Here is a 55923-nt window from a genome sequence, read left to right on the forward strand (position 1 = left end):
TAGGCATAGAAGCCTGCGGCGGACTTGCGGCCCAAGCGGCCTTCGCCTTCCATCCAGAAGATCACCCCATCCACGGCGGCGTCGGGGTAGGCGTCGCCCATGGCGGCCTTGGTGGCGCGGGCGATTTTCGCACCGAGGTCGATGGAGGTCTCATCGACCAGCTGTAGCGGGCCAAGCGGCATACCGACGAGGCGCGCGGCGTTCTCGACCAGCGCAGGCTCGACACCTTCGGCCACCATGCGGATGCCTTCGTTGATGTAAGGAATGATGCAGCGATTTGCGTAGAAGAACCGCGCGTCGTTCACGACAATCGGTGTCTTGCGGATCTGGCGCACGTAGTCGAGCGCCTTGGCCACGGCGCGGTCGCCGGTGCCCTTGCCCTTGATGATTTCGACCAGCAGCATCTTCTCGACCGGCGAGAAGAAGTGGATGCCGATAAACTGCTCGGGGCGGCTTGAGGCTTTGGCCAGTTCCGTGATCGGCAGGGTGGAGGTGTTGGAGGCAAAGATGCAATCCTCCGGGATCACCGCCTCGACCTTTTGCGTCATCTCCGCCTTTACTTTCGGGTCCTCGAAGACGGCTTCAATGATCAGGTCACAGCCCTTGAGCGCATCGAGATCGGTGGTGGCGGTTATGAGGCTGAGAAGCTGTTCCTTCTTCTCCGGCGTTGTTTTCTTCCGCTGGATGCCCTTGTCGGCGAATTTAGCGGTGTAATCCTTGCCGCGGTCCGCCGCTTCTTGGTTTTGGTCGATCAGCACAACCTCGATGCCCGCCTGCGCGGAGACAAGGGCAATGCCCGCGCCCATCATGCCCGCGCCGAGCACGCCGAGCTTTTTCACCCGTTGATCGGCCACATCCGCAGGGCGCACAGCACCCTTTTCCAGCGCTTCCTTGTTGATGAAGAGCGAGCGGATCATCGCCTCGGAGGAGGGGTTCATCAAGACGCTTGTGAACCAGCGCGCCTCGATCTTCAGAGCTGTGTCGAAGGGCACGAGCGCGCCTTCATAGACCGCTGAAAGCAGCGCCTTGGCGGCCGGATAGACCCCTTGGGTCTTGCCGTTGACCATGGCCGAAGCCCCCACGAAGGTCATGAAACCTGCTGGATGATAGGGGGCACCGCCGGGCATCTTGTAGCCCTTCGCATCCCACGGTTTGACCAGATCAGCGTCCTTGGCGTTCAAGACCCACTCCCGCGCCTCGGCCATCGGATCGTCAGAAACTTCATCGATTAGGCCTGCGCCCTTGGCCTTGACCGGGTCCACCAGCTTGCCCTCCAAGAGGAACGGCGAGGCGGCCATCGCGCCCATCTTGCGCACCAGACGGGTCGTGCCGCCAGCACCCGGGAAGATGCCGACCATGATCTCGGGCAGGCCGATCTTGGCCTTGGGATTGTTCGCCGCAAAGATGCGGTGGCACGAGAGCGGCAGCTCCAGCCCGATCCCAAGTGCGGTGCCCGGCAGCACGCAGGCAATCGGCTTGCCGCCCTTCTGGGTCTTGGGGTCCATGCCCGCCAGCTCGATCTTGCGCAGCAGGCGGTGCATGTCCATCACGCCGTCAAAGAGCCCCTTGGCCGGGTTGTCGCCTGCGTCCGTCTTCATCTTGGCGATGAGGTTCAGGTCCATCCCGCCCGCGAAGGAGCCCTCCTTGCCCGAGGTCAGGATGATGCCTTTCACACCCTCATCGGCGAGGGCGTCATCCATCAGTTTGTCCACCTGCGCGAGCCCTTCATAGGACATCACGTTCATGGATTTGCCGGGCACATCCCAGGTGATCGTGGCGATGCCGTCGCTGTCGGTTTGGCTTGTAAACTCGGTCATGTCCGGGTCCTTTCTTGGATCGTTCGGAGGGTCACCAGCGCCTTGCTCGGCTTGGGGACGTTGTAGGGAAACCTGTTGTTGGACAGGGAATTCGTGACGGATTTCAGGTACCAGGTGGTGCCTTTGCGTTTCAGCACCATCCGGGATTTGATCGGGCCGAAGACGCTGACCTCTCCGGCGCAGAAATCGGTGGCGTGATAGCCGCAGATGAGATCGCTGGAGATGAACTCGGCCTGTTCCGCGCGTCGGACCAGGCGGTCGGCGCTCTTATCGTCCATCTCTCGGCGCAACATGTCAAAGAAGGGGTGCACCTCCTCCGGGGTGGAGATGATCGTATCGAGCGATTCCGTGTGCGAGCTGTAGGGAAAGAGCAGACAGCCGCAATAAGCCTCGAAATCATCTTCGGTGTTGGCCTCGGAGAGTTCGTCGATGAAGCTTTGATAGATGGTCAGCGGGTCGACCGACTGCCGCCGCGCATCATTCTCGGGGGATTTCAGCGCCTCGGGGCGCGCGCCGTCGCGGTGCACCTGGGGGATGTGAATGGGCCAGTGCGGGTTGTCGAGCATGCATTCCACCTCGAGCACCTTCCAGAGCCCGTCCTCGCGCAGCAGCACCATGCGATTGGCGTAGCTGTCGACAACGGGCACGGCGTCGCGCAGCGTGTGTGTGACGTGATGCCCGGCCATGTAGTTCTCGCTCATGAACTCCGCATCCGTGGCCAGCCGCACCAGATGCGTGGCCCCGCGCCCGCGCAGCGCGTCCCGGAAGGCTGTGAGCCCGATGATCAGATCCTCGGCGGTTTCCACGACGATTTCCGTGCTCTGTGTGCGTTGCAGATGCGGCAGCTTGATCCGGGCCAGAGCCAGCGCCCAATCGCCCTCCATCAGGGCACGGGACAGAACGTCCAAAGTCTCCTGATAGACGGTGAGGGCGGTGACGCCGACCATGGTGCTTACACGCGCTCGATGATCGTGGCGGCCCCCATGCCGGACGCGATGCAGAGCGTGGCGAGGCCCACCTCCTTGTCGGCGCGCTCCATCTCGTCGAGCAGCGTGCCGATGATCATCGCGCCGGTGGCGCCCAGCGGGTGACCCATGGCGATGGAGCCGCCGTTCACGTTGACCTTACCGTGGTCCACATCGAAGGCCTGCATGAAGCGCAGCACCACGCTGGCGAAGGCTTCGTTCACCTCGAAAAGATCGATGTCTTTGATATCCATGCCATTATCGGCGAGAATCTTCTCGGTCACAGGCACCGGGCCGGTCAGCATGATCGTCGGGTCGGTGCCGATCTTGGCGGTGGCCTTGATGCGCGCGCGGGGTGTCAGCCCGTGCTTCTCGCCGAACTCTTTCGACCCGATCAGCAGCGCGGCCGCCCCATCCACGATGCCGGAGGAATTGCCCGCGTGATGGATGTGGTTGATCTTCTCCAGATGCGGGTACTTCATGAGCGCGACCTTGTCGAAGCCGGGCATGACCTCGCCCATGGCCTGGAACGCGGGGTTCAGGCCGCCAAGTGACTGCATGTCGGTCTGCGGGCGCATATATTCATCATGATCGAGGATCGGCAGGCCGTTTTGGTCCTTGATCTCGATCACGGATTTCGCAAAGCGCTTCTCGTCCCAGGCGGCTTTGGCCCGGCGCTGGGATTCCACCGCCAGTTGGTCTGCATCATCGCGGGTGAACCCGTATTCGGTGGCGATGATATCGGCGCTGATGCCTTGCGGGACGAAGTACTGCTCCATGGCAATCGACGGATCGACGGCAATCGCGGCGCCGTCCGAGCCCATGGCCACGCGCCCCATCATCTCGACACCGCCGGCGATATAGCCGTCGCCCGCGCCGCCTTTGACCTGGTTGGCCGCGAGGTTCACCGCCTCCATGCCCGAGGCACAGAAACGGTTGATCGCGAGCCCTGGGATACGCTCGTCGAGGTCGGAGGCCAGCACGGCAGAGCGCGCGAGGCAGCCGCCTTGCTCCATCACCTGGGTGACATTGCCCCAGATCACATCCTCGACCGCATGGCCTTCGAGGTTGTTGCGCTCTTTCACGGCATTCAGAGTCTGGGCCGAAAGCCGCAGCGCGGTCACCTCATGCAGGCTGCCGTCCTTGCGGCCTTTTCCGCGCGGTGTGCGCAGGGCGTCGTAGATGTAGGCGTCGGTCATATGTGTCTCCTTCTCACGCCCGTTGGCGCGGTTCTGTCTCTCGCGCGGAAACGCGCGGTTCTGTGTCTCTCGCGCTTGGGCGCGGTCGTCGGGTCAGGCGCGGTCAGCGGGGCTGCCGGGCATCAGATCGTAGGGGGCCTTCCAACCGGGCGTCTCGGACAGCCGCGTGAGCCAGGCGTCGATATGGGGCCACTCCGCGCGATCAAAGCCGAAGGGTTCGGGGTAGTAGAGATATCCGCAGCAGCTGATGTCTGCATTGGTCACCCCGTCGCCGACAACCCAATCACGTGTGGCCAGATGGTCATTCAAGACCCCATAGGCGCCCTTGAGGCGCCCCTGGTTGAAGGCGATCACCTCTGCCGGGCGCTTGTCCTCGGGGAGAAAATTCATGAGGAACCGGGTTACCCCGGCCATGGAGCTGAGCTTGTGGTTGTCCCAGAGCACCCAGCGCAGGATCTCGCGCCGCTCGGACGCATCCTTGCCGCCCAGCTTTCCCGATTTCTCTGCGACATAGTCCTGGATCACACCCGATTGCGAGAGCCGCAGATCGCCATCGACCATCACGGGGGCCTCCCCCATGACATTGACCGTTTCGCGATAGGTGGGCGTCCGGGTCTCGCCGCCAAAGAAGTTGACCTTCACCGGTTCCCAATCGAGGCCGGAAAGCTCGAGCGCAAGCGCCGCTTTGTAGGAATTCCCGCTTTCGCCGAAACAGTGCAGTTGGATGGTCATATCTGATCGTCTTTCAGTGCTGGGGGAGATGTCGGGATTTGAGTATTTGTGGAAGGGTGAAGCGCAGTTTCGCGCCGCCTTGAACGCTTTCTTAACCCTGATCGGGTCAGCATGGGTGCACGGTACAGGCTGGAGAGCCGATGGCCGTGAAGGGTGAAGGCGTTTCGGTCGGGATGGCCAACGCCCAAAGAGCGAAGCGTCTTCGCGTCTTCACCCTTCGACAAATACTCCCGCCGGAGGCGGCACACCGGGTCAAACCACTCTGTCGTTTGACCGTTCACAGCGCCCTCGCAATCAGTTCTTTCATGATCTCATTGGTGCCGCCGTAGATCCGCTGGACCCGCGCGTCGGCCCACATCTCGGCCACGGCGTATTCCTGCATGAAGCCGTAGCCGCCGTGCATCTGCACGCAGTCATCCAGCACCGCGAACTGTGTATCGGTCAGCCAGTACTTTGCCATGGCCGCGGTCTCGACGGTCAATGCCCCGCGCAAATGCGCGTCGATGCACTGATCGAGGAAGGCGCGCGCCACCGTTGCGCGCGTCTTGCATTCCGCGAGCTTGAAGCGGGTGTTCTGGAACTGGGTGAGCGGCCCGCCAAAGGCTTCGCGTTCCTTGCAATAGGCGATGGTGCGCTCCACCGCGCCTTCCATCGCCCCCACGGCCCCACAGGCGATGATCAGCCGCTCCTGCGGGAGCTGTTGCATCATCTGATAAAAGCCCTGGCCCTCTTCGCCGCCCAGGATGTTCTCCGGAGGGATCGCGACGTCATCGAAGAACAGCTCGGAGGTGTCATTGGCATGCAGCCCGACCTTCTCCAGATTGCGTCCGCGGCTGAAGCCCTGCGCGCCATCGGTCTCCAGCACCACCAGCGAGATGCCTTTTGAGCCTTCGCCCGGATCCGTCTTGGCCGCCACGATGATCAGGTTGGCGTGTTGCCCATTGGTGATGAAGGTCTTCTGCCCCGAAAGACGGTAGAGATTGCCATCCTTCAGCGCGCGGGTCTTGATCGCTTGCACGTCGGACCCGGTTGACGGCTCGGTCATTGCCAGCGCCCCCACCAGCTCGCCCGAGATCATCTTGGGCAGCCAGCGCTTTTTCTGATCTTCGGTGCCATAGGCCAGCACGTAATGCGCCACGATGCCGGAATGGATGCCATGCCCCCAGCTGGCCAGATTGGCGCGCGCGGCTTCGATCAGGATCGCTGCCTCGTGGCCGAAATCACCGCCCGGGCCGCCATACTCTTCGGGGATGGACGGGCAGAGCAGTCCGAGCTCACCTGCCTGCGTCCAGGTCTCGCGGTCCATCTGCCCTTGCTTGCGCCAACGCTCGAACTGCGGCGCCCATTCGGTGGTGATGAACTGCGCCGTCATCTCCGCGATCATGCGGTGTTCCTCGGTCATCCAACCGGGTGTGGTCTCTGTGCCGTCTTTCATGCCGCGCCCTCCCCAAAAGCGCTCATTTCTTGCGGTCATCCAGCTCCGCATTGAAGAGCCGCAGCCGGTGGCCAAAGGTCTCTTCATTGATCACACTATCGAAATTCTCGAAGAGAAAAGACAGCGCCTCGCCTTCATCGAGCCCCGCATCAGCGGAAAACCGTTTCAGCCTGCGATACCCATCCTCGGTCATGGCGACCGGAAAGCGGCGGGTCAGGCGAAACCGTTTCGGCATGCGTGGGTCCTTTCAGTTGGCAGGTGGGGTGGGCTTTCAGGCCACCCCTCCCCAGATCAGAAGTTGGCCGCATCCAGCGCCATGACCGTGTCCGCGCCGGTCTCGATGCGGCTCAGGTGCAGGGCGGTCGCGGGCAATTGCCGCGCCATGTAGTAGCGCCCTGTGTGCAGCTTGCTCTCATAGAAATCGACATCCGAGGCGCCATTTGCAAGCGCGCCCTTCGCCGCCTTGCCCATCTTAGCCCACATCAGGCCGAGGCAGAGATGGCCGAACATATGCATGAAGTCATAAGAGCCTGAGAGCGCGTTGTTGGGATTTTTCATGCCGTTCTGCATGAAATACATGCCCGCCGCCTGCAGGTCCTTGCTCGCGGCCTTCAGCGGCTCGAGGAACTGTGCATCGAATTCCGCATCCTGGCCTGCGGTCTCCTTGATGAAGCTCTTCACCAGCTCGAAGAAGGCCATCACATGCTTGCCGCCGTCCTGCGCGAGCTTGCGGCCCACCAAGTCCAGCGCCTGCACGCCATTGGCGCCTTCGTAGATCATCGCGATCCGGGCGTCGCGCGCAAACTGCGACATGCCCCATTCTTCGATATAGCCATGCCCGCCATAGACCTGCTGCGCCTTGATAGTCATGTCATAGCCCTGATCGGTCAGGAAGCCCTTGATCACCGGGGTCAGCAGCGAGACGAGCCCGTCGGCCTCTTTGTCGCCCGAGCGATGCGCCGCGTCGATCATCGTGGCGCCCCAGAGGATGAAGGCACGTGCGCCCTCGGCAAAGCTCTTCTGATCCATCAGCGCGCGGCGGATGTCAGGGTGCACGATCAGCGGATCGGCAGGGCCGTCGGGGTTCTTCACACCGGTCACGTCGCGGCCTTGCAGCCGGTCTTTGGCGTAATCCAGCGCGTTCTGATAGGCGACTTCCGCCTGGCTCAGCCCCTGCATGCCCACGCCCAAACGCGCCTCGTTCATCATGGTAAACATGGCGCGCATGCCCTTGTGCTCTTCGCCGAGCAGATAGCCGGTGGCCCCGTCGTAGTTCATCACACACGTGGAGTTGCCGTGGATGCCCATTTTTTCTTCGATCTTGCCGACCGCGACACCATTGCGCGCGCCTAGCGAGCCGTCGTCATTCACAAGGAACTTCGGCACGATGAAGAGCGACACGCCCTTGATCCCCTCTGGCCCGCCGGTGATCTTGGCCAGCACCAGGTGGATGATGTTGTCGGACATGTCGTGCTCACCGGCCGAGATAAAGATCTTCTGCCCGGTGATCTTGTAGCTGCCGTCGTCCTGCGGCTCGGCCTTGGTGCGCATCAGCCCCAGATCGGTGCCGCAATGCGGCTCGGTCAGGTTCATGGTGCCGGTCCAGTCGCAGGCGACCATCTTCGGCAGGTAAGTCTCTTTCTGCGCGTCCGTACCATGCGCCAGGATCGCGGAAGCCGCGCCATGGGTCAGGCCCTGATACATGGTGAAAGCCATGTTTGCGCCCGAGAACATCTCGCCCACGGCCGTGCCGATGACACACGGCATGTTCTGCCCACCATATTGCTCGGGCATATCAAGGCCCGGCCAGCCACCTTCCTTGACCTGATCAAACGCCGCCTTGAACCCCGTCGGGGTGCGCACCACACCGTTTTCCAGCGTACAGCCCTCGGTGTCGCCCACCACGTTCAGCGGCGCCAGCACGTCCGAGCTCAGCTTGCCGGCCTCTTCCAGAATGGCGGAGGTGAAATCAGCCTCCAGCTCGTCATAGCCGGGAATGCTCTGTTCGGTGACCTTCAGCACATCGTGCAGAACGAATTGCATGTCCTTGGTCGGGGCGGTGTAGCGAGGCATCTGTCTCTCTCCCTGAAAGCGTGATGGCGTAATCTATTCGGCGGCGCTGCGGGGTGCGCGCAAGGAGGTCAGCATCTCTTCCCCCCATTTTAGTTGTTCGGTCAGCTCGGCAATCGCCTCGTTGAGCGCGTCGCGCTGGCTGACCAGATCGGCGAGCCGGTCGCGCGCAACCTCATAGGTGCGCTCCAGCTGGGTCTGCTGCTGGTCGCCCATGTCGTAAAGGTCGAGCAGCTGGCGGATTTCCTCGAGGCTGAAGCCGAACTTCTTGCCGCGCAGGATCAGCTTGAGCCGGGCCCGGTCACGGCGCGTGAAAAGGCGCTTCTGCCCTTCGCGGATCGGGAACAACAGCTCTTTCGACTCGTAAAAGCGTAAGGTGCGCGGCGTGACATCGAAGGCGTCACACATCTCGCGGATGGTCATGATTTCGTCGGTCATCGTCTTCACTCTTCTCACATCGGAACGCGGCACAAATATGAACTGGGGGTCCAGCTACAACACGAGGTAACGTTTACGTAACCCGAACGTCACGTCACTTTGGCACCTGCCATTGCGGAAGCCCAGAAGCACGTGGCGTCACATTGCTGACGCGTGGGGCGTCGCGCGCCCGATGTGCGAGAATCCGCCCGTGCAAGCGGTTTGGATGCCGGGTTTCAGCTCTTGCCGATCTCTCCGGCCACAGAATCGCGCAGGTCCTGCAGCTCCTGCATGGCCTCGTCGAGCTGGCGGCGCTGTTCGGCCAGTTCCTTGAGCTGCCCATCTGCCAGATCCACCCAGGCTTCCATCTGCGCCGAGGTGCCCTCGTTCTCGTAGATCAGCAACCATTGCCGGATGTCTTCCAGCTGGAAGCCGAACTTGCGCCCGCGCAGGATCAGCTTCATGCGCGCGCGTTCGCGGGGGCCGTAGAATCGCGCCCGGCCTTCCCGGTCAGGCTGCAGCAATTCGATGTACTCATAATACCTGAGCGTACGCGGTGTTACGTCGAATTCGGTGCACATCTCTTTGAACGTCAGGCGCTGGTCTGCCATACGAAGTCTCTCCCTGAGACCCAAGCTAGGCCGCACATTCCCCAAGCGCAACCGCAGGTCTTGCTCTCGCCGGTGCGATGCGTTGATAAAGGGGCAGTGAAGTCCGGGCTGCGCCCGATGGAGACGCCCCCATGGCCACAAAAACCGATATCGCCCGGCAGTTTATCGAAGCCATTCCGCACAGCAAGGCGCTGGGCATGCGCCTCACCGAAATGGGTGAGGGCGAAGCGATGATCGAGATGCCATACGATGAAAAGCTGGTCGGCGATCCCGAGACGGGCGTGATTCACGGCGGGGCCGTGTCGGCGCTGATGGACACCTGCTGCGGGGCGGCGGTGATGAGCCATCCGGGCAACCCCGGTGGCACCGCGACCATCGATCTGCGCATCGACTACATGCGCGCGGCCACGCCCGGGCAGGCGATCACGGCCAAGGCCACCTGCTATCATGTGACCCGCACCGTGGCCTTCGTGCGCGCCACCGCGACGGATGAGGATACCGACAACCCGGTCGCTGCGGCCACGGGCGCCTTCACCGTGGAGGGCACCCGATGAAGGCGCCGCGCCGAAAGCCGGAGCCGGTCCAGGTCATCAAGCAACGCCGCGACGCGACCCTGCGCGCGCTGGTCGAAGGCGTGCCCTATATCCAGTATCTCGGCATGCAGTTCGAGCGCAAAGGCGACGAGCTCACCGGTGTTCTGCCCTTTGATCAGAAGCTCATCGGCAACCCGATGCTGCCGGCGATCCACGGCGGGGTCACCGCGGCGTTCCTCGAGGTCACCGCGATCATCACCCTGAGCTGGACATACCTCTGGGAAGACGTGGAATCGGGTGCCATCGACACCGCCACGCTGGAAGCGGGCGGCTTGCCGCGCTTGCCGAAAACAATCGATATATCAACGGACTACCTGCGCTCCGGCCTGCCGCGCGACGCCTATGCCCGGGCACGGATCAACCGCTCGGGCCGGCGCTACGCCTCCGTGCATGTGGAGGCCTGGCAGGACAACCGCAACCGCCTCTTTGCGCAGGCCACCGGGCACTTCCTGATGCCGCAACGGCGTGAGTGAGATCACCCAGGTCACGCCCGTCGGGGTCACCCACGCCCGTGTTCTGAAGATTGCCCTGCCCATCGTGCTGTCAAACGCGACCGTGCCGATCCTGGGGGCGGTCGATGTGGGAGTCGTGGGCCAGATGGGCGAGGCGGCACCCATCGGTGCGGTGGCCCTTGGCGCGATCATCCTGTCGACCATCTACTGGATCTTCGGCTTTCTGCGCATGGGCACCGTGGGCCTTGTGGGCCAGGCCGAAGGGGCAGGGGACAGCGCCGAAGTCTCGGCCTGGCTGACGCGCGCGCTTCTGGTGGGGCTGGTCGGCGGTATGGCCCTGATCCTGCTGCAACCGCTGATCATCTGGGCCGGGCTGGCCCTGGCGGGCGCCAGTGACGAGGTCACCAGCCTTGCCTGGTCCTACCTCACCATCCGCATCTGGACGGCCCCCGCGGCCATCGCGATCTTTGCGCTGACCGGCTGGCTGGTTGCGATGGAGCGCACCGCGGGCGTCTTCTGGGTGCAGCTGGTCATGAACGGTGTCAACATCGTGCTGGACCTGCTCTTCGTGCTGGTCTTCGACTGGGGTGTGCAGGGGGTTGCCATCGCCACGGCGATTGCCGAGCTGACCGGGGCGGCACTCGGGCTGTGGTTCTGCCGCGCGGCCTTTGCCAGGCCCGACTGGCGCGATTGGCCGCGCATCTTCGACCGCGCCAAACTCATCCGCATGGCGCTCCTGAACACCGACATCCTGCTGCGATCGGCGATGCTGATGATCATCTTTTCGTCATTCGTCTTCATCGGCGCGCGCTTTGGCGATGTGACGCTGGCGGCCAATGAGGTGCTGATCCAGTTCATGTATGTCACGGCTTACGCGATGGACGGTTTCGCCTTCGCCGCCGAGACGCTGATCGCGCGCGCCTTTGGCCAGCGCAACCGGGCCCATGTGCGGCGCGCGGCCCTTCTGACCTCGCTCTGGGGCCTCGTGGTCTGTGTGACGACGGCGGCGGCTTTTGCATTCTCGGGCGGCTGGATCATCGATCTGATGGCCAAGAACGCCGAGGTGCAGCAGACCGCGCGCGACTTCCTGCCTTACATGATCGTGGCGCCGCTGATCGGCTGTGCCGCCTGGATGTTCGATGGCATCTTCATCGGCGCCACCCGCAGCAAGGACATGCGCAACATGATGGCGCTGAGCTTTGTGGTCTACTGGTTGTCGATTGCGCTGCTGCTGCCGAGCTTCGGCAACCACGGGCTGTGGCTCGCGCTGCTGATCTCCTTCGTCGCGCGCGGGGTGACGCTGGGCCTGCGCTATCCCGCGCTCGAGGCGGCGGCTGAAGGGGCCTAGAGCCAGTCCGCCCGGCCTGTGCCCACCGCCTCGGCGACATTGGAAAACCCGTCGCGCGTGAGCAGATCGTCGAGACCCCGGGCAATCTCCCTGACCAATGACAGCCCGCCGTAGACCAGCGCGGTATAGAGCTGCACTGCCGAAGCACCTGCCCTGATCTTGGCATAGGCCTGCGCGGCGGAGCTGACGCCACCGACGCCGATCAGCGGGATGTCGGTCTGTGCGGACAGCTGTGCGAGCACGCGCGTGGACCGCTCAAAGAGCGGCTGGCCCGACAGCCCGCCCGCTTCCTGCGCATGGCGGCTTCTCAGCCCGTCGCGCGACAGGGTGGTGTTGGTGGCGATGATGGCAGCGACACCGGCGTTGCGCGCGACGGCGGCGATATCGGCAATCTCGGCGTCGGTCAGATCGGGGGCAATCTTCAGGAACACGGGCGTGTCGCCGCGCACCTGCATCACCCCGTCCAGCAGCGCCGCGAGGGCCGCCGACCCCTGCAACTCGCGCAGCTTCTCGGTGTTGGGGGAGGAGACGTTCACCGTGGCGAAATCGACCACTTTGCAAAGATGCGCCATGACCTTTGCAAAGTCTGCAGCGCGATCCGCGCTGGTCTTGTTGGCGCCAAGGTTCAGACCCACCGGCACGGGGGCCGGCGCGGCCTCCAGCCGGGCGCCGATCACCTCCATGCCGTCGTTGTTGAAGCCAAAGCGGTTGATCGCGGCGGCATCTTCGGCGAGCCGGAAGAGCCGGGGCTTGGGGTTGCCGGGCTGGGCGCGCGGTGTGGCAGCACCCACTTCCAGAAATCCAAAGCCTGCGCGGCCAAGCGGCGCGATGGCCTCGGCGTTCTTGTCAAAGCCTGCGGCCAGACCCACCGGGTTGGGCAAGGCCAGCCCTGCAAGAGTGGTCTTGAGGCGGTCGGAGGTGACGGGCCCCGGCGTGGGCGCAAGCCCGCTGCGCAGGGCTTTCAGGGCGAGGCCATGGGCTGCTTCCGGATCCATCCGACGCAGGACGGAAAGCCCCAGCCGCTCCAGCGGTCGGCTCACGCGCTGGCCTCGTCCAATCCGGGCGGAAACTGGTGCACACCCTCTTGCAGCGGCAAGGGCTGGGCCCAGACCACATCGTCCATCCGCAGAACCCGGTAGAGGTGCGGAAAGAGCTGGTCCCCGCGCGAGACCTCCCATTTCAGATCATGGCCAAGCGCGTCGGCCTCGACCGCAAGCAGCATGAGGTCGTCTTCACCAGCAAAATGCTTGGCCGCCGTCGCTGCCGCTTGCGCGGCGGTGGAGAAATGCACATAGCCGTCGGCCACGTCGATGGGCGCGCCGGTGGTTTCGCCCGCAGCGCGCAGGGCGGCCCATTCCTCGGCCCGGAAAATCTTGAAAATCAACATGGGGCGGGTGTGCCTGCCCTGGCGCGTGACGTCAAGCCGGGGTGGCCTGAAAGCCCACCCCACCTGCCTGGCCCGCTGTCGCGCTTTTCAGCACCGGCGCGCGTTGACGCATCGGCAGGCCCGCCCGGGCCCAACCAGCCTTTGACAGTCCCAATCGCGCGCGTCACGATACTGTTACAAATCTCAAAGGGGAGACACCATGAACCGATTCCTCACCGCCACCGCGGTCCTTGCGCTGAGCGCCGGGATGGCGTCCGCGGAGTATACGCTGCACATCCTGCACACCAACGACATGCACAGCCGCATCGAGTCGATCAACAAGTACGACTCGACCTGCAATGCCGAGGGCGAGGCGGAGGGCAGCTGCTTTGGCGGTGTGGCCCGCGTGAAAACCGCCATCGACCAGAAGCGCGCCGAGCTCGAAGGCCAGAACCTGCTCGTGCTCGACGCGGGCGACCCGTTCCAGGGCTCGCTCTTCTATTCGACCTACAAGGGCGCGGCCGAGGCCGAGTTCATGGAGGCCATCGCCTATGACGTGATGGCCGTGGGCAACCACGAGTTCGACGATGGGCCACAGGGGCTCGCCGATTTCATCGAAAAGGTGAGCTTCCCGGTGGTTTCGGGGAACCTTGACCTCAGCGGCGAAGCGCTGCTCGACGGCAAGGTCGAGAACCACGTGGTGCTGGAGGTCGGCGGCCAGAAGATCGGCATCGTCTCGGCACTGGCGACCGATACGGTGGAAACCTCGAGCCCCGGTGAGGGTGTCGTGTTCCAGGACGAGATCGAGGCGCTGAAGGCGGATGTGGCGACACTTGAGGCCGAGGGTGTTGCGATGATCATCGCGCTCAACCACGTGGGTCTGAACAAGGATCTCGACATCGCGGCCAATGTGCCGGGGATCGACGTGGTGATCGGCGGGCACAGCCACACGCTGATGAGCAATGATGACGACGGCACGCCCGCCTATCCGGAAATGGTCGAGGGCACACCGGTGGCCCAGGCCTATGCCTACACCAAATATCTTGGCCATCTGACGGTTACCTTCGATGATGCGGGTGTGGTGACCGCGGCCTCGGGGGATCCGATGCTGCTCGATGCCTCGGTGACCCCAGATGAGGGGTTCACCGCCCGGATCGCCGAGATGGGCGCGCCCATTGAAGAGCTGAAACAGAAGGTCGTGGCCGAAACCGCGAGCGAGATCATCGGCGCGCGCGAGGAGTGCCGCGCCGGGGAATGCGCGATGGGCAATCTCATTGCCGATGCGATGCTCGACCGGGTGAAGGACCAGGGCGTCGAGATCGCGATCCAGAACGGGGGCGGTATCCGTGCCAGCATTGATGCGGGCAAGGTCACCATGGGCGAGGTGCTCACGGTGCTGCCGTTCCAGAACACGCTCAGCACCTTCCAGGTGAGCGGCGCGGCGATGATCGAGGCGCTGGAAAACGGTGTGAGCCAGATCGAGGATGGCGCCGGGCGCTTCCCGCAGGTGGCGGGCATGAGCTATGCCTTCGACGTCAGCCAGCCCGCGGGCAGCCGGGTCAGCGATGTGATGGTGGGCGGTGCACCGATTGATCCAGACAAGGTCTATTCGGTGGTCTCCAACAATTATGTCCGCAATGGCGGGGACGGCTATGCGATGTTCAAGGATGCGCAGAACGCATATGACTTCGGCCCCGACCTCGCGGATGTGACGGCGGAATTCCTCGCAGCCAACGGGCCCTACACGCCCTACACCGACGGGCGCATCACCGCGAAGTAAGGCGATGGTGTGAGCAACAAGCGCGCGGGTGCGACTCGCGCGCTTTTTTATGGGGTGCGCAAACCCACGGGCACGCGCCGCAGATCGAGGCGGCCCTGGATGAGCCCGGTGGTCCAGCCGTGAAAGCGCCCGACCATGTCGGCGTCGATCTGCAGGGCCATCTCGCCGCCCGCGGCAATGGGCGCGCTGGTCCAGAGCGCTTCGGAACTGCTCACTCCATGGGGCCGCCCGCTGGCATTCACAAAGCGCACGATATCGCCGCTGGCAATGTCCACCCGATCGGGAAAATACGCCGATTGCAGGATGATGATCACATGCTCCTCGGCGGCCAGATCATCTGCCGTGAATGGGATCAGTCCAAGGATCAACAAGGCAACTCGTGACACAGATTTGAGCAACACAACAACACTTCCTCGAACCGATCCCACCCAATCGGCAGATGCTTTTGAACTAAATTTGAATTGGGGCTGAAAAGGGCCGCGCCAGTGTCGCCAGAGCGGCATTCGGGCTGCGTACAGAGTGTTTCTAATCCTCGCACAATACACTGAATTCAAACTATTTTCTCGTTAAAGGTGTAGCTGTGCGCGCGGTTTTTCCTTGTGGCCTAAGGGGTTAGGCTGTGCCCTGTAAGCCAGCTGCGGAAGGCACTCAGCGCGGGCGGCTCGGCGCGATCCTCGGGCCAGACCAGGAAGTAGCTGCCGATGCTCTGCGAGGTCTGCTCGGAAGCGAGCACAAGCTGCCCGCTGGCGAGATACGGCTCGGCGAAAAAGGTCGGCAACAGCGCGATGCCGAGCCCGTGAATCGCCGCTTGCGCCATGGTCGCGAACTGGTCGAACATCATGCCGGGCGGCGGTTCGGTCTCATGCCCCAAGGCGCGCAGCCAGCGCGCCCAGCCCCGGGGCCGCGTGTCCAGGTGCAGAAGGTCGAACCTGAGGATATCCCGCGCATCGCGCAGCGGCTCCGCAATCAGACTGGGTGCGCAGACCGGCACGACCGTCTCCGGCAGCAGCGGCAGGTAGCGCACGCCCGGCCAGTCCTCACGCCCGAAGTGAATCGCGGCGTCGAAGGTCGAGCGGCGGAACTCAAAGGGGGCGAGCCGGGTCGAGAGGTTCACCGTCACCTCCGGGTGCTGCCGCGCGAACTCCCGCAGGCGCGGGGCCAGCCAATGCATGCCAAAGGCGGGCAGAATGGCGAGGTTCAGTGGCCCTCCCTCGGCCTCCGTCTGCACCGAGACACCCGCCTGGGCCAAGCGCTGCAGGGTGCCACGCACCTCGCGCACATAATCCTGCCCCTTTGGGGTCAGCACCAGCCCGCGACCCTCCCGGGCCAGCAGCGCCACACCCAACTGCGCCTCCAGCGCCTTCAACTGACGGCTTACGGCGCTTTGGGTCAGCGACAGCTCGGCTGCCGCCAGCGTCGCGCTGCCAAGCCGCGCGACCGCCTCGAAGGCCAGCAGAGCGGTGATCGACGGCAGGTAGCGGCGCGGCAGCGACATATGAGTTTTTCTCATGAATAGCAGGACAAAGCATCGTTAGTCTTTTGCCCGTGCATTTGCAATAATGCCGCCCGAACGCACGCGAGATCAGGAGGAGAGACAATGAACGTTGAAAGCCCGATTCTGAAAACCAAGGACGCGCCCGACCTGGGGGCTTTTGACTGGTCCGATCCCTTTCGCCTGAACGATCAACTGGCCGAAGACGAGCGCATGATCCGCGACAGCGCCCAGTCCTACGCTCAGGAAAAGCTGCAGCCGCGCATCATCGAGGCCTTCGAGAAAGAGACCTGCGCGCCCGAGATTTTCCGCGAGATGGGCGAGATGGGGCTCATGGGCGTGACCTGCCCGGAAGAATACGGCGGTCTGGGCGGCTCTTATGTCTCTTACGGCCTTGTTGCCCGCGAAATCGAGCGTGTGGACAGCGGCTATCGCTCGATGATGTCGGTGCAATCCAGCCTCGTGATCTACCCGATCTATGCCTATGGCTCGGAGGCACAGCGGCAAAAATACCTGCCCAAACTCTGCGCCGGGGATTGGATCGGCTGTTTTGGCCTGACCGAGCCCGACGCGGGCTCGGACCCCGCGGGCATGAAGACGCGGGCCGAGAAAACGGCGACGGGCTATAAGCTCACCGGCTCGAAGATGTGGATTTCCAACGCGCCCATCGCCGATGTCTTCGTGGTCTGGGCGAAGTCCGAGGCGCATGACGGGAAGATCCGCGGGTTCATCCTCGAAAAAGGCATGCCCGGTCTCTCCGCGCCCAAGGTCGGCAACAAGTTGAGCCTGCGCGCCTCGATCACCGGCGAAATTGTCATGGATGGTGTCGAGGTCAGCGAAGACGCGCTGCTGCCGAATGTGCGGGGCTTGAAAGGCCCCTTCGGCTGTCTGAACCGCGCCCGCTACGGCATCAGCTGGGGCACCATGGGGGCGGCCGAATTCTGCTGGCACGCCGCCCGGCAATACGGGCTCGACCGCAAGCAATTCGGCAAGCCGCTTGCTGCGACGCAGCTCTTCCAGAAGAAGCTCGCTGATATGCAAACGGAAATCGCCCTTGGCCTGCAAGCCTCGCTGCAGGTTGGCCGGCTGATGGACACAGCACAGGCCGCGCCCGAGATGATTTCCATCGTCAAGCGCAACAACTGCGGCAAGGCGTTGGAGATCGCGCGCCACGCCCGCGACATGCACGGCGGCAACGGGATTTCCGGCGAGTTCCAGGTGATCCGGCACATGATGAACCTCGAGACGGTGAACACCTATGAGGGCACCCATGACGTGCATGCGCTGATCCTGGGCCGCGCGCAGACCGGGTTGCAGGCGTTTTTCTGAGTGGGTCAGGGGGTTGTCTGCCTCCGCCCTGCGGGCTCCCCCGAGCGTGTTTGACGAACAATGACGGGGGCGGCGTGCTGAAAGAGTGAGGCAGGATGGACCGCGTCCAAATCGTGCATGACAATTTCCTGAGGCGATTGGCGGCGAGAGATTTTCCAACCGGCAAACCACCGCTGGGGTCGCTTGAACCCGCCGAGGCGCGACAGCTCTACCGCGCACAGGTGACCTCTCGCGCGCTCGATATCCAGAGCCGCGCGATGCAGAAGGCGGGGCAGGGGTTCTACACCATCGGTTCCTCCGGGCACGAAGGCATGGCCGCCGTGGCCCATGCGCTGCGGGTCGATGACATCGCCTTTTTGCATTACCGCGATGCCGCCTTCCAGCTGGCGCGCGCCGATCAGGCGGGCCAGCCCGGCATGATGCGCGACATGCTCCTGAGCTTTGCCTGTTCCTCCGAGGACCCGACCAGCGGCGGGCGCCACAAGGTGCTGGGCAGCAGGTCGCTGATGATCCCGCCGCAGACCTCGACCATCGCAAGCCACCTGCCGAAAGCGCTGGGGGCCGCCTACAGCCTCGGGCTCGCCCGTCGCCGTGCGCCCGAGCACCGCGTGCTGCCCGCCGATGGGATTGCGATGGTCAGCTTTGGCGATGCCTCCGTGAACCATTCCACCGCCCAGGGCACGATCAACGCGGCGGGGTGGACCTCGGTGCAGGGCGCGCCGCTGCCGCTGCTGATGGTTTGCGAAGACAATGGCATCGGCATCTCCACTAAGACTCCCACGGGCTGGATCAAGGCCTCGCTGCAACACCGGCCCGGGCTGCGGTATTTCGAGGCCAATGGGCTCGATCTCTTCGAGACATTCGCCGTGGCTTCGGAGGCGGCGAAGTACGTGCGTCACCAGCGCAAACCCGCGATCCTGCACCTCTCCATGGTGCGCCTCTATGGCCATGCGGGGGCGGATGTGGCGACCAGCTATCTGCCGCGCGCGCAGGTTGAGGCGGAGGAGGCGAACGACCCCCTGCTGCACTCCGCGCGCCTGCTGGTCGAGGCCGGTGTGGCCGAGGCGCCCGAACTGGCCGAGATCTACGAGCGCACACTGCAGGATGTCGCCGCCGAAGCGGTGAAGGTCGCAGAGCGCCCGCATCTGAAAACCGCGCCCGACGTCATGTCGAGCCTCATCCCGCCGATACGGGCCTGCGCACCCACCAATGGCCCGGATCCGGAGGCGCGTGCCAACGCTTTCGGCAGCGATGCGGCACAGATGGACAGCCCACAGCCCATGTCGCGCATCCTCAACTGGGCGCTGCACGACCTGATGCTCGCGCACCCCGAGACGCTGATCATGGGCGAAGATGTGGGGCGCAAGGGCGGCGTCTACGGTGTCACGCAGAAGCTGCAGGCGCGGTTCGGCCCGGACCGGGTGATCGACACGCTGCTTGATGAGCAATCGATCCTTGGCCTCGCCATCGGCACCGCGCACAACGGCTTCATTCCGATGCCCGAGATCCAGTTCCTCGCCTATCTGCACAATGCCGAAGACCAGCTGCGCGGCGAGGCGGCGACGCTGCCGTTCTTCAGCCGCGGCCAATGGGCCAACCCGATGGTGTTGCGCATTGCGGGGCTGGGTTATCAGAAGGGGTTCGGCGGGCATTTCCACAATGACAACTCGCTCGCCGTGCTGCGCGATATCCCCGGCATCGTGATTGCCTGCCCCTCCACCGGGGCCGAGGCCGCGTGCATGCTGCGCGAATGTCATCGCCTTGCGCGTGAAGAGCAGCGGGTGTGCGTCTTTGTCGAACCCATCGCCCTCTACCCCATGCGTGATCTGCACGACGCAGCCGATGGCGGCTGGATGACGCGCTACCCCGAGCCTGACCGGCGCACCGCGCTCGGCGAGGTCGGGGTCCACGGCGATGGGGATGTGGCCATCGTGACCTATGGCAACGGGCACTACCTCTCGCGTCAGGCGCAGCAGCTTCTGGCCCAGGACGGGATCGCCACACGGGTCATCGACCTGCGCTGGCTGGCGCCGCTGCCCGAGGCTGCGGTGCTCGAGGCTGTCGCCCCCTGCACCCATGTGCTGATCGTCGACGAATGCCGCCGCACCGGCGGGCAGGCCGAGGCGCTCATGGCGCTTATGGCCGAGCATGGCCGTACCGCCACACGCTATACGGCCGAGGACAGTTTCATCGCCACGGGCCCCGCCTATGCGGCCACGCTGCCGTCACGCGACGGGATCATCGCCGCCGTCAAGGCGCTACTCTAACGCATTCGACCGCGCGATCAGGTCGACGCCCATCTGATCCATCAGGTGCATGTAGTCGAGCAGCACCCAGTTCTCGGCGATCTTGCCGCCCGCGCAGCGATAGAAATCCATCACCCGCAGCGTCAGGTCGCGCCGCGTGGGCGGAACGCCCAGATAGGGGGCCCGATGGGTCATCGTCATCGACGGCCAACCCGATACGGCAGCGTAGTTTCCATCGCCGATCCGGCAATAATGATTGCCGCCCTTGCGGTCCGGAAAGGCGCTCAGAAACGGCGCGCGGTGATCCTTCACGAACCCCTCCCAGCGATAATTCGACCCGATCCCGCAGGGCCCGTACCACATCATATCCTCCGCCCAATACCCATCTGCGCCGGTCTGCCCCTTCGATGCGCCCGTCTCCGGGTCGTAGATATGCAGATCACTGAGCATCGCCTCGACCAGATCCAGGCTCGCACCGCCATCGCCAACCTGCGGCAGCACCCCGTCATGGGTCGCAGGCCCCGGAAACAGCCCCTCGAGCCCCAGCTGACCGCCAAAGGGGTCGCGCCCCGCCTGCCGCATCAGATCCGGCAAATCGAGGATGATTCGCGCCTGGGTTATGCGCCCGTCCTGCACCTGGTAGAACTCTCCGGCGCGCAAAAACGCCAGCCGCCCCGATGGTTTTATGCCGAAAAATGCAGCATCGAAGGTGCCGACATAATGGGTGACCGCGGCAATCCACTGGCCGCCCTCGGCGCGCCGGTTCATCCCGGTGATGAATATTTCGTCTCGCCGATAGACATGGCGGAGCGCTCTGCGCAGCGGGTCGTAAAACCCCTGCACAATCGCCTCGATCCCGGCCAGATCACCCAAAGGATGCGACATTTCAAAGACACAGGTCGGGTGCAGAACCTGCGCGCAGACCTGTCGCAGGGCCGCGTCATCGCCCGTGAGGACAGTGTTTAACAAATCGTGAATCTTGTGCTGGAGATCGGGCATCGGTTGGCATCCTGAGGGTCCGAATTCGGTTTTGCACACGTGTGCAAAAAATCCTTGCCAAGCGTCGCGTGTAATGTCTAGCGTGAATTCAACCTGCAAAACGCAGGGCTGCGACAGCGGGGGATTTATGGCCGAGATTCAACTTCGGAACATCAACAAGCGGTGGGGCAGCTTCGTCGGTGTCGACAACTTCGACCTCACGATCGCCGATCAGGAATTTCTCGTGCTGCTGGGCCCCTCGGGCTGCGGCAAGACCACGACGATGCGCATGATTGCGGGCCTCGAGGACGCCACCGACGGCGAAATCGTCATTGACGGGCGTGTGGTCAACGATCTCGACCCGAAAGACCGCGACGTGGCCATGGTGTTCCAATCCTACGGCCTCTACCCGAACATGAACGTCTACGAAAACATCCGCTTCCCGCTGAAGGTGCGCAAGGTGCCGGAGAGCGAACACGACGCGCGCGTGCGCCGCGCCTCGGCGATGGTCGAGCTCGACGACTTCCTGCACCGCAAACCGGCGGAGCTATCGGGTGGTCAGCGCCAGCGTGTGGCGCTTGCCCGTGCCATCGTGCGCGAGCCCAACGTCTTCCTCATGGATGAACCGCTCTCGAACCTTGATGCCAAGCTGCGCGTCTCGACGCGGGCACAGATCAAGAACCTCAGCCACGAGTTGAAGGTCACGACCGTCTATGTGACCCACGACCAAATCGAAGCGATGACCCTGGCCGACCGTGTCGTGGTGATGAAACAGGGCAAGGTCCAGCAGGTGGGCACGCCCACCGACATCTATGATCACCCCGCCAACACGTTCGTGGCCAGCTTCATTGGCAGCCCGGCGATGAACCTCATGGACGGCGAGATGCTTGGCGGTACTTTCTCGGGCGACAATGTTTCGATCTCGGGGCTGGCGGGTCCCGATGGCCCGGTGACGCTGGGGTTCCGTGCTGAAGATGCCACGCTGGCCGATGGCGCCAGCGGCCAGATCACCGCCCCGATCTACACCATCGAGCTTCTGGGCGATGCGACGATGCTCACGGTGCGCGCCGGCGGCCAGCTGGTCTCGGTGAAGGCGCACAAGGAATTCCGGGCCGAGATCGGCGATATGGTCTCCTTCGCCGTGCCGGTGGGCATCTGCCATCTGTTCGATACCGGTACAGGCCAGCGCATTGCCATCAACGGTGAAGAGAGCGCTGCGATCGCCTGACCTGACACTGCCTCGGGTTCGGGGCCAATCACGAGTGCAGCCTTGCAAGATGCACTCTGCAAAACTGCAAAAGGGAGTTTGCAAATGTTTCTGAAGAAAATCGCACTGGCGGGCGCCGTCTCGCTGCTGGGGAGCGCGGCGCTGGCCTGTTCCTACGAAAATGAGGTGCCGATCAAATCGCTCAGCGCGGGTTTTGAAGCCTGGAAAGCCGTGACCGATGCGATGGCCGAATGCGGCAACTTCCAGGCCGAGCTCGACCAGGAGTTCCGCACCAAACAGCCCGCCGCCTTCGAGGCCAACCCCTCGCTCTATCACATCGGTGGTGTGGCCAACGGCACCATCACGCCGCTGCTGAACGCGGGGACCATCCGCCCGCTGGATGATCTGGTCGAGAAATACGGCGCGAACCTCAAGCCCAACCAGCTCATCCGCATCAACGGTCAGATCATGGCCATCGCGATGATGGTCAACACCCAGCACTTGATGTACCGCTCCGACGTTCTCGCCGATCTTGGCATCGAGACGCCCAGCACCTGGGACGAGGTCTATGCCGCCGCCGCCAAGATCAAGGAGGCCGGTGTCATGGAGTATCCCTTGGGTGCCACCATGAAGTCCGGCTGGAACCTCGCGCAGGAATTCGTGAACATGTACCCCGGCCACGGCGGGAAATTCTTCAATGATGACAACACCACAGCGGTGAATTCCGATGCGGGTCTGGCGTCATTGGAGACGATGAAAGCAGCGCTGGAATTCACCGACCCGGAAGTTCTGGTCAGCGATTCCACCTATGTCCAACAGCAGTTCCAGCAGGGCAAGATCGCCATGGCGAACCTGTGGGCGAGCCGCGCGGGCGCGATGAATGACGAGGCCGAGAGCCAGGTTGTGGGCAAGGTCGCCATGGCCGCCGCGCCCAAGGCCGTGGCCGACGGCGCACCGGCGACCACCCTGTGGTGGGACGGCATCGTGATCGCCAAGAACATCTCGGATGAAGAGGCCGATGCCGCCTTCCGTCTGGCCATGGAAGGTCTCGATGCAGAGACGGTCCAGGGGGCCAATGACGCGGCGATCTGGCTGGTCGATGGCTATCAGCCGACCGAGATTGCCGAGGGTGCCATTGCAACGGCGACGGCCAACCCGGCGCCGCCGGCCTATCCGTCCACAACTCAGATGGGTCTCTTGCACACCGCGCTTGGCAATGAGCTGCCCGCTTTCCTGACCGGCGAGCGGGATGCGTCGGCAACGCTGGCGGCCATCGAAGAGGCCTACACGACCTCCGCCAAGGAAGCGGGCGTCCTCAAGTAAGCTAAAGCTGGTCGGGTTTGCCCGGCCAGCCTTCCCCGGCCCAGGAGTGTGCCAAACGCATCGGATGTGTGTTTTGCAAACTCTTCCCGGCAACTTTGCAAACTGACGTGTCGCGAGGAGACGATCATGAAGTTCAAGACATTCGCTGCCTTCGTCGGCCCTTCGGTCTTCATGATGCTGCTCTTCATCGCGGCCCCGCTTGTCAGTGTTTTCATCCAGAGTTTTCAGGTCACCCAGCCGATCCTCGAACAGGTCGAGGTCGAGACCTGCACGCCCGGGTTCCTGACCCAGACCTGCACGACCGAGGTCAAGACCGTCCCGGTGCTCGATGAGAACGGCAAGACCATCACCGAAACCCAATGGGTCGGTTTGCAGAGCTACAAGAACGTCTTACAGATGAACAAGTTCTGGAGCGCCGTCGGCAACGGCAGCTGGAACGACATGATGCAAATCGACTTCTGGCGCGCCTTGCGCTTCACGCTGACATACACGCTGCTGACCTTGCCCTTGGTTCTTGGTGTGGGTCTGGCGATCGCGATCACCGTGAACAACGCCACCCGATCGATCCGGGGGCCCATCATCTTTGTCTCTCTGCTGCCGTTCATCATCACACCGGTGATCGGTGCGCTCTCAATCTATTGGCTCTTTGTTGGCGACGGTATCCTGACCGCGCTGCTTGAACGCTGGTCCGGCCAGAACATCTCGATGTTCGCGCAGGCCTGGACCATTGAGCTGCTGATGTACATCTACAAGATCTGGAGCTCTGCGCCCTTCGCCTTCGTCATCTTTTATGCGGGGCTGCAGACCGTGAACATGGACACGCTTGAGTCTGCGGTGATCGATGGTGCCAGCCGCTGGGAGCGTCTGCGCCACGTGATCATTCCGCACCTGATGCCGCTCATCGTCTTCATTGCGCTGATCCACCTGATGGACACCTATCGCGAATTCGAGGCCATCGTCGGCTTCCGCAGCCAGGCGCATGTGATCTCGCTGCAATGGCTGACCTATGACTTCATGACACCGGATGACGCAGGCAACCGCGCGATGAGCCGGGCCTCGGCCTCCGCCATGCTGACCATGATCGGGATCGTCCTCCTGCTGATCCTGCCGCTGCGCCGCACCTGGCGCGACCACAAAGGGAGCGCGCACTGATGTCCACCCCCAAGGCCATGCAGCAGTCTGCCGCGCTGCGCTTCTCCTCCGGCGCCTTCCTCGCCTTCTGGTGCCTGCTCGCCGCCTTTCCGATCTTCTGGATCGCGGTGATGAGCTTCAAATCCCCCGTGGACGCCTTCGCCGACAGCCCGTGGGACGTGATCCTTGGCCCGGCCACGCGCGCAAGCGGCGACGGCCTCTCGGTGATCGACATTCTCATCGGCCTCGTCGTGCTCTTTTTCGCCATTCGCTGGGCCTTCACCAAACTGCCCGGGCTGGTCCAGCAATACTGCCCCCGGGGTCTCATTGTGCTGGGCTGGCTGGTTGGCGCGCTGGTCTACGCCATTGTCTTCATCCTGATCTTCTTCGGGCTCTTGCCGCTGATCCTCGGCCCGCTCAACAGCCTCCTCGGCCCGCTTGGGACCCCCGTCATTGGCCTCACCACCGACCACTACGTGGCGGTCTGGGCAGAGAACGAATTCTACCGCAACTTCCTCAACTCCATGCTGGTGACCGCGGGCGTGGTGACCATCTCGCTCACCGTGGGCACGCTCGCAGGCTATGGGCTCGCCCGCTCCGGCTCCAACCTGGCCTTCTGGCTGCTGATCCTCGCGCTGATCTTCCGCGCTCTGCCGCATTCGGTGCTGGTCGCGGGCTACCTGCCGGTCTTCATCAACTCCTCCGAAATCCTGCGCCCGATCTTCGGCGAAGGCGCGCCCACGCTCTATGGCCAGCCCTGGGCGGTGATCGCTGTGCTGGTCTCGATCAACCAGCCCTTCACCATCTGGATGCTGCGCAGTTTCTTCCAGAACATCCCCGCCGAACTGGACGAGGCCGCCCGCGTCGATGGCTGCAGCCACTTCCAGGCCTTCCGCCGCGTGATCATGCCGGTGATGTGGCCGGGTGTGATCACCACCGGGCTCTTCAGCTTCCTTCTGGGATACAACGACTTCCTGGTGACCTCGCTGCTGCTCGATGCGCAGAACCAGACGATGGTTCCGGCAATCGCGGGCTACTTCAACCGCGAAACCACCACCACCGACCAGGTCGAGGCTGTGGCCGCCGCCGTCTCGATCACCGCACCGCTCTTCCTGCTGGTCATGGTGTTCCAGCGCCAGATCGTCTCGGGCCTCACAGCGGGGGCTGTGAAGGGCTGATGAGCAAGCGGTCGAGATCAGGGTTGATGCAACGCCATCCGGCGCTCAACCGGCTGCCACGGGATTTCATCAGCGGAGGCGCGTTCTGAGCATACGCGTTTCCACCTTGATGACAGGAGCACCCGATGAAGGGATCCAGACCAGAGCAGGCCGTGCTGAGCAAAGACACGGATATGAGCAAAACCGAAGCTACCCGCGCCGTGATCGAAGGCATGGTGGACGGGCTGAACGACCACCGCATCGACGACATCGGCGCCTTTTTCAGCGAGAGCTTCCGTTGGATGGGCAACCAGGGCTGCGGCACCAAGACCGGGCTGCGCGCGTTCCAGGACAACTGGCAGCGGCCGTTCCAGGCGGCCTTCTCCGACAAGGTCTGCGTCGACGAGGCGCGGCTTTACATGGGCGAATGGGCGGCGGCCTTCGGGCGGCAGGAGGCGACGCATTCCGGCCCCTTTATGGGCGTGGCGCCCACGGGCAAGCGGGTCGACATTCGGTACATGGATTTCTGGAAGGTGGAGGACGGCAAGATCACCGACAATTGGGTGATGGTCGATTTTCCGCATGTGTTGGCCCAACTGGGTGTGGATGTGTTTCAGGGCGAGGGCTGGGAGGCCTTTGATCGCGGCGAAAAGACCCCGCCGCGCCCCGATCAGTGAGGAGAGAGTGAGATGGCAATCGAGGTTCTGAAACGCGGCAAATCCGACGCCGAACGCGCGGATGATGATGCCAAGACGCGGGCCGCCGTCGAGGCGACACTCGCCGATATCGAGGCGCGCGGCGATGTGGCCGTGCGTGAGCTCAGCGAGAAGTTCGACAGCTATTCGCCCGCGTCCTTCAAGCTCAGCCAGCCCGAGATCGACGACCTGATCGCTCAGCTGTCGCCACGCGAGCTGGAAGACATCAAATTTGCCCAAGAGCAGGTGCGCAACTTTGCCCAGGCCCAGCGGGACTCGATGCTGGACATTGAAGTCGAAACGATGCCGGGCGTGATCCTCGGGCACAAGAACATCCCCGTGCAATCGGTGGGCTGCTATGTGCCCGGCGGCAAGTTCCCCATGGTCGCTTCGGCGCATATGTCCGTGGCCACGGCGAGCGTGGCCAAGGTGCCGCGCATCATCGCCTGCACACCGCCGTTCAAAGGCAAACCGAACCCCGGTGTGATCGCCGCGATGCATCTGGGCGGTGCCCATGAAATCTACGTGATGGGCGGCATTCAGGCGGTGGGGGCGATGGCGCTCGGCACCGAAACGATTGATCCCGTGCATATGATCGTCGGCCCCGGCAATGCCTTTGTGGCCGAGGCCAAACGCCAGCTCTTTGGCCGCGTCGGCATTGATCTCTTCGCTGGACCCACCGAGACGATGGTGATCGCCGATGAAACGGTCGATGCGGAGATGTGTGCCACGGATCTGCTGGGCCAGGCGGAACACGGTTACAATTCGCCCGCGGTGCTGCTCACGAACTCCCGCAAGCTCGCCGAGGAAACACTCGCCGAGATCGAGCGCATCCTCGAAATCCTGCCCACGGCCGAGACGGCGCGTGTGAGCTGGGAGGAGTATGGCGAAGTCATCCTCTGCGACACCTATGACGAGATGCTGCAGGTGGCCGATGACGTGGCTTCCGAGCACGTGCAGGTGATGACCGATCGCGACGACTGGTTCCTCGAGCACATGACTTGCTACGGCGCGCTTTTCCTCGGCCCGCGCACGAATGTGGCCAATGGCGACAAGGTGATCGGCACCAACCACACGCTGCCGACGAAGAAGGCGGGGCGGTACACTGGCGGACTCTGGGTCGGCAAGTTCCTCAAAACCCACAGCTATCAGAAGGTTACGACGGATGCGGCGGCGGCGGAAATCGGCGCCTACGGCTCGCGGCTCTGCATGCTGGAGGGTTTCGTGGGCCACGCCGAGCAATGCAACCTACGGGTCCGGCGCTATGGCGGGGTCAACGTGCCTTACGGTGAGGGGGCGCCTGCAACTGAGGCTGCGGAATGAGCGGGGAGGGCGGGGGCGCCGGGCGGGAGGCAAGCCTCCCGCCCGGCGCCCCCGCCGCCAGCTGCAAGCGGCGTACCCGGACGACATGATGGACCGACAGTCAGACCACAAAGAGATCATCGCCCCGTTGCGCGCGGCGATGTATGATTTTGACCTCGCGCGGGTTCGCGCGGTCTTGCACGATATCTGCGCGCCGGATGTCGCCTTTCGCCTCGCCTTTCCCTTCGAGACCATCACCGGCGTCGACGCTTATGTGGATGCCGTCTACGCGCCGCTTGGCCAAGCTGTCCCGGATCTTGAGCGCCGCGATCACATCGTGATGGCGGGCCCCACGCCGGAAGGTGCCGACTGGGTCGGCTGCGGTGGCTTCTACACCGGCACCTTCCGGGCGTCCTGGCTCGATATCCCGGCGACGGGGCACCTCATGCACATGCGGTTTCACGAGTTCTACCGCTTTGAGCACGGTAGGATCGTCGAGATGCAGGCGCTCTGGGATCTGCCCGAGGTGATGATGCAGGCGCGCGCCTGGCCGATGGCCCCCTCTTTGGGCCGCGAATGGCACATCCCGGGCCCTGCCACCTGCGACGGGCTGGTGCCGGGGCCCTATGATGCGGCGCAGGGGGCGGCCACCTGCCAGCACATCATCGACATGCTGGAGCATCTCAAGCGCCACCCGGCGCAGGGCGGACCGGAGGTCATGGAGATGGAACGCTTCTGGCATCCGCGCATGACCTGGTACGGACCCTCTGGCATCGGCACCGGGCGCGGCATCGAGGGCTTTCGCAAGTGGCACCAGATCCCGTTTCTCAACGGCATGCCGGACCGGGGGCAGTATCTCGACGAGGTGGAGTATCATTTCTTTGGTGACCACAATTATGCCGCCGTGACGGGCTGGCCCGACATGGTCCAGTCGATCACCCATGGAGGCTGGCTGGGGATCGCGCCCACGGGCCAGAAGATCGAGATGCGCTCGCTGGACTTCTGGCGCGTCGAACACGGGCGCATTCGCGAGAACTGGGTGATGGTGGACCTCTTGCACATGTATGATCAGATCGGCGTCGATGTCTTCGCGCGGATGCGCGAGTTCAACAAAGCGCGCACAGGCTTCGACCCCGACACAGGTGTCGCCCTATGAGTGATTTGCCCCGCACCCCGTCCTTTGACCTCAGCGGCAAGCGCGCGCTGGTGACGGGGGCGTCCTCGGGCATCGGCCTCGGCTGTGCAGTCGCATTGGCCGAGGCCGGCGCGCATGTGGTCTGCGCCGCGCGGCGCGCCGAGGTGCTGCAGGAGGCCGTTGATGCCATGGCGGGGCAGGGCTGGTCGGCGGAGGCCATGCCGCTGGATCAGAGCGACACCGCCGCCCTTGCCGGGGCTTTCGAAGACCCCTTCGACATCGTCGTGAACTCCGCGGGTATGGCCCGGCATTCCCCCGCCACGGAGACCACGCCCGAAGACTACGACGCGGTGATGAATCTCAATCTGCGCGGCGCCTATTTCCTTTCGGCCCAAGCCGCCAAGGCGCTGATTGCGGCAGGAAAACCGGGCTCGATCATCCATATCTCCAGCCAGATGGGGCATGTGGGCGGGGTCGACCGCGCGGTCTATTGCGCGAGCAAACACGGGCTCGAAGGCATGGTCAAAGCCATGGCCATCGAATGGGGCAAGGCAGGCATCCGCATCAATACCATCTGCCCCACCTTCATCCGCACACCGCTGAGCCAGGTGACCTTCGACAACCCCGAGCGCCTCGCCTGGATCATGGAGAAGATCAAGCTGCCGCGCGTCGGCGAGGTGGAGGACATCATGGGCGCGGTGCTGTTCCTCGCCTCCGACGCTTCGGCCATGGTCACCGGCACCTCGATGCTGATCGACGGCGGATGGACGGCAGGCTGATGTCCAAGGTGACCTCTCTCGATGTGGCCGAAAAGGCCGGGGTCAGCCGCTCCGCGGTCAGCCGGGTGTTCACCCCCGGCGCCTCGGTCAGCAAAGGCACGGCCGAGAAGGTCCGCAAGGCCGCCGCCGCCCTCGGCTACCGGCCGAACGTGCTCGCACGCTCGCTCATCACCGGGCGCAGCCGCATCATCGGCCTCGTCGTCGCCTACCTCGAAAACCAGTTCTACCCCGAAGCCATCGAGCGTCTCAGCAAGGCGCTGCAGGCCGAAGGCTACCACGTGCTGGTCTTCATGGCCTCGAACGACCACGCGGCCACGCAGATGGTCATCGACGAACTGCTCGACTACCAGGTGGACGCGATCATCGCCGCCTCCGTGGGTCTCTCGAACGATCTCACCCAGCGCTGCGAAGGCCTGGGCATCCCCATCGTGCTCTTCAACCGGCACCAGTATGACGACCGGCTGACCTCCATCGCCTCCGACAATGAGGCCGGCGGGCGCAAGCTTGCCGAGTTCCTGATCGCGGGCGGGCATACCCGCATCGCCCATATCGCCGGATGGGAAGGCGCGTCGACCCAGATCGACCGCGAACGCGGCTTCACCGACGGTCTCAAGGCGGCGGGTCGGTCGCTCTACGCCCGCGCCCTGGGCAACTTCGACTTCGAAACGGCGCAACAGGCCGCCCGCGAGATGTTCGCCCCGAAAGATCGCCCCGATGCCGTCTTTGTCGCCAACGACCACATGGCCTTTGCCGTGATGGACGTGCTGCGCTACGAGCTTGGGCTGCGCGTGCCGCAGGATGTCTCGGTCGTGGGCTATGACGATGTGACCTTGTCGCATTGGCCCAGCTATGATCTGACCACCGTGCGCCAGCCTGCGGGGCGTATGGTCGCCGCCACGGTCGACGCGCTCATGGCCCGACTAAGCGACGCCGACACCGCCCCGCGCCGCATCACGCTCGACGGCCCGCTCATCATCCGCGGCTCCGCCCGCACACCCGAAGGACCCACCTCATGAAAGGCTTCGATCCGAAGTTTCGCGATTTCCCCCATTACATCATCGGCATCACCAAGGAGATCTGGGAGGATCGCGGCATCGCGACCCTGCACCAGTATTACTCCGACGATATCGTCGTGCGCTCGCCCGCCTCGGTTGTGCTGGGCAATGCCAATGTGATCGGGGCGACCATGGCGACGCTCGCCGAGTTTCCCGACCGCACGCTCTTTGGCGAGGATGTGATCTGGTCCGGCACCCCGGAGGAGGGGATGCTCTCCTCGCACAGGCTGCTCAGCACCGCCACCCACGCGCATGATGGCGTCTATGGCAGGGCGACGGGCAAGAAGCTGACCTACCGGATCCTCGCGGACTGTCACGCGATCAACAACCAGATCAACGACGAATGGCTGATCCGCGATCAGGGCGCCATCGTGCGCCAATTGGGTGTGGAGCCGAAAGCCTATGCCGCTGATCTGATCGCTGCGGAAGGTGGCCCCGAGGCCTGCGTGCCGCCGCTCACGCCAGCAACGGATCAGCCCGGACCGTATAAGGGTCGGGGCAATGACAATGAATGGGGTACGAAATACGCGGACATCCTCAGCCGCATCATGGGCGCGGATATGGCGGCGATCCCGGCAGAATACGACCGCGCCTGCCACGTCGAGTACCCCGGAGGCATGACTGGCCACAGCCACGGCGATGTGGATCAGTTCTGGATGGGCCTGCGCGCGTCCTTCCCCGATGCCACCTTCCAGATCGACCACCAGATCGGGCGCGACGATCCGATGATGCCGCCGCGCGCGGCCCTGCGCTGGTCGCTGCACGGGCGCCACTCCGGCTGGGGCCGCTTCGGCGCGCCCACGGGGGCGGAGGTCTATTTACTCGGCATTAGCCACGCGGAATTCGGCCCTTGGGGTCTGCGCCGCGAATATGTCATCTTTGACGAAACCACGATCTGGAAACAGATTCTGCTGCACACCGGAGAGCTCTGATGCCCCGCGCCATGGGCGAATATCAGCGTCGTTTCCACGTCTGGCGGGCGTCCCTGCGCGCGCGCCGTCTCAACCTGCGTCCGCCGGGGACAGGGTGATGTTTCACCCTCATTTCCCATTCAGACAAGGACCAGACCTATGACCCCCCAAGAAATGGAAACCCGCATCGTCCGCTACGGTGACCTGATGCCCTGCAAGACCGCCTTTATCGACGCCCACACCCCCGGATCGGACCAGAAGGAGAACTTCACGATCATCGGCGGCGGCGTCTCCGAAAGCCCCGACCAGCACGTGCACATCTCGATCCCGCATGGCTTTAACATCGGCGCCGCCGGTCAGCCGCCCAAATGCCGCAATAGCTTGCATAGCCACCGCACCGCAGAGGTCTTTTTTGTGCTCAAGGGCCGCTGGCGCTTCTTCTGGGGCCGTTGGGGTGACGCGGGCGAGGTGGTTCTGGAGGAGGGTGATATTTTCAACATCCCCACCGGCATCTTCCGGGGGTTCGAGAACATCGGTGATGACTACGGGATGATCATGGCGATCCTCGGTGGCGATGACGCAGGCGGCGGCGTGATCTGGGCGCCGCAGGTGATCGAGGATGCCGCCGATCACGGGCTGGTGCTCTCGGAAGAGGGCAAGCTCTACGACAGCAAGCAGGGCCAAGCGCTGCCGGAAGGCGTGAAGCCCATGCCGCTGCTCACCGAGGAGGAACTGAAGACCTACCCCGAACCCACCACGGCAGAGGTCATCCCCGGCTATGTGGCGCGCTACTGGGATATGGTGGCATTGGCGGATCGCGCGCCCGCCAAGGTCATCGGGCCCGACGCGATGCTGCGTGACAAGCCAGGTTTTGAGGTCACCCTGATCACCCGAGGCTCGGCCACCGACGCGATGCACAGCCATGACAGACCTTCGGTTCTGATGCCTGTCACCGGCCACTGGAAGGTGACATGGGAGGGCGGCAGCGCCACGCTCGCGCCGGGAGACACGATGTCGATTCCGGAGGGGCTGATGCACAGCGCCGTGCCATCGATGACCGGCGAGGCGGCCCTCTACCACATCGTCGGCACCGACGATCCCGCAGGTCCCACATGGGACGGCTGATCGCGGCTCTCCTCCTGCTGATCTGGCCGCTCACCGCAGCGGCCCAGCAGGTCTGGACCCCCGGCAGCTACGACAACGGGGACTTCTTCTTCGGCACCGCCACGCTGCCGGATTTCTCGGTCTCCCTTTCCTGTGGTGAGCGCTCTCCCATGCGCCCCGACTGGCGTGGCCCGCAAGAATTGCATGCGACCGTGACGGCTCCTGGCGCGATCCAGATGCGCTTTTCCAAACAGGTGCTCGGGCCGCCCCGAGATGAGCTCAGCGCCGAGACCCGTGCTGTGACGATCTTTGCAGGAGGCGGGACCTACCAGCTGCCGCCAGTCGGCTTCAACTACTTCGACGATGCCTGGACGGTGCAGCTGTCGGCTTTCGATCCCTTCTTTCCCGCGCTGACCCAGGCCAATGGCTTTCAGGTCGACAGCCTGCTGGGGCGGGTGAACATCCCGACAACCGGGCTGCAAGGCGCGTGGCTGCAACTCATTGCCTTCTGCGAGGGCAAATTCCGTGACATTGGCATGGGCTGGGGGTCCAGCCCGCCGGGGGCTGCGGGGCCAGCCCCGCAGCCCCCGGCGGGCTCCCCGGCTCAACCCTCCGCGCCCCAGCCGCAAAGCGACGCGATGGTGGAAACCGCCTATACCCACGTCGCCCAGGTCTGCGGCCGTGACCCCGCCACCCTTGGCCCCGGCCACCTGCTCATCGGCAATATCGATGGCGACGGACGCAACGACGTGGTGATCTGGTGGGACGCCATCGACTGCGGCCCGCCCATCCGCCGCCCCGTCTGTGGTGCCGCCCAATGCCTCGTCGAGACCTTCCTCACCGCGGCCTGGTCCGGCACGCCCGAGCAATTCTACGCCTCCTCTGCCAGCGTCGTCCGGGGCTCCAACGGGCTCGATCTTCTGCAAACCACCGGGCGCCTCGCTGTCTGCAACGACCCTGCTGCCCCACCTGACTGCACCTTTTACCACGGCTGGTCGGGTGGGCGGTTTCAACGGCTGAACTGAAGGATCTCTCATGCCCATTCTGACCACCCATGCAGGCTCCCTGCCGCGCACCCAGAAGGTCGTCGATTTCATCTTCGCCCGGGAGCATGGCACCCCCTATGATACGGCCGACTTCGACGCGGCGATGACCGAAGCGGTCTCCGCCACGGTCGCCAAGCAGGTCGCCGCAGGCGTGGGCGTGGTGAGCGACGGCGAGACCTCCAAGATCTCCTACGCCACCTACGTCAAGGACCGCTACACCGGGTTCTCCGGCGACAGCCCGCGCAACGCGCCAGCCGATCTCAAGAAATTCCCGACCTTCCTCAAGCGCCTCGCCGATGACGGTGGCACGCCCAAATACGCGCGGCCCATGTGCACCGGCGAGGTGCGCTCGAAGGGGCAGGGCGAGCTGCAAAATGACATCGCCAACCTGAAAGCGGCGATGGCCGAGCACGGCGTCACCCGCGGCTTCATGAACGCCGCCTCGCCGGGCGTGATCTCGCTCTTCCTGCAGAACGACTTCTACCCCACCCGCGACGCCTATCTCGCCGCCCTCGCCGATGCGATGCGCGAGGAATACCGCACCATAGTCGACGCAGGCCTCGACCTGCAGCTTGACTGCCCCGACCTCGCGCTCTCGCGTCATATGCTCTTCAACGACCTCTCGGATGACGAGTTTCTCAAGATCGCGGGCGCCCATGTGGAAGCGCTGAACCACGCGCTCGCAGGCCTCCCAAAGGAGAAGGTGCGCGTGCACATCTGCTGGGGCAACTACGAAGGCCCGCATGTCTGCGACATCGGGATGGAAAAGGTCTTTGACACGCTGATGTCGGTCGAGGCCAGCTACCTACTCTTTGAAACATCGAACCCACGCCACGCGCATGAATGGGTCGTCTTCCGCGACCGCAAGGCGGACATCCCGGACGACAAGATCCTGGTTCCGGGCGTGGTCGATACCACGACAAATTTCGTTGAGCACCCCGAACTGGTGGCGCAGCGGCTTGACAGATTCACACAAATTGTTGGGCAGGAGCGCGTCGTCGCAGGCTCGGATTGTGGTTTTGGAACATTTGCTGGGTTTGGCGCCATCGACCCCGACATCGCCTACGCCAAGCTCGAAGCGCTGCGCGACGGGGCCAAACTGGCGGAGGCCCGGTGATGGACGACGCCCTTCTTGCGCTGCTGAAAACAGTCGATACCCCCACCGTCTGCAACGCCATCGAAGTGGCCCAGGGCCAGCGCGGTTTCAACGACTTCACTCGCGGCACCATGCTCTGTTCGGCGCCGGGCGAGGCGATGGTGGGTTACGCGCGCACAGCTCGCATTCGCGCTGTGACCCCGCCCGAGGAGCCACCCGAGGTGATCAGGGCGCGACGTATGGCCTACTACAAATACATGGCCGAAGGGCCGCGCCCCGGTCTCGCCGTGGTGCAGGACATGGACGGGGCCCAGGCCATCGGCGCCTATTGGGGCGAGGTCAACACCAACATCCACAAATCCTTCGGGCTCTCCGGCGCGCTCACCAATGGCGTCATGCGCGACCTCGGCGATCTGCCCGAGGGCTTTCCGGTCGTGGCGGGCTCCATCGGTCCGAGCCACGGGTTTGTGCATGTGCTCGATTTTGACGCCGAGGTCGAGATTTTCGGGATGCGCGTAGCCCCCGGCGCGCTGGTTCACGCCGACCGGCACGGGGCTGTCGTCATCCCCGAGGATGTGGTGCCCCGGCTGAGCGAGGCCATTGCCACGCTGATGCGCTCCGAGAAGATCGTCTTCGACGCGGTGAAGGGTAAGACCCTGAGCTTCGAGGACTTCGAGGCGGTCTGGGCCGCCTTCGAGGCCGCGCGGACTTAGGGCGGTCTGTTTCCTGCCTGCTCTGGCCGCAGGCGCAGAGGGCATTGCTCGACCTGGAGGGCGCTTCCGATGGGTCTGCACAGCGGTCCATCGCCAAACGACTGACCGTCGCGCGGTTTGCATATCCGCAAGATCGCCCGGTGTGCCGAAGGCAAACCCCTGGTTTGACGGGGAGGTGTCGCCGTTGTCGCTCGGAGTTGCCAATGGATGCGCCACTGGTCCGAGCACCATTGGCGACGGCGCGACAATGATGACCGATGCCCGGCGTTTCCGCCGGGCGGGACATCAGAACCGTCTGCTGTCAGAGCTGGCAACCGAGGTAATGCACACCACCGTTCGCTGGGCTTATGGTTCGTTAGGATAGAGGGCCATTTCACCCGTATGGCCGAAAAACCGATCCCGGCACCGACCAAATACCGACGTGATACCGACGCAATACCGACATGGCATTTCCCAACAAAACAAGGACGCTCCGCCCCTCGGCCCCGCCTCGGCAATTTGCCGTTGCGCGTACGCTCCGGTCAGGTTTCGGCAAGCTCAGCTTTTCGGCGCCGGTGCCCCGCCTTCGAAGGCGTTCCCCTGAACGTAGTCGCAGGGGGCCTCCTGCATCTCCAGATGTAGCCCATCGCCGGTGTAAGGGTGCGCGCGCGCAAGCTCTTCATCCACCTCGATCCCCAGGCCCGGTGCCTCGGGTGGGGTGATGAATCCCTCCTTGACCCGGAGGCTCCCCCGGATCAGCGCGTCATGGAAGTCCGTCTCGATCGTCTCGGCCATGAGCAGGTTGGGGATGCAGGCGGCGAGCTGAATATTGGCGGCCCATTCGATGGGTCCGGCATAGAGATGCGGGGCCATCTGCGCGTTGTAAGCCTCTGCCATCGCTGCGATTTTCCGGCACTCCCAGATCCCGCCCGCGCGCCCCAGAGCAGGCTGCAGGATCGTCGCGGCGCCACTGCGCAGCACGGGCGCGAACTCCGCGCGCGTGGTCAACCGTTCGCCGGTTGCGACAGGGATACGAACAGCGCGCGCCACCTTGGCCATCTCTTCGACGGCATCTGGGGGGATCGGCTCCTCGAACCAGAGCGGGTCGTAGGGCTCCAAGGCGCGGCCCAACCGGATCGCGCCTGCTGTGCTGAATTGCCCATGGGTGCCAAAGAGCAGATCGGCGCGGTTGCCCACCGCCTCGCGGATCGCCTTGCAAAAGGCGACGGACTGCGCGATGTCGCGCATCCCCGGCATATGCCCGCCGCGCAGGGTATAAGGCCCCGCAGGGTCGAACTTGACCGCCGTATAACCTCTTGAAATACAATCACTTGCAGCGTCCGCCGCCATCACGGGTGCGGTCCAGAAGGCGCTGGGATCGTGATGCGGCAGCGGGTAGAGATAGGTGTAGACGCGGATCCGGTCGTTCATCTTGCCGCCGAGCAGGGCCCAGACCGGGCGCCCGCGCGCCTTGCCGAGGATGTCCCAGCAGGCGATCTCAAGCCCAGAGAACGCGCCCATGACGGTGAGATCGGGCCGCTGCGTGAAGCCAGAAGAATAGGCGCGGCGGAACATCCTCTCTACGTTTTCTGGGCTTTCGCCGTCCATGTGCCGCTGGAACACATCGGTGATCACGGCCCGCATGGCCTCTGGCCCGACCGAGGCGGCGTAGCATTCGCCCCAGCCGGTAATCCCGTCGTCGGTGGTGAGTTTCACGAGGATCCAATAGCGCCCACCCCAGCCCGGCGCAGGCGGGGCGGTCACGATGATGTCCAGGTCCTTGAGTTTCATGGCAAGTCTCCGCGACACGGTGGCCTAAAGCCCACCGTACCTGTCAGTTGCTCGGGGGCTCGAAGATGATCACGTTGCGCCGGGCGCTGCCGGATTTGGTGTCGGCGATTGCCTCGTTGATCTGCTCAAGGGACCACCGGCCTGAGATCAACTCGTCGAGTTTCAGCCGGCCTTGCGCGTAGAGATCGACCATCCAAGGGATGTCCCGCTGGATCACCACATCGCCCATTTTCGAGCCCACCATGCTTTGACCGACGGCTGCAAGGATCACCGGCTCATAGGTCGATTGCGCACCGGAGTGCGGCATGCCCACCATCACGACCTTGCCGCCGTACCCCAAGTAGCGGGGGGCGTCGTCATAGGCGGGGATAGCCCCCACAGTCACGATCACCGCTTCCGCGCCTTTGCCCCCAAGCGCGGCAGAGGCGGCCTTCCAGGGCTTGGGGTCCGTGGCCAGAACACCATGGGTGGCGCCGAATTCCTGCGCGATGTCGAGCTTGTCCGCGCTCATGTCCACCGCAACGATCCGCCGGGCCCCGGCAATGCGCGCGCCCTGGACGGCATTGAGCCCAACGCCACCGGCGCCGATGACAACCACGTCCTGTCCGGCGCGCAGCCCCGCGGCGTTCACCACCGCTCCGACGCCCGTGATCACGCCGCAGGCGATCAGGCTGGCGGCGTCCTTGGGGATCTCGGGGTCGATCCGCACCACCTGGCTTTTCGCGACAACGACCTTCTCGGCGAAGGCGCCGCAGGCCATCGCCTGGTTCAGACGGCCGCCATCCGCCATGGTGATCGGGCCTGTGTCACCGTCATAGGGGGTCTGGCACAGCGTTGGCTGGCCGCCCGCGCATGTGCCGCACGTGCCGCAGGCCCGGATCAGGGTCACCACCACGCTGTCGCCGACACCCAGCCCGGCGACAGCGGGACCGATCGCGCTCACGACACCTGCCGCCTCATGACCATAGACCGCGGGCAGCGATCCACCCCAGGCGCCGTCGGCAAAGGAGATGTCGGAGTGACAGATCGCTACGGCGCCCAAAGTCACCTCCACCTCGCCCATCTGTGGCGCGCGCAGGTGGATGTCTTCGATCTGGAGAGGGGCGCCGAACGCGTGGCATACCGCGGCTTTGATGGTCTGCATGGGTCGTGGTCGTCCTGTTCAGCGGTGGTCCGGGAAAGGTGCCCGTATCTCTCATCGGTATGCAAGGCACAAACCGACATGAAATGTCGCTGTTACCCGATGTCCCGTGCGGCAGCCGGGCGGGCCGGGGCGAGGATGAAGACGGCAAGGCCAAGCACGATCAGCCCCGCCGAAAGCAGGAAAGGCGCACCCGGAAGGTAGAGTGTGGCCGCATCATCGGTGAAGGCGGCGAAGGTACCCGTCATCATCATCGGGGAAAAGATCATCGCGAGCGCCATGATCGAGGTGAGCGCGCCCTGCAATTCGCCCTGGGCGTCGCGCCCGACGGCTTTCGACATGATGCCTTGCAGGGCCGGGGTGATGACCGCTGCAAGCGCCGCCAGAGGTGTGAGGATCAGCGCCACCGTGCCGCTGGTCACGAAGGCCAAGGCGAGAAAGGCACCCACATCAAAGAGATGGCCATAGATCACAGTGCCCCGCTCGCCCAGAATGCGCAGGACCGGCCGGATCAACCCACCCTGTACCACGGCCATCATGATCCCGAAGAGGGCGAGGCTCAGGCCGATGGTTGCGGGCTCCCAGCCAAAGCGCTCCTTGCCGAAGTAAGACCAGATGGCGGGATAGACCATGAACGCGAGTTGGTAGAGGAAAAAGACAATGAGCAGGGGGCCGACGCCCGGCAAGCGGCCCAACTGCCGAAAGCTGCCGAGCGGGTTTGCCCGCGCCCAGCGAAACGGGCGGCGGATCTCGTCCGTGACGGTTTCCTTCAAAACCAGATAGCCAAAAACCGCATTGAGCGCGGTCAGCGCGGCGGCAGCATAGAAGGGTGCGCGGGTGCCGTATTCCCCGAGCAGGCCGCCCAGCAAGGGGCCCAGAACGAAGCCCACGCCAAATGCAGCTCCGATCAGCCCGAAGTTGGCCGCGCGATCCTCTGGCCCCGAGATATCGGCCATATAGGCGTTGGCGGTCGATTGCGTGGCCGCCGTGATCCCGCCCACGACACGCCCAATGAGCAGCAAAACGATGCTGCCCGCGACGGCCATCACCAGATAGTCGAGCGTCATCACAACCAGCGATGTCAACAGCACGGGGCGCCTGCCGAAGCGGTCGGAGAGCCCGCCGATCACCGGTCCGAAGAGGAACTGCATCACCGCGAAGGTGGTGGAGAGCACGCCGCCCCAGAGCGCCGCGGTGCTCAGGTCCGCGCCGCGGACCTCCTGGATCAGGTCGGGCATGACCGGGATGATGAGGCCAATGCCCATGGAATCGAGCATCACGGTGATCAGGATGAACAGGACCGCGGGGCGCATCGCTCAGAGTGCTCGGACGCGCGCTGCAAAGGCCCGGGCTTCGGCAGGCGCCTGGCCGAGCTGTGCGGCCGGGTCGAAGAGATCCGGCGGCAGATCGGGGTAGTGACTGGTGGCGATCTGGGCGAGCGGCGTTCCGGTCTCGACCGCCTCGCGGCAAAGCGCCTTGGTGGCCGCCTGTGCGTCTGCACGGGGCATCCGGGCGGCGAGCGCAAAGCTCAGAGCTTCCGCATGGGTCACGCCGAGGCCGCGGGTGGCGTTCTCAGCCATACGCTTAGGTACGGGTTGTAAACCCTCCAGCACCGAAATGGCCTGCTGCAAGGCGGCGGCGGTGCTCAACGCGATCTGTGGCATCAGCATCCACTCGGCAAACCACGCCGCACCATCGCGCTGGTGCTGGTGGACGGAGGCCGCTTGCAGACCGCTGAGCAATCCACCCATCTGATGCGACAGCGCGACAAGGACCGAGGGCGCCACCGGGTTCTGCTTTTGCGGCATGGTGGAGGAGGCGCCCGACGCCCCCAGTGTGACCTCACCGATGTCTGTTGCGGCGAGGCCGATGAGGCTTTGACCCATCGCGGCGAGCGCACTGGTGATCTCAGCTATCCAGGCCGCAATACGCAGCAGCGGCGCGCGGTCGGTGTGCCAACTCCGGCCTGGGTCGTGCAGGCCCAGCCCTTCCGCGAGGGCGGCGCGCAAGGCAGGCGCGCGCGCGCCCAGAGCGGCGCTGGTCCCCGCGGCGCCGGAGAGGGAGACCCAAAGGCTGCCAGCGCGCAGCGCGTCGAGCGTTGTCAGCGCGTCGAGCAGTGGCGCGCCCCAGCTTGCCAGAAGAGCCCCCCAGCTGGTCGGTGTCGCATGTTGCCCATAGGTGCGCGCGACCATCGGCAGATCGGCATGAGCCTCGGCCTGATCCGCAAGCGCAGTCAGAACGCGGCGTAGATCGGTCTCGGCCAATGCCAGCGCTTGGCGGAGCCGCAGCATCAGCGCGGTGTCGATGATGTCTTGCGATGTCGCGCCCCAATGCAGGTATTGCGAGTGTTCGGGTGCGTTCATTTCGGCCCGGAAGGCGGCGACCATCCCCGGCACGCTCACGCCGTTTTCCCCGGTTGCCTGCGCCAAGGCGCCCGGATCGATCTGGATTTCCAGCGTCGCGCGGTGGATCGCCGCCGCGCTGATCTCGGGAATGATTCCCATTTCGCCTTGGGCCTTGGCCAGCGCGCCTTCGACGAGCAGCATCGCCCGCAGGGCCGCGCTGTCCGAGAACAGCCGGCCCGTCTCACCCGTCGGGAAGAGCCGGGCGTAAAGGGGGCTGTCGAAGACGCTTGCCGCCACGGATCAGCGCGCCCTAGACATGGCTGATGTCGCGCAGAAACTGGGTCAGCAACCTGGCGTATTCCTCGGGCTGCTCGACGCAGGGCAGATGCCCGGCCTTGCGGATCACGTGGCACTGGCTGCCAGGGATCAGGTCGGTCGTTTCGCGCACCAGATCAGGCGGCGTCGAGCCATCCTCGGCGCCCGCAATCCCCAGCGTGGGTAGCCGCAGGGTGGCTGTGGTGGTGTAGAAATCCGTGCCCGAGATCGCCGCCGAGCAGCCCATATAGCCGTCGTCCTCCTGGCGTGTGAGCATGTTGCGCCAGAGCTCCAGCTCAGGCGTGGCACGGAAGTCTTTCGAGAACCACCGCTCCATGACGGCGTCGGCCAAGGCCTCGATGCCGCCCTGTCGCACGCCCTCGATCCGCTCCGACCACATGTCCGGTGTGCCGATCTTCGCGGCCGTGTTCGACAGCACCATGGCGCGGATCAGGTCGAGCCGTTTCACCGCAAGGCCCTGCGCGATCATCCCGCCGATGGAGAGGCCGACAAACACGCAGTCGCGCACCTGCAGATGATCAAGCAGCTGCTCGGTATCGGTGATCAGCGCGCCCATGGTGTAGGGGGCGGGCGGGCAGGTGGAGAGCCCATGGCCGCGCTTATCAAAGCGGATCAGGCGCAGCCCTTTAGGCAACAAAGGCAGGATCGGGTCCCACAGCCGCATATCTGTGCCGAGGGAATTCGCAAACACCACCGGTGGGCCGTCAGCTGGCCCATCTACGCGGTAGTGCAGGCGCACATCGCCAAGATCGAGCACCTTCACGCAGCATCTCCTTCTGGCTCGGGGCGCGTGGGATGCAGCGCAAGCGCGCGAGCGAAGACCTCTGCGTCGATGTTGCCGCCGGATATTGTCACGATCACATCATCCCCGTCTATCGTCTGCCCATGAAACAGCGCGGCGGCCAGGGCGACGGCCCCACCGGGTTCAGCCACCACCTTCAGCCGGTTGAAGGCCAAGGCCACCGCGCGCAGCGCCTCGTCTTCGCTCACGGCGATACCCGGCCCGGCGAGCCGTTTGAGGATGGGGAAGGTCAGAACACCGGGCTGAGGCGTGACGATGGCATCGCAGAGGCTGCCCGAGAGCCGAGCGTTCCGCTGCACTGTCCCGGCCTGTAGCGAGCGCGCGACATCGTCAAATTCCTCCGGCTCTGCCGTACGCACTCGTAGGTTTGGCGCTTCTGCTTCCAGCGCGAGCGCGATGCCTGATGAAAACCCGCCGCCGCCGCAGCAGACGATGACATCCGCCTGCGTCACGCCGACCTCGGTGGCCTGCGCGGCAATTTCCAGCCCGGTTGTGCCCTGTCCGGCGATGACCTGTGGCTCGTCGTAGGGCTTGATCAGCGTCAGGCCGCGCGCGGCCACCATCTCGGCGCCGATGGCGTCGCGGTCTTCGCCATTGGCGCGGTCATAGAGCACAACCTCTGCACCCAGGGCCTGCGTGTTGTCGATCTTCACTGCGGGCGCGTCGCGCGGCATGACGATGACCGCCTTGGCGCCGTGGGCGCGCGCCGCGAGTGCCACCCCCTGCGCGTGGTTGCCGCTGGAAAAGGCGAGCACGCCGCGGTCGCGGTCGGCCTCCGACAGCGCGGACACAGCGGACCAGGCGCCGCGAAACTTGAAGCTGCCGGTGTGCTGCAGGCATTCCGGCTTGATCCAGACCCGGCGGCCCGCGATCTCGTCCAGAAACGGTGAACTGAGAAGAGGTGTGCGGCGGGCGTGGCCTTGCAACCGTGTCGCGGCGGCTCTGATCATGTCGATGTTCACGAGCGGCCTCTCATCTCAACGCGTCAATCCAGGTTTGCAGGGCGGCGACGGCCTCTGGCTCGTCAAGAAAGGGAATATGGCCGCGCCCATGCACCGTGACGGTGATCATGTCGGGGCGTCGACGCTGCATCTCGGCGACGGTCGCCGGGCTCAAAAGGTCCGAGGTTTCACCGCGAATGCAGGCCAAGGGCAAGCCGTCCAAGGCATCGAAGTAGGGCCAGAGATCAGGTGCGGCCTGCGCGCCAAGCGCTTCGACCGCATCGCGCAGATGCGGATCATATGTGATCTGCAGGCCTCGCGATGTCTGCTCGAAGTGCTTCTCGACCTCTTCCATCCAGCGCGAGAAGGGCACATCGTGAAACCCGGTATAGGTCTTTTCCATCGCCCGTGCCGCATCGACCAGCGTCTTGGCGGCAGGCGGGCGACCGAGATAGCTCGAGATGAACGCCAACCCCTGCGCTTCGATCACCGGGCCGATGTCGTTCAGCGCCACGCCCAGCAGCCGCTCCTTTGCGCCCATCGCCAGCCCCATGGCGTTCAAACCGCCGCGCGAGGTGCCGAGGATGGCCACCTTGTCGAGCTTCAGATGGTCGAGCAACTCCAGCACATCCCGACATTCGACGGGCAGGCTGTAGTTCTGCCAGTCCGGATCCCAATCCGATTTGCCGCGCCCGCGATAGTCGAGCTTGATCAGCCGGACGCCGCCCAGATGCGGTGTGACATAGTCGAAGTCGCGCGTGGTGCGCGTCAGCCCCGCAAGACAAAGCAGTGGCAGACCCTCACCCTCATCGGTGTAGTGCAGCGACAGCTTGTCAGAGGTGCGAAACCGGCTCATGCAGCGCCCGCCAACTCAGGGATGCCCGCCAGGTCGGGCAGGATATGCGCAGGCCGCCAAGGCAGGCGATCAACCGGGTCGCCACCACGATTCACCCAAGCCGTGGTGAAGCCATAGCCGGTGGCACAGCCTGCGTCCCAGCCGTTGGAGGAGACGAAGAGAACCTCCTCCCGGTCGCAGCCAAACCGCTTTTGCACCAGGTCATAGACGCGGGCATCGGGTTTGAAGACACCGACGCTTTCGACCGAGAGCGTGTCATCCAGCAGCGCCTCGATCCCAGCGGAGCTGACCGCGCCGCGCAGCATGTCCGGCGAGCCGTTGGAGAGGATCGCGGTGGCCAAGCCGTTGGCCTTCAATGCCTGCAGCATCTGCGGCACCTCCGGGTAGCATTGCAGCTCCCAATAGAGCGCCAGCAGCCGTTCGCGCAGTGCCGCGTCACCTGCCAACCCGGTCTTCTCCAGCGCCCAGTCGAGACCGTTTTGCGTCACCTCCCAGAAGTCACAGTGATCATCAGTGACGGCCCGCAGCCAGGTGTACTGCAACTGCTTCAGCCGCCAATGCTCGGCAAGCGCGGGCCAGGTGCCCTCCAACTGCTTGAAATCGGGCTCGGCGGCGGCCTGTCGTGCTGCTGCCGCCACGTCGAACAGGGTGCCATATGCGTCAAAGACACAGGTCGTGATCGGCATGAGCGGCCCTTTCTGAAACGTCTCGCGGTCAGAGTGTCACGCCCGCGCGTGAGCGAAAAGGGCCAATCGAACAGTTTTTTCAGCTTTACTCAACTGCGCGGGCCGGGCAGGGTGCGGCAGTCTCGGGAGAACCTGCGCAGGCACGCGGCCTCTCACACTCACATCCCAAACATGATCGGAGCTTTCATGACCCAGGTGAAAACGGGCGACACGGTGGGCATCCACTATACCGGCACACTGCTTGATGGCACGACCTTCGACAGCTCGGAAGGGCGCGACCCGTTGCAGTTCACCGTTGGCTCCGGGCAGGTGATCGAGGGGCTTGATGCGGCGTTGCCGGGTATGGCGCTGGGTGAGAAGAAGACGGTGACCGTGCCCTGCGCCGAAGCTTACGGCCCGATCAACCCCCAAATGCGGCAAGCGGTGCCGCGCGAAGGCATCCCCGACGACGTACCCTTGGACATCGGCACGCTGCTCAACGTGGAAACGCCCGAGGGGCAGGCGATGCAAGTTATGATCGTCGAGGCGGATGAGGCCACCGTGACCATCGACGCCAATCATCCTTTGGCCGGGCAGGACCTGACCTTCGATATCGAGGTGATGTCGATTTCAGAGAGCTGAACCCAGGGCGGGTCAGATATCCTCTTCCTCGGCGAGATCGGGCAGGTCGGGTCGGTTGATCGGCGTGCGGGACACCGGAAGTCCGGCGATCTTGGCGTTCAGCTCTGCGGCTTTCTGCAAGGCCGCATCCTGCAACTCACGCGCTTCCTCGGTGGGGAATTCGCCGTCCATCACGGCCGTCATGAACGGCTTGAGCTCATCCAGCCCGCTTTGCAGCTTGGGTTGCAGCACCGGGTCAGACCACATCGCAGCTGAGAAGACCGCGCCGGTCACGGGCATCAGCAGCCAGGCATAAAGACGGGCCCGGGCGGCTCTGCGGATATAGCGGGCTTGGCGCAACGTGCGGGAATCGACATGCGTAAACATGCCGTTGTGGTACCGTGGGAATATGGCATCAGTTGGGCGTGCGCCGGGCCGTGCGGCGTCAGATATTCTCCACCTGCGGCATGCCCAGCACATGATAGCCGCCATCGACGCGGATGATTTCGCCGGTGGTGCAGGCGCCTGCATCGGACGCCAGATAGACCGCGGTGCCCCCAACTGCCTCAAGCGTTGCGTTGGCGCGCAGCGGCGCATTCTGATCCGTGAACTTGTAGGTCTTGCGCGCGCCCCCAATGGCTGCGCCTGCAAGGGTTTTCATCGGCCCGGGCGAGATGGCGTTCACGCGAATGCCCTCGGGACCCAGGTCATTGGCGAGATAGCGCGTGGCACTCTCAAGCGCCGCCTTTGCGACCCCCATCACGTTGTAATTCGGCACAACCGTGTTGCTGCCCTGATAGGTCAGCGTCATCACCGTGCCGCCGTTCTCCACCATCAGCGGGTGGGCGCGGCGGGTGACTTCGACCAGTGAATAGGCGCTGATATCCATCGTGCGTTTGAAGTTCTCGCGCGTGGTGTTGAGAAAGCGCCCCGTCAGCTCGGTTTTGTCAGAAAACGCAATCGCATGCACCAGAAAGTCGATGGTCGGCCAGCGTGCGCCGAGCTGCTCAAACGCGGCATCGAGCGAGGCATCGTCGGTTACGTCCACATCGACCATGAAGTCCGAGCCGACGGAGGCAGCCAACGGTTTCAGACGGGTGCCGAACGCCTCGCCCTGGTAGGTAAAGGCCAGCTCAGCGCCCGCCTCGGCCATGGCCTTGGCGATGCCCCAGGCAATCGAGCGTTCGTTCGCCACGCCCATGATGAGCCCGCGCTTTCCATTCAATAAACCAGACATAGGTGCCTCTTACCCGAGATACTTCGACAGGATCATCGACCCGTTGGTGCCGCCAAAGCCGAAGGAGTTTGTCATGACGGAATCAAGCCCGGCGTTCTCGACCAGCTCGGTCGCGATCTCCGAAGCCTGGAACGCCGGGTCGAGCGTCTCGACATTAATCGACGGTGCGATGAAGTCGTCCTTCAGCATCAGCAGGCAATAGATCGCCTCCTGCGCGCCCGCAGCCCCCTGGCTGTGTCCTGTCATGGATTTGGTTGAGCTCACGGGCGGTTGCGTCTTGCCTTCAAAGGCGCGCCGCACCGCTTCGATTTCCGGCTGATCCCCGGCCGGGGTCGAGGTGCCGTGGGCGTTGATGTAGCTCACCGTCCGGCCTTCCGGCAGTGTGCTCAGTGCGATTTCCATCGCGCGGCCGCCGCCTTCACCGGAGGGGGCCACCATGTCGTGGCCGTCGGAGGTCGCGGCATAGCCGGTGACTTCGGCGTAAATCGTCGCCCCCCGTGCCAGCGCATGCTCCAGCTCTTCCAGAACCACGATGCCGCCGCCGCCGGAGATGACAAACCCGTCACGGTTTTCGTCAAAGGCCCGCGAAGCCTTGTCAGGTGTGTCATTATACTTCGACGACATCGCGCCCATGGCATCGAAGAGGCAGGAGAGGGTCCAATCCAGTTCTTCGCCGCCACCGGCGAACATCACGTCCTGTTTGCCGAGCATGATCTGCTCCGCCGCGTTTCCGATGCAATGCAACGAGGTCGAACAGGCCGAGGTGATTGAATAGTTGATGCCCTTGATCTTGAACGCGGTCGAGAGGTTCGCGCTCACCGTGGACGACATGCATTTGGGCACGGCAAAGGGTCCGATGCGCTTGGTCGCGCCGGTGGTTTTGACCACCTCATGGGCGGTCAGCATCGCACTGGTCGACGGCCCGCCTGATCCCGCGACCAGCCCGGTGCGCGGATTGGAGATGATATCTTCGCCGAGTCCCGCATCCGCAATCGCCTGCTCCATGGCGATATAGGCATAGGCCGCCCCTGGCCCCATGAACCGCAGCGTGCGCTTGTCGATATGCTCTTTCACGTCCAGATCGATGGTACCCGCCACCTGGCTGCGAAACCCGTGCTCGGCCATCTCGGCGCTTGCAACGATGCCGCTGGTGCCCGACTTCAGCGAGGCGAGAACCTCTTCGGCGTTGTTCCCGATGGATGAGACGATGCCCAACCCTGTCACGACGACGCGGCGCATGGCGCTCTCCTTCATAGTCCCAGATCGCTTATTGCGCGTCAGCTCTCTGACAGCGCGACCTTCATGTCACTGACCTGATAGATGGTTTCGCCATCCGCTTCCACCCGGCCATTGGCGACACCCATTGTCAAGCGCCGGGTCTGCACCGCTTTCGTGAAATCCACGTAGTAGGTTAGCATCTTGCGGTCCGGACGCACCATGCCGGTGAGCTTGACTTCGCCGACACCGAGCGCATAGCCGCGCCCTTGCCAACCGCGCCAGCCGAGGTTGAACCCGGTGAGCTGCCAGAGCCCGTCCAGACCCAGACACCCCGGCATGATCGGGTTGCCCGGGAAGTGGCAGTCGAAGAACCACAGATCCGGCGTGATATCGAATTCCGCCACCACATGGCCTTTACCATGCTCCCCGCCATCGCCCGAGATATCGGTGATCCGGTCCATCATCAGCATCGGTGGCTCAGGCAGTTGCGCGTTGCCCGGCCCAAAGAGCTCGCCGCGCGCGCATTTCAGCAGGGCGTCCTTGTCAAATGTGGTGGGGTACTGGCCCATTCTGGCGCATCTCCTGCTCGGCATTCTTTTACGTCAAACCCCTCTAGCATCGCGTTTGCAGCCTTCGCAAGGGCGTGTGCGGCCCGCCGGATGCGGTGCTCAAGGTCGTGGTCTGCGGCAATTGCGACCGATCAAATCGCTTGAATCCAATTGAAAACACCCCCTCTTGCGCCTTATATGACTAAGAAGACGTAACAAGAGCGTGCCATGACACCTGCGCAACAGACCATCGGGTCAAGCTGGCTTGCCAAAGCTGGGCTAAGACCAACGCGGCAGCGCGTCGCCCTCGCGACGTTGCTGATCGGCGACGGCCAGCACCGCCATGTGACCGCCGAGAGCCTGTTCGAAGCGGCGAAAAAGCGGGGCGAGGCGGTGTCTCTCGCCACGGTCTACAACACGCTGCGCGCCTTCTGCGATGTGGGCCTGATGCAGGAAGTCACCGTCGATGGCTCGAAGAGCTATTTCGACACCAACACCCACGACCACCCCCATTTCTTCTGGGAAGATGAAGACAAGCTGACCGATGCACCGTCGGATCAATTGGTCATCGCACAGCTGCCCGACGCACCGGACGGGGCCGAGATCGCCTCGGTCGACGTGGTGATCCGCCTGCGCCGCAAACCCTGAGCGCCGCGGCGCGATCAGTTTCGATATGCCGCACCCCCTGATCTCCCAAGAGCACATCGACACCTACGCACGCGACGGCGTGGTGATGATCCCTGGCCTCTTCGCCCCGCATGTCGAGGCGTTGCGGGCAGGGGTCGCACGGAACATGACGGACCCCGGTCCTTACGCCGCCGAAAACCTGCACAAGCACGAAGCGGGCCGCTTCTTCGACGATTACTGCAACTGGCAGCGGATCCCGGAATTCGAAGCGGTCATTCGGGACAGCGCGGTGGCTGAGGTTGCCGCGGACCTGATGCAGAGCCAGAGCGTTCAGCTTTTTCATGACCATGTGCTGGTGAAGGAGCCCGGCACCTCGAAACCTACGCCGTGGCATCAGGACAGCCCTTACTATTTTGTTGAAGGCGATCAGATGGTCAGCTTCTGGGCGCCGCTGGATCCGGTGACCGACGCCACCCTGCGCTGCGTGGCGGGCTCTCACCTCTGGCCGAAACCGGTGCTGCCCACGCGCTGGCTGGCCGAGACCAATTTCTACCCCGACAGTGACGCTTACATCCCGGTACCCGATCCGGAGGCCGAGGGCATGGAGATTCGTGAATTCCCGATGCAGCCGGGGGATGCGGTCGCCTTCCACTACCGCGTGCTGCATGGCGCGCGCGGCAACACCGCCGCCAGTCGACGGCGCGCCTTTTCTCTGCGACTTCTCGGGGACGACGCGCGTTATGTGGAGCGCCCCGGTCCAACATCGCCACCGTTCCCGGGTCATAACATGGCGCCCGGCCAGCGCCTGCGCGACGACTGGTTTCCCATGCTCCTTGACCGCGGAGCAGGCAGTTAGGGTGGGCTTCAGGCCACCCTTTGCTCGATCAGAACCACTGCCCCGGCTCCATCAGCCCTAGGTCCAGCAATTGCCGTGAGTGCCACTCAAACGGGGCCGAGTTGTGCCATTTGAAGGTCTGGATGTCATAGGTGCTGCCCGGGTTGGACTTCAGCGCCTTCGCCGTCCGGAACGAACAGATCGCCGCTGTGATGTTGTGATGCCAGGGGCAGGCGAAGGTGTTGTATTCCTCATCCGAAAACGTGTGATCGTTCCGTAGAAGCAAGCCCGGCTTGGCGCGGAACAGTGCAATCCGGTCGATCTTGCGCCGGTGTTGCGGCACGTGTTCCTCGAAGCGCCAGCGCAGCCCGCCGAAGAAATCCAGCTGCCGGTCCTTCTGCGCCCAGTCCTGCGCCGGGTCCTTGCGGGCCAGCGCGTAGTATCCCGACCGATCCAAATGCGCCGCATCCAGCGACACCGCATCTGGGTGCGCCGCCAGATCGTCCGCATAAAGATCGACCACATAGGTCAGCATCGCGTCGCGGCGCTCTTCGGTGTGAAATGCCAGCATCTCGCCCACCGTGCGGGTCTCGCAGAACGGAAAGAAGAGGTATTCCGCATTGTAGCAGTAATACATCCACGTGCCGACGCTCGCTGCCGCAACAGCATTCGCCGCCTCTTCAACCGCGCCTTCGGCGGTGGCATCGAAATTCACCCGGTGCACCGTTTCCTGTAAATCCCTGGGCAGGGCGAAGATTGCGGGCATGAAGGCCACGATCACTGGAAACCCGATCTGGATGTGATGGCGCAGGGTTGTGGCCACTTCCACATCGTCCTCCACGAAGACCATCGCCACCGGCCCTTTGGAGAGGGCTTCGGGGGCGGTGTTGAGGAAATCGGTGAGGTTTTCGTACTGCATGCGCGCTCCGCTTGGCTGCATGGCACAGAATCAGTTAAATCCGGGTTCATTGCAAGCCGCTGCCGCCGCTGATAAGCAGCGCGCCAATCCATCTCCGATCCGGACCCTGCCCATGACCGCGCCCAAGAAGCTCTTCGTCAAGACATATGGCTGTCAGATGAATGTCTATGACAGCGAACGCATGGCCGAAGTGCTGGGCGGCCAGGGGTATGAGCAGACCAATGTCGCCGAAGAGGCGGATATGATTCTGCTCAACACCTGCCACATCCGGGAAAAGGCCGCCGAAAAGGTTTATTCCGAGCTGGGCCGCCTGAAACCGCTGAAAGCCGCCAATCCCGATCTCAAGATCGGCGTCGCAGGCTGCGTGGCTCAGGCCGAGGGGGAAGAGATCATGCGCCGTCAGCCCGCGGTCGATCTGGTGGTGGGGCCACAGTCCTACCACCGTCTGCCGCAGATGGAGGCACGGGTGCGCGAAGGCAAAAAGGCGCTCGACACGGATTTCCCGGAAGAAGACAAGTTCGATACGCTGACATCGCGGCCGAAGGCCCGACGTGCACCTTCGGCCTTTCTGACCGTGCAGGAAGGTTGCGACAAGTTCTGCGCCTTCTGCGTGGTGCCGTATACGCGCGGGGCCGAGACCAGCCGCCCGGTGACCCGCGTGCTCAATGAGGCGCGCGATCTGGTCGAGCGGGGTGTGCGCGAGATCACTCTGCTGGGCCAGAACGTGAATGCCTATCACGGGACCGGGCCGGACGGGTCGGAGCAGAGCCTGGCCCAGCTGATCTGGGCACTGAACGATATCGACGGGCTCGAGCGCATTCGCTTCACCACCTCACATCCGAACGACATGAATGACGATCTCATCGAAGCGCACGGCACCTGCGACAAGCTCATGCCCTATCTGCACCTGCCCGTGCAGTCCGGTTCGGACAAGATCCTCAAGCGCATGAACCGCAGCCACACCGCCGAAAGCTATCTGCGGGTGATCGAGCGTATCCGCGCAGCACGGCCTGATATCCTGATGTCCGGTGACTTCATTGTCGGCTTCCCCGAGGAGACCGAAGAGGACTTCCAGGCGACGCTCGATCTGATCGAGGCGGTAAACTACGGCTATGCCTATTCCTTCAAATATTCGACGCGCCCCGGCACACCCGCGGCCGAGCGCCCGCAGGTTGACCCGGAGGTCGCCGACGACCGGCTGCAGCGGTTGCAGGCCCTGATCACCAAACAGCAACAAGAGATCCAGGCGGCGATGGTCGGGCGCACCGCGCGTGTTCTGGTTGAGAAGGAGGGCCGTGTCGCGGGCCAGATGGTGGGCAAATCCGAATACCTTCACGCCGTGCATATCGAGCATTCGGATGCGCAAATCGGAGAGATCGTGCCGGTCAGAATCACGCAGGCCAAGCGCAACTCTTTGGCCGCAATGCGGCAAGACTAAGGGTTAACTTTCCACAATACGGCGGAAATAGGGCTTTTTCGGGCACAGTGATGCCGGGAACGGAACAATATCGGCGCGTTCTTGCGTCAACACCCTTTAGAATTTAGAAAAAGTGACGTTAGTTTTTGTTCTCGACGGGCCGTCCCCGTTGAGTTTGGGTGTGTGATCAATGAAGGAAGAGACCGTGATTTTCAGTTTTTCCAAAGCCGTTGCAGCCGTCGCGTTCAGCGCGGTTCTGGCGCTGCAAGGGGGCATGGCCGCAGCGCAGAGCGACTCGCAACAGGGCCTTGACCGTGGCCAATACGTGCCGAGCATCTGGGTTGATCCGGATGGATGCGAGCACTGGGTGATGGATGACGGCGCCGAAGGCTACATGACGCCGCATGTGACGCGCCAGGGCATCCCGGTCTGCCGCGAAGGCACCGTCTGTGCGCTGGTCCGGTCCGACCAGTTCTTCGACACCGACAGCGCCAGCATCAGTGCCGAAGGGCGCGCCAGCCTGCAGGAGTTCTTCCAGGGCTCGGATGCCATCGCCTTCATCATCACCGGCCACACCGACAGCGACGCCTCGGATGCCTACAACATGCGGCTTTCGCTGGCCCGCGCCAATACCGTGGCCGACATCGCCCGCACGTCGGGTGCGGCGGTCTCGGATGTGCGGGGCCTGGGCGAGCGCAGCCCGATCGCCTCGAACGCCACCGAAGAAGGCAAGGCGCGCAACCGCCGTGTCGAAATCACCTGTATTCAGTAACGAGGATCGATTTATGACACGTTTGACACTTGTTGCGCTGACCTGCGGCGCCATGACATTGGCGGCCTGCGGTGAGCTGAGCTCGGAAAAGGGCGTCGACCGCGGCCCGGACTCCAAGGATTTGCTTGATCTGCGGGCCGGGATCTGGGTCGATCCCAATGGCTGTGATCACTGGATCATCGACGATGGGATCGAGGGCTACCTCTCCGCGCGCCTCGACCGCAACACGGGCAAGCCGGTCTGCTCCGGCGTCGCAGCACCCACCCAGACCGTTGGCAACTTCAAGGGCGGCGGCACTCAGATCATCGGCGACCCCTTCTAGGGCCAGCCATTCCATATGCAGCGAAGGCGTGTGCGGCACCTCTCCGCCCACGCCTTTTTTGTTTCAAAGTTGTGAAATGCACAGGGTTGCGCTTGCGCCCGCGCCGTGGAATTGGCACCGTCTAGCGAACCCTCATCTCAAGGAACAGCGATTGGCCGCCAGCGACCAAAGCCCGACAGACACATTGACCGCCGCGCCCGGTGGCACTGTCGAATTCCCAGACAACAGGCTCCTGATCGATCTTTGCGGCGCATATGACGCGAATCTGGCGCAGATCGAAAAGGCCCTTGGCGTGCAGATCGTGCGCCGGGGCAACCAGCTGGCCGTGGTGGGCGACGCCGATGCGCAGACCGACGCGATGCGCGTGCTGCATGCGCTCTATGCGCGGCTCGAGAGTGGGCGTGCGGTCGAGCCCGGCGATGTGGATCGTGAGCTGCGCATGGGGCCCTTCGAGGAAGCGACCGGCGTGCAGGATGGCGACCAGATGGAAATGCCCATCGGCGACCGCATCGAGATCCAGACCCGCAAGAAGCGGGTTGAGCCGCGCACCGATGCCCAGAAAGCCTATGTGCAATCGCTTTTCGAGAACGAACTGGCGTTCGGGATCGGCCCCGCAGGCACCGGCAAGACCTATCTTGCGGTGGCTGTCGGCGTGTCGATGTTCATCTCGGGCCATGTGGACAAGATCATCCTCTCGCGCCCGGCGGTCGAGGCGGGCGAGCGGCTGGGCTTTCTGCCTGGCGACATGAAGGACAAGGTCGATCCCTACATGCAGCCGCTCTATGACGCATTGGGGGACTTTCTGCCCGGCAAGCAGCTGGCCAAGCTGATCGAGGAAAAACAGATCGAGATCGCGCCGCTGGCGTTTATGCGCGGGCGCACGCTGAGCAACGCCTTCGTGGTGCTCGATGAGGCGCAGAATGCCACCTCCATGCAGATGAAGATGTTCCTGACCCGTCTGGGTGAAGGCTCGCGCATGGTGATCACCGGGGACCGCACCCAGATCGACCTGCCGCGCGGCGTATCTTCCGGGCTGGCCGATGCGGAACGCCTGCTCAAGACGATCCCCAAGATCAGCTTCAACTATTTCACCTCCAAGGATGTCGTGCGCCACCCGCTCGTCGCCGCCATCATCGAGGCCTACGAAGCGGACACACCGCCCGCCTGATGCTGGATGTTCTGATCGAGGCACCCGATTGGGGCCGTATCCCGCTGGAACAACTGGCCGAGAGGGCCGCGGTGGCGACGCTCGACCACCTCGATCTTCCCGCGCAACACTCCAACATCTCGCTCATGGCCTGCGATGATGCGCGCATCGGGATCCTGAACGCCACCTTTCGCGAAAAACCGATCCCGACCAACGTCCTGAGCTGGCCATCGGATGAGCTCGGGGCCGGCGAGGACGGCAAAAATCCGCGCGCGCCGATGGCGGATTTCGAGGGCACATACGAGCTCGGCGACATTGCGATTGCCTATGAAACCTGCGCGCGCGAGGCCGCAGAAATGGGCAAATCGCTTGAAGATCACGTCACGCATCTCATCGTTCACGGAATCTTGCATCTTTTGGGCTATGACCATGTTCGAGACCGCGACGCCGCGCTCATGCAGGCGCTCGAGGTTGAAATACTTGGCAAACTGGGTCTTGATGACCCATATAGGATCTGATCGGCCGCGCGCCGAGCCACGCTTGAACAGGACCCAATGGGCGACAACGACGGACAATCTGACGCGGCGCAACGCGCGCATGTCGGAACAGACACCCCCCCAGAACCGGAGGCTTCGAGACCAGGCGGATTTTTCAGCCGCGTGATTGGTGCACTCAGCCCGACCGAAAACGAAGAGGAATCGCCCGCGGCCGAGATCGCGCCCGAGCGTCCGCAAACCCACGGCATGATGAACCTGCGCCGCATGCGGGTCGAGGACGTCTCGGTGCCGAAGGCCGATATCACCGCCATCCCCTCCACCGCGAGCCTCGAGGAGGTGGTGACAATCTTCAAGGAGAGCGGGCTGACCCGACTGCCGGCCTATGACGGCACGCTGGACACGCCCATTGGCCTCCTGCACCTCAAGGATCTGGCGCTGACCCACGGCTTCAACGGTCATAGCCACAGCTTTGACATGCGCGCGATGCTGCGCCCGCTGCTCTTTGTGCCGCCGTCGATGACCATCGGCGTGCTGCTCACCAAGATGCAGGCCGAGCGGCGGCATATGGCGCTGGTGATCGATGAATACGGCGGGGTCGACGGTCTGGTGACCATTGAGGATCTAATCGAGCAGGTCATCGGCGAGATCGAGGACGAGCATGACGTGGACGAGGACCAGTTCTGGACCGAAGAGAAACCCGGCTGCTATCTCGCGCTCGCCAAAACCCCGCTCGATGATTTCGAGGCCGAGATCGGCCAGTCTCTGACCGACCATGATGAGGTCGATGAAGAAGAGATCGACACGCTGGGCGGTCTTGTGTTCATGCTGTCCGGGCGCGTTCCGGCGCGCGGCGAAGTCGTGGTGCACCCCGATGGACCGGAGTTCGAGGTGCTCGATGCGGACCCGCGCCGGATCAAACGCCTGCGGGTGCGCACACCTGCTGCCAGCCACTGATGACCGTGGCCGCCCCCCGGCCCGGCAAACCCTGGGGCTGGTACGCTGGACTGCCACGCTGGGGGCGCATGGCCATCGCCGCTGTCGTCGGCGCGCTGGGGCCGCTGGGCCAGGCCCCTTACGACCAGCCCTTGGTGTTGCTTCTGGTACTGTCGCTCGGTTTTCTGATGTTTCGCCGCCAGAAACGCGCCCGGGACGCGGCGCTGGTCGGTTGGTCCTTCGGCGTTGGATATTTCTGCGTCGGCCTGATCTGGATCCTGCAGCCCTTCCAGATTGATCCCGAGAAACACGCATGGATGGCCCCCTTTGCACTACTCTTCATGAGCACGGGGCTCGCACTTTTCTGGGGCGCTGCGTTCTGGGCGGCACGGTGGTTGTCGCCGAAAACCTGGCCGTTGATCCTCACCTGGGCTGCGGCAGAACTGCTGCGGGCCTATGTCTTTACCGGCTTTCCCTGGGCGAACCCGGC

At 63.9% G+C, this 55923-nt stretch carries 57 protein-coding genes (2 of these 57 running past the window's edge); 30 read left to right on the forward strand and 27 right to left on the reverse strand.

Going from position 1 to position 55923, the window contains the following annotated elements:
• The 9 genes from ACVC7O_RS06020 to ACVC7O_RS06060 all read right to left on the reverse strand — a co-directional run.
• Positions 1–1817, reverse strand: partial view of a 3-hydroxyacyl-CoA dehydrogenase NAD-binding domain-containing protein gene (locus tag ACVC7O_RS06020; protein ID WP_458325182.1) — the 5' portion only. It extends 385 nt beyond the left edge of the window; only the first 1817 of its 2202 coding nucleotides appear in the window; the start codon lies at positions 1815–1817; its stop codon lies beyond the left edge, outside the window.
• Complete coding sequence (locus tag ACVC7O_RS06025; protein ID WP_458325183.1) at positions 1814–2764, reverse strand: hypothetical protein; 951 nt, start codon at positions 2762–2764, stop codon at positions 1814–1816. Before ACVC7O_RS06025 ends, ACVC7O_RS06020 begins: the two co-directional genes overlap by 4 nt.
• A 5-nt stretch (positions 2765–2769) precedes the next feature.
• The gene (locus ACVC7O_RS06030; protein ID WP_458325184.1) at positions 2770–3981 is read right to left on the reverse strand and encodes an acetyl-CoA C-acetyltransferase; all 1212 of its coding nucleotides are present in this window, start codon (positions 3979–3981) and stop codon (positions 2770–2772) included.
• A 93-nt stretch (positions 3982–4074) separates the two neighbouring features.
• On the reverse strand, positions 4075–4713 hold the full coding sequence (locus tag ACVC7O_RS06035; protein WP_458325185.1) for a glutathione S-transferase family protein: 639 nt from the start codon (positions 4711–4713) through the stop codon (positions 4075–4077).
• A 277-nt stretch (positions 4714–4990) separates the two neighbouring features.
• Complete coding sequence (locus ACVC7O_RS06040; protein ID WP_458325186.1) at positions 4991–6148, reverse strand: acyl-CoA dehydrogenase family protein; 1158 nt, start codon at positions 6146–6148, stop codon at positions 4991–4993.
• Positions 6149–6170: 22 nt separating this feature from the next.
• Complete coding sequence (locus ACVC7O_RS06045; protein ID WP_458325187.1) at positions 6171–6383, reverse strand: hypothetical protein; 213 nt, start codon at positions 6381–6383, stop codon at positions 6171–6173.
• A 56-nt stretch (positions 6384–6439) separates the two neighbouring features.
• Entirely contained in the window at positions 6440–8221 is a 1782-nt protein-coding gene (locus ACVC7O_RS06050; protein ID WP_458325188.1) for an acyl-CoA dehydrogenase C-terminal domain-containing protein, read from the reverse strand.
• A 33-nt stretch (positions 8222–8254) separates the two neighbouring features.
• Entirely contained in the window at positions 8255–8656 is a 402-nt protein-coding gene (locus ACVC7O_RS06055; protein ID WP_458325189.1) for a MerR family transcriptional regulator, read from the reverse strand.
• A 215-nt stretch (positions 8657–8871) separates the two neighbouring features.
• Positions 8872–9246 (reverse strand): MerR family transcriptional regulator, encoded by a 375-nt coding sequence (locus tag ACVC7O_RS06060; protein WP_458325190.1) that lies wholly within the window; start codon positions 9244–9246, stop codon positions 8872–8874.
• A gap of 131 nt (positions 9247–9377) precedes the next feature.
• Between ACVC7O_RS06060 and ACVC7O_RS06065 the strand changes: the two genes are divergently transcribed.
• The 3 genes from ACVC7O_RS06065 to ACVC7O_RS06075 are packed head-to-tail and all read left to right on the forward strand — an operon-like array spanning position 9378 to position 11639.
• The gene (locus ACVC7O_RS06065) at positions 9378–9800 is read left to right on the forward strand and encodes a PaaI family thioesterase (RefSeq protein WP_458325191.1); all 423 of its coding nucleotides are present in this window, start codon (positions 9378–9380) and stop codon (positions 9798–9800) included.
• The gene (locus ACVC7O_RS06070) at positions 9797–10312 is read left to right on the forward strand and encodes a PaaI family thioesterase (RefSeq protein WP_458325192.1); all 516 of its coding nucleotides are present in this window, start codon (positions 9797–9799) and stop codon (positions 10310–10312) included. Before ACVC7O_RS06065 ends, ACVC7O_RS06070 begins: the two co-directional genes overlap by 4 nt.
• Positions 10305–11639: an MATE family efflux transporter gene (locus ACVC7O_RS06075; protein WP_458325193.1), complete on the forward strand. Its 1335-nt coding sequence runs from the start codon at positions 10305–10307 to the stop codon at positions 11637–11639. The genes ACVC7O_RS06070 and ACVC7O_RS06075 overlap by 8 nt, the downstream gene beginning before the upstream one ends.
• Here the strand turns inward: ACVC7O_RS06075 and ACVC7O_RS06080 are convergent.
• Together ACVC7O_RS06080 and ACVC7O_RS06085 are read right to left on the reverse strand one after the other, a co-directional pair.
• On the reverse strand, positions 11636–12634 hold the full coding sequence (locus ACVC7O_RS06080; RefSeq protein WP_458326044.1) for a quinone-dependent dihydroorotate dehydrogenase: 999 nt from the start codon (positions 12632–12634) through the stop codon (positions 11636–11638). The two genes, ACVC7O_RS06075 and ACVC7O_RS06080, sit on opposite strands and share 4 nt — an antisense overlap.
• A gap of 41 nt (positions 12635–12675) precedes the next feature.
• Positions 12676–13026 (reverse strand): DUF952 domain-containing protein, encoded by a 351-nt coding sequence (locus tag ACVC7O_RS06085; RefSeq protein WP_458325194.1) that lies wholly within the window; start codon positions 13024–13026, stop codon positions 12676–12678.
• A gap of 199 nt (positions 13027–13225) precedes the next feature.
• On the opposite strand from ACVC7O_RS06085, the gene ACVC7O_RS06090 reads away from it, so the two are divergent.
• Positions 13226–14785 carry a bifunctional metallophosphatase/5'-nucleotidase gene (locus ACVC7O_RS06090; protein WP_458325195.1) on the forward strand — a complete coding sequence of 520 codons (1560 nt, stop codon included), beginning with the start codon at positions 13226–13228 and terminating at the stop codon, positions 14783–14785.
• Positions 14786–14832: 47 nt separating this feature from the next.
• On the opposite strand, the gene ACVC7O_RS06095 is transcribed toward ACVC7O_RS06090, so the two are convergent.
• Both ACVC7O_RS06095 and ACVC7O_RS06100 read right to left on the reverse strand, forming a co-directional pair.
• Positions 14833–15156, reverse strand: a complete 324-nt coding sequence (locus ACVC7O_RS06095; RefSeq protein ID WP_458325196.1) for a cupredoxin domain-containing protein — start codon at positions 15154–15156, stop codon at positions 14833–14835.
• Positions 15157–15389: 233 nt separating this feature from the next.
• Positions 15390–16280 (reverse strand): LysR substrate-binding domain-containing protein, encoded by an 891-nt coding sequence (locus ACVC7O_RS06100; RefSeq protein WP_458325197.1) that lies wholly within the window; start codon positions 16278–16280, stop codon positions 15390–15392.
• A gap of 102 nt (positions 16281–16382) precedes the next feature.
• On the opposite strand from ACVC7O_RS06100, the gene ACVC7O_RS06105 reads away from it, so the two are divergent.
• Both ACVC7O_RS06105 and ACVC7O_RS06110 read left to right on the forward strand, forming a co-directional pair.
• A complete protein-coding gene (locus ACVC7O_RS06105) occupies positions 16383–17606 on the forward strand; it encodes an acyl-CoA dehydrogenase (RefSeq protein WP_458325198.1) in 1224 nt (407 codons plus the stop codon).
• Positions 17607–17701: 95 nt separating this feature from the next.
• A complete protein-coding gene (locus tag ACVC7O_RS06110; protein WP_458325199.1) occupies positions 17702–19873 on the forward strand; it encodes a thiamine pyrophosphate-dependent enzyme in 2172 nt (723 codons plus the stop codon).
• Here ACVC7O_RS06110 and ACVC7O_RS06115 read toward each other — a convergent pair.
• The gene (locus ACVC7O_RS06115) at positions 19865–20821 is read right to left on the reverse strand and encodes an ester cyclase (protein WP_458325200.1); all 957 of its coding nucleotides are present in this window, start codon (positions 20819–20821) and stop codon (positions 19865–19867) included. The genes ACVC7O_RS06110 and ACVC7O_RS06115 overlap by 9 nt on opposite strands.
• 157 nt (positions 20822–20978) lie before the next feature.
• Between ACVC7O_RS06115 and ACVC7O_RS06120 the strand changes: the two genes are divergently transcribed.
• The 14 genes from ACVC7O_RS06120 to ACVC7O_RS06185 all read left to right on the forward strand — a co-directional run bounded on the left by ACVC7O_RS06120 (position 20979) and on the right by ACVC7O_RS06185 (position 35484).
• Positions 20979–22058 carry an ABC transporter ATP-binding protein gene (locus ACVC7O_RS06120; RefSeq protein ID WP_458325201.1) on the forward strand — a complete coding sequence of 360 codons (1080 nt, stop codon included), beginning with the start codon at positions 20979–20981 and terminating at the stop codon, positions 22056–22058.
• An 84-nt stretch (positions 22059–22142) separates the two neighbouring features.
• Positions 22143–23360: an ABC transporter substrate-binding protein gene (locus ACVC7O_RS06125; protein WP_458325202.1), complete on the forward strand. Its 1218-nt coding sequence runs from the start codon at positions 22143–22145 to the stop codon at positions 23358–23360.
• A 126-nt stretch (positions 23361–23486) separates the two neighbouring features.
• Positions 23487–24512, forward strand: a complete 1026-nt coding sequence (locus ACVC7O_RS06130; protein WP_458325203.1) for a carbohydrate ABC transporter permease — start codon at positions 23487–23489, stop codon at positions 24510–24512.
• Positions 24512–25669, forward strand: a complete 1158-nt coding sequence (locus tag ACVC7O_RS06135; protein WP_458325204.1) for a carbohydrate ABC transporter permease — start codon at positions 24512–24514, stop codon at positions 25667–25669. Before ACVC7O_RS06130 ends, ACVC7O_RS06135 begins: the two co-directional genes overlap by 1 nt.
• Positions 25670–25794: 125 nt before the next feature.
• Complete coding sequence (locus ACVC7O_RS06140; RefSeq protein ID WP_458325205.1) at positions 25795–26325, forward strand: ester cyclase; 531 nt, start codon at positions 25795–25797, stop codon at positions 26323–26325.
• A gap of 12 nt (positions 26326–26337) precedes the next feature.
• Positions 26338–27666 (forward strand): histidinol dehydrogenase, encoded by a 1329-nt coding sequence (gene hisD / locus ACVC7O_RS06145; protein ID WP_458325206.1) that lies wholly within the window; start codon positions 26338–26340, stop codon positions 27664–27666.
• Positions 27667–27751: 85 nt separating this feature from the next.
• Complete coding sequence (locus ACVC7O_RS06150) at positions 27752–28801, forward strand: ester cyclase (protein WP_458325207.1); 1050 nt, start codon at positions 27752–27754, stop codon at positions 28799–28801.
• Positions 28798–29559, forward strand: a complete 762-nt coding sequence (locus tag ACVC7O_RS06155; RefSeq protein WP_458325208.1) for an SDR family NAD(P)-dependent oxidoreductase — start codon at positions 28798–28800, stop codon at positions 29557–29559. The genes ACVC7O_RS06150 and ACVC7O_RS06155 overlap by 4 nt, the downstream gene beginning before the upstream one ends.
• Positions 29559–30575 carry a LacI family DNA-binding transcriptional regulator gene (locus tag ACVC7O_RS06160; protein ID WP_458325209.1) on the forward strand — a complete coding sequence of 339 codons (1017 nt, stop codon included), beginning with the start codon at positions 29559–29561 and terminating at the stop codon, positions 30573–30575. Before ACVC7O_RS06155 ends, ACVC7O_RS06160 begins: the two co-directional genes overlap by 1 nt.
• On the forward strand, positions 30572–31546 hold the full coding sequence (locus ACVC7O_RS06165; RefSeq protein WP_458325210.1) for a nuclear transport factor 2 family protein: 975 nt from the start codon (positions 30572–30574) through the stop codon (positions 31544–31546). The genes ACVC7O_RS06160 and ACVC7O_RS06165 overlap by 4 nt, the downstream gene beginning before the upstream one ends.
• Before the next feature lie 138 nt (positions 31547–31684).
• Positions 31685–32650: a cupin domain-containing protein gene (locus ACVC7O_RS06170; RefSeq protein ID WP_458325211.1), complete on the forward strand. Its 966-nt coding sequence runs from the start codon at positions 31685–31687 to the stop codon at positions 32648–32650.
• Positions 32638–33654 (forward strand): hypothetical protein, encoded by a 1017-nt coding sequence (locus ACVC7O_RS06175; protein WP_458325212.1) that lies wholly within the window; start codon positions 32638–32640, stop codon positions 33652–33654. Before ACVC7O_RS06170 ends, ACVC7O_RS06175 begins: the two co-directional genes overlap by 13 nt.
• Before the next feature lie 10 nt (positions 33655–33664).
• Entirely contained in the window at positions 33665–34792 is a 1128-nt protein-coding gene (locus ACVC7O_RS06180; protein WP_458325213.1) for a cobalamin-independent methionine synthase II family protein, read from the forward strand.
• Complete coding sequence (locus ACVC7O_RS06185; RefSeq protein WP_458325214.1) at positions 34792–35484, forward strand: RraA family protein; 693 nt, start codon at positions 34792–34794, stop codon at positions 35482–35484. Before ACVC7O_RS06180 ends, ACVC7O_RS06185 begins: the two co-directional genes overlap by 1 nt.
• Before the next feature lie 537 nt (positions 35485–36021).
• On the opposite strand, the gene ACVC7O_RS06190 is transcribed toward ACVC7O_RS06185, so the two are convergent.
• The 8 genes from ACVC7O_RS06190 to ACVC7O_RS06225 form a co-directional block, all read right to left on the reverse strand.
• Positions 36022–37254, reverse strand: a complete 1233-nt coding sequence (locus tag ACVC7O_RS06190) for a mandelate racemase/muconate lactonizing enzyme family protein (RefSeq protein ID WP_458325215.1) — start codon at positions 37252–37254, stop codon at positions 36022–36024.
• Between the two features lie 43 nt (positions 37255–37297).
• A complete protein-coding gene (locus tag ACVC7O_RS06195) occupies positions 37298–38398 on the reverse strand; it encodes a zinc-binding dehydrogenase (protein ID WP_458325216.1) in 1101 nt (366 codons plus the stop codon).
• Between the two features lie 92 nt (positions 38399–38490).
• Entirely contained in the window at positions 38491–39708 is a 1218-nt protein-coding gene (locus ACVC7O_RS06200; protein ID WP_458325217.1) for a TCR/Tet family MFS transporter, read from the reverse strand.
• A gap of 3 nt (positions 39709–39711) precedes the next feature.
• Complete coding sequence (locus ACVC7O_RS06205; protein WP_458325218.1) at positions 39712–41037, reverse strand: lyase family protein; 1326 nt, start codon at positions 41035–41037, stop codon at positions 39712–39714.
• 13 nt (positions 41038–41050) lie between these two features.
• Positions 41051–41839 carry a 3-oxoadipate enol-lactonase gene (gene pcaD, locus ACVC7O_RS06210; RefSeq protein WP_458325219.1) on the reverse strand — a complete coding sequence of 263 codons (789 nt, stop codon included), beginning with the start codon at positions 41837–41839 and terminating at the stop codon, positions 41051–41053.
• Positions 41836–42828, reverse strand: a complete 993-nt coding sequence (locus ACVC7O_RS06215; protein WP_458325220.1) for a threonine ammonia-lyase — start codon at positions 42826–42828, stop codon at positions 41836–41838. The genes pcaD and ACVC7O_RS06215 overlap by 4 nt, the downstream gene beginning before the upstream one ends.
• 22 nt (positions 42829–42850) lie before the next feature.
• On the reverse strand, positions 42851–43675 hold the full coding sequence (locus ACVC7O_RS06220; protein ID WP_458325221.1) for an alpha/beta fold hydrolase: 825 nt from the start codon (positions 43673–43675) through the stop codon (positions 42851–42853).
• Positions 43672–44361, reverse strand: a complete 690-nt coding sequence (locus ACVC7O_RS06225) for a haloacid dehalogenase type II (RefSeq protein ID WP_458325222.1) — start codon at positions 44359–44361, stop codon at positions 43672–43674. The genes ACVC7O_RS06220 and ACVC7O_RS06225 overlap by 4 nt, the downstream gene beginning before the upstream one ends.
• Before the next feature lie 186 nt (positions 44362–44547).
• On the opposite strand from ACVC7O_RS06225, the gene ACVC7O_RS06230 reads away from it, so the two are divergent.
• Entirely contained in the window at positions 44548–44982 is a 435-nt protein-coding gene (locus ACVC7O_RS06230) for an FKBP-type peptidyl-prolyl cis-trans isomerase (protein WP_458325223.1), read from the forward strand.
• 12 nt (positions 44983–44994) lie between these two features.
• On the opposite strand, the gene ACVC7O_RS06235 is transcribed toward ACVC7O_RS06230, so the two are convergent.
• Genes ACVC7O_RS06235 through fabA form a run of 4 tightly spaced genes read right to left on the reverse strand, consistent with a single transcriptional unit; the run spans position 44995 to position 47985 of the window.
• Complete coding sequence (locus tag ACVC7O_RS06235) at positions 44995–45348, reverse strand: hypothetical protein (protein ID WP_458325224.1); 354 nt, start codon at positions 45346–45348, stop codon at positions 44995–44997.
• A 58-nt stretch (positions 45349–45406) separates the two neighbouring features.
• Positions 45407–46198, reverse strand: a complete 792-nt coding sequence (locus ACVC7O_RS06240; protein WP_458325225.1) for an enoyl-ACP reductase FabI — start codon at positions 46196–46198, stop codon at positions 45407–45409.
• 9 nt (positions 46199–46207) lie between these two features.
• The gene (gene fabB, locus ACVC7O_RS06245) at positions 46208–47437 is read right to left on the reverse strand and encodes a beta-ketoacyl-ACP synthase I (protein WP_458325226.1); all 1230 of its coding nucleotides are present in this window, start codon (positions 47435–47437) and stop codon (positions 46208–46210) included.
• 38 nt (positions 47438–47475) lie between these two features.
• A complete protein-coding gene (gene fabA, locus ACVC7O_RS06250; protein ID WP_458325227.1) occupies positions 47476–47985 on the reverse strand; it encodes a bifunctional 3-hydroxydecanoyl-ACP dehydratase/trans-2-decenoyl-ACP isomerase in 510 nt (169 codons plus the stop codon).
• A gap of 207 nt (positions 47986–48192) precedes the next feature.
• Here fabA and irr point away from each other — a divergent pair, with 207 nt between their 5' ends.
• Positions 48193–48612, forward strand: a complete 420-nt coding sequence (gene irr / locus ACVC7O_RS06255; RefSeq protein ID WP_458325228.1) for a Fur family transcriptional regulator Irr — start codon at positions 48193–48195, stop codon at positions 48610–48612.
• A gap of 25 nt (positions 48613–48637) precedes the next feature.
• Positions 48638–49447 (forward strand): phytanoyl-CoA dioxygenase family protein, encoded by an 810-nt coding sequence (locus ACVC7O_RS06260; RefSeq protein WP_458325229.1) that lies wholly within the window; start codon positions 48638–48640, stop codon positions 49445–49447.
• Positions 49448–49475: 28 nt separating this feature from the next.
• Here the strand turns inward: ACVC7O_RS06260 and ACVC7O_RS06265 are convergent, their stop codons facing one another.
• Positions 49476–50345 carry a hypothetical protein gene (locus tag ACVC7O_RS06265; RefSeq protein WP_458325230.1) on the reverse strand — a complete coding sequence of 290 codons (870 nt, stop codon included), beginning with the start codon at positions 50343–50345 and terminating at the stop codon, positions 49476–49478.
• Positions 50346–50457: 112 nt separating this feature from the next.
• Here ACVC7O_RS06265 and miaB point away from each other — a divergent pair, with 112 nt between their 5' ends.
• From miaB to lnt, 7 genes are all read left to right on the forward strand, one after another.
• Positions 50458–51783 (forward strand): tRNA (N6-isopentenyl adenosine(37)-C2)-methylthiotransferase MiaB, encoded by a 1326-nt coding sequence (gene miaB, locus ACVC7O_RS06270; protein WP_458325231.1) that lies wholly within the window; start codon positions 50458–50460, stop codon positions 51781–51783.
• A gap of 169 nt (positions 51784–51952) precedes the next feature.
• Positions 51953–52534, forward strand: coding sequence for an OmpA family protein (locus tag ACVC7O_RS06275; protein WP_458325232.1), 582 nt, complete (start codon positions 51953–51955; stop codon positions 52532–52534).
• Positions 52535–52547: 13 nt separating this feature from the next.
• Positions 52548–52856: a hypothetical protein gene (locus ACVC7O_RS06280; protein WP_458325233.1), complete on the forward strand. Its 309-nt coding sequence runs from the start codon at positions 52548–52550 to the stop codon at positions 52854–52856.
• Positions 52857–53007: 151 nt separating this feature from the next.
• Complete coding sequence (locus ACVC7O_RS06285) at positions 53008–54024, forward strand: PhoH family protein (protein WP_458325234.1); 1017 nt, start codon at positions 53008–53010, stop codon at positions 54022–54024.
• Positions 54024–54521, forward strand: coding sequence for an rRNA maturation RNase YbeY (gene ybeY / locus ACVC7O_RS06290; RefSeq protein ID WP_458325235.1), 498 nt, complete (start codon positions 54024–54026; stop codon positions 54519–54521). The genes ACVC7O_RS06285 and ybeY overlap by 1 nt, the downstream gene beginning before the upstream one ends.
• A 36-nt stretch (positions 54522–54557) precedes the next feature.
• On the forward strand, positions 54558–55454 hold the full coding sequence (locus ACVC7O_RS06295) for a hemolysin family protein (protein WP_458325236.1): 897 nt from the start codon (positions 54558–54560) through the stop codon (positions 55452–55454).
• Positions 55454–55923 carry the 5' portion of an apolipoprotein N-acyltransferase gene (gene lnt / locus ACVC7O_RS06300; protein ID WP_458325237.1) on the forward strand. It continues 1066 nt past the right edge of the window, so the window shows 470 of its 1536 coding nt (coding positions 1–470); it begins with the start codon at positions 55454–55456; its stop codon lies off the right edge, out of view. Before ACVC7O_RS06295 ends, lnt begins: the two co-directional genes overlap by 1 nt.

This window comes from Roseobacter cerffii, assembly GCF_054226325.1.

Excerpts from the sequence above, each read along its gene's own strand:
- ACVC7O_RS06025 (WP_458325183.1), bottom strand. The coding sequence starts at position 2,764 with ATGGTCGGCGTCACCGCCCTCACCGTCTATCAGGAGACTTTGGACGTT.
- ACVC7O_RS06030 (WP_458325184.1), bottom strand. The coding sequence starts at position 3,981 with ATGACCGACGCCTACATCTACGACGCCCTGCGCACACCGCGCGGAAAA.
- ACVC7O_RS06035 (WP_458325185.1), bottom strand. The coding sequence starts at position 4,713 with ATGACCATCCAACTGCACTGTTTCGGCGAAAGCGGGAATTCCTACAAA.
- ACVC7O_RS06040 (WP_458325186.1), bottom strand. The coding sequence starts at position 6,148 with ATGAAAGACGGCACAGAGACCACACCCGGTTGGATGACCGAGGAACAC.
- ACVC7O_RS06045 (WP_458325187.1), bottom strand. The coding sequence starts at position 6,383 with ATGCCGAAACGGTTTCGCCTGACCCGCCGCTTTCCGGTCGCCATGACC.
- ACVC7O_RS06050 (WP_458325188.1), bottom strand. The coding sequence starts at position 8,221 with ATGCCTCGCTACACCGCCCCGACCAAGGACATGCAATTCGTTCTGCAC.
- ACVC7O_RS06055 (WP_458325189.1), bottom strand. The coding sequence starts at position 8,656 with ATGACCGACGAAATCATGACCATCCGCGAGATGTGTGACGCCTTCGAT.
- ACVC7O_RS06060 (WP_458325190.1), bottom strand. The coding sequence starts at position 9,246 with ATGGCAGACCAGCGCCTGACGTTCAAAGAGATGTGCACCGAATTCGAC.
- ACVC7O_RS06065 (WP_458325191.1), top strand. The coding sequence starts at position 9,378 with ATGGCCACAAAAACCGATATCGCCCGGCAGTTTATCGAAGCCATTCCG.
- ACVC7O_RS06070 (WP_458325192.1), top strand. The coding sequence starts at position 9,797 with ATGAAGGCGCCGCGCCGAAAGCCGGAGCCGGTCCAGGTCATCAAGCAA.
- ACVC7O_RS06080 (WP_458326044.1), bottom strand. The coding sequence starts at position 12,634 with ATGGATCCGGAAGCAGCCCATGGCCTCGCCCTGAAAGCCCTGCGCAGC.
- ACVC7O_RS06085 (WP_458325194.1), bottom strand. The coding sequence starts at position 13,026 with ATGTTGATTTTCAAGATTTTCCGGGCCGAGGAATGGGCCGCCCTGCGC.
- ACVC7O_RS06090 (WP_458325195.1), top strand. The coding sequence starts at position 13,226 with ATGAACCGATTCCTCACCGCCACCGCGGTCCTTGCGCTGAGCGCCGGG.
- ACVC7O_RS06100 (WP_458325197.1), bottom strand. The coding sequence starts at position 16,280 with ATGTCGCTGCCGCGCCGCTACCTGCCGTCGATCACCGCTCTGCTGGCC.
- ACVC7O_RS06105 (WP_458325198.1), top strand. The coding sequence starts at position 16,383 with ATGAACGTTGAAAGCCCGATTCTGAAAACCAAGGACGCGCCCGACCTG.
- ACVC7O_RS06110 (WP_458325199.1), top strand. The coding sequence starts at position 17,702 with ATGGACCGCGTCCAAATCGTGCATGACAATTTCCTGAGGCGATTGGCG.
- ACVC7O_RS06120 (WP_458325201.1), top strand. The coding sequence starts at position 20,979 with ATGGCCGAGATTCAACTTCGGAACATCAACAAGCGGTGGGGCAGCTTC.
- ACVC7O_RS06125 (WP_458325202.1), top strand. The coding sequence starts at position 22,143 with ATGTTTCTGAAGAAAATCGCACTGGCGGGCGCCGTCTCGCTGCTGGGG.
- ACVC7O_RS06130 (WP_458325203.1), top strand. The coding sequence starts at position 23,487 with ATGAAGTTCAAGACATTCGCTGCCTTCGTCGGCCCTTCGGTCTTCATG.
- ACVC7O_RS06135 (WP_458325204.1), top strand. The coding sequence starts at position 24,512 with ATGTCCACCCCCAAGGCCATGCAGCAGTCTGCCGCGCTGCGCTTCTCC.
- ACVC7O_RS06140 (WP_458325205.1), top strand. The coding sequence starts at position 25,795 with ATGAAGGGATCCAGACCAGAGCAGGCCGTGCTGAGCAAAGACACGGAT.
- hisD (WP_458325206.1), top strand. The coding sequence starts at position 26,338 with ATGGCAATCGAGGTTCTGAAACGCGGCAAATCCGACGCCGAACGCGCG.
- ACVC7O_RS06150 (WP_458325207.1), top strand. The coding sequence starts at position 27,752 with ATGATGGACCGACAGTCAGACCACAAAGAGATCATCGCCCCGTTGCGC.
- ACVC7O_RS06155 (WP_458325208.1), top strand. The coding sequence starts at position 28,798 with ATGAGTGATTTGCCCCGCACCCCGTCCTTTGACCTCAGCGGCAAGCGC.
- ACVC7O_RS06160 (WP_458325209.1), top strand. The coding sequence starts at position 29,559 with ATGTCCAAGGTGACCTCTCTCGATGTGGCCGAAAAGGCCGGGGTCAGC.
- ACVC7O_RS06165 (WP_458325210.1), top strand. The coding sequence starts at position 30,572 with ATGAAAGGCTTCGATCCGAAGTTTCGCGATTTCCCCCATTACATCATC.
- ACVC7O_RS06170 (WP_458325211.1), top strand. The coding sequence starts at position 31,685 with ATGACCCCCCAAGAAATGGAAACCCGCATCGTCCGCTACGGTGACCTG.
- ACVC7O_RS06175 (WP_458325212.1), top strand. The coding sequence starts at position 32,638 with ATGGGACGGCTGATCGCGGCTCTCCTCCTGCTGATCTGGCCGCTCACC.
- ACVC7O_RS06180 (WP_458325213.1), top strand. The coding sequence starts at position 33,665 with ATGCCCATTCTGACCACCCATGCAGGCTCCCTGCCGCGCACCCAGAAG.
- ACVC7O_RS06185 (WP_458325214.1), top strand. The coding sequence starts at position 34,792 with ATGGACGACGCCCTTCTTGCGCTGCTGAAAACAGTCGATACCCCCACC.
- ACVC7O_RS06190 (WP_458325215.1), bottom strand. The coding sequence starts at position 37,254 with ATGAAACTCAAGGACCTGGACATCATCGTGACCGCCCCGCCTGCGCCG.
- ACVC7O_RS06195 (WP_458325216.1), bottom strand. The coding sequence starts at position 38,398 with ATGCAGACCATCAAAGCCGCGGTATGCCACGCGTTCGGCGCCCCTCTC.
- ACVC7O_RS06200 (WP_458325217.1), bottom strand. The coding sequence starts at position 39,708 with ATGCGCCCCGCGGTCCTGTTCATCCTGATCACCGTGATGCTCGATTCC.
- ACVC7O_RS06215 (WP_458325220.1), bottom strand. The coding sequence starts at position 42,828 with ATGATCAGAGCCGCCGCGACACGGTTGCAAGGCCACGCCCGCCGCACA.
- ACVC7O_RS06220 (WP_458325221.1), bottom strand. The coding sequence starts at position 43,675 with ATGAGCCGGTTTCGCACCTCTGACAAGCTGTCGCTGCACTACACCGAT.
- ACVC7O_RS06225 (WP_458325222.1), bottom strand. The coding sequence starts at position 44,361 with ATGCCGATCACGACCTGTGTCTTTGACGCATATGGCACCCTGTTCGAC.
- ACVC7O_RS06230 (WP_458325223.1), top strand. The coding sequence starts at position 44,548 with ATGACCCAGGTGAAAACGGGCGACACGGTGGGCATCCACTATACCGGC.
- ACVC7O_RS06235 (WP_458325224.1), bottom strand. The coding sequence starts at position 45,348 with ATGTTTACGCATGTCGATTCCCGCACGTTGCGCCAAGCCCGCTATATC.
- ACVC7O_RS06240 (WP_458325225.1), bottom strand. The coding sequence starts at position 46,198 with ATGTCTGGTTTATTGAATGGAAAGCGCGGGCTCATCATGGGCGTGGCG.
- fabB (WP_458325226.1), bottom strand. The coding sequence starts at position 47,437 with ATGCGCCGCGTCGTCGTGACAGGGTTGGGCATCGTCTCATCCATCGGG.
- fabA (WP_458325227.1), bottom strand. The coding sequence starts at position 47,985 with ATGGGCCAGTACCCCACCACATTTGACAAGGACGCCCTGCTGAAATGC.
- irr (WP_458325228.1), top strand. The coding sequence starts at position 48,193 with ATGACACCTGCGCAACAGACCATCGGGTCAAGCTGGCTTGCCAAAGCT.
- ACVC7O_RS06260 (WP_458325229.1), top strand. The coding sequence starts at position 48,638 with ATGCCGCACCCCCTGATCTCCCAAGAGCACATCGACACCTACGCACGC.
- ACVC7O_RS06265 (WP_458325230.1), bottom strand. The coding sequence starts at position 50,345 with ATGCAGTACGAAAACCTCACCGATTTCCTCAACACCGCCCCCGAAGCC.
- miaB (WP_458325231.1), top strand. The coding sequence starts at position 50,458 with ATGACCGCGCCCAAGAAGCTCTTCGTCAAGACATATGGCTGTCAGATG.
- ACVC7O_RS06275 (WP_458325232.1), top strand. The coding sequence starts at position 51,953 with ATGAAGGAAGAGACCGTGATTTTCAGTTTTTCCAAAGCCGTTGCAGCC.
- ACVC7O_RS06280 (WP_458325233.1), top strand. The coding sequence starts at position 52,548 with ATGACACGTTTGACACTTGTTGCGCTGACCTGCGGCGCCATGACATTG.
- ybeY (WP_458325235.1), top strand. The coding sequence starts at position 54,024 with ATGCTGGATGTTCTGATCGAGGCACCCGATTGGGGCCGTATCCCGCTG.
- ACVC7O_RS06295 (WP_458325236.1), top strand. The coding sequence starts at position 54,558 with ATGGGCGACAACGACGGACAATCTGACGCGGCGCAACGCGCGCATGTC.